Here is a 56,143-nt window from a genome sequence, read left to right on the forward strand (position 1 = left end):
AGCGATTGATTTCTCTGAGGCGGATTTCGCCTTTGTGTGACTACGGGACGGCTCTTAGGCAGGTTTTGGCAGGTTCAGGGTGTTGAACAGCTCCAATTGTTCCGGGGTTGTCGTTGAGAGGCCATCAATTGAGCGTTCGCCGATTTTCGTGCTGTGGCGCTGTATGCGCGCGAGCATGTCGAGCGCGGTTCTGGGGCTTGCGCTGTGCCCCCTGGCTTTCAGGCGCATGCGCATGACGCGGTAGAGAACGAGGGCCAGGAAGCAGATCAGCGCGTGCGCGCGGATGCGCTCGGGCAGCCGATGGTGGACTGGCGCGATCTCGATGTCAGATTTGAGCACGCGGAAGCCCCGCTCGATGTCGGCAAGGCCCTTGTAGCGGGCGACGGCCTCGGCAGGGGGCAGGTCCGGGGCGTTGGTGATCAGCGCGAGCTTGCCGTCGAAGAGTTCCGCCTCAGCAATGGCGTCTTCATCGACGTGCCAGCTGAAGCGATCTGCGTCGAGATCGGCCTTGAGGAAGCGCGTGAGTTCTGCCTCTGCGACGGCTCGGGTGAAGCGGCTGTAGGCCCCGCGGTCGGAAGCACGGCGCCCCTTTGCGGTCTTTCCCGCATCCTGGGCATCAAGCTTGCCGACCATCTTCTCGGCCATGGCCTCCAGCTCGGCGATGCGTGCCCGGCGGCGGCCGGCCTGCTCGGCGGCGCGGAAGGGATCATGGGCAACGATCAGGCGGTGACCAGCAAAACGATCCTCGGTCAGCCCGTTCTCGTCAAAGGCCATGTCTCGGAAGGTCTCGACCAGGTCGCTGTAGCGGCGCGCGGGGACGGCGAGGATGAACTCCAACGTTCGCCCGCCCTGTTCGGCCAGAGATGTCAGGGCGCCAATATTGTCGAGGCTAAGCAGCCCGCGGTCGGCCACCAGGATCACGCGCTCGATCGGGAAGCGCTGCAGGACGGTGGTCAGCATGGCTTGCAGCGTCTTGGTCTCGGCCACGTTGCCCGGATGCACGGTATGCATGAGCGGCAGCCCCTCGGCGGTCTGCACGACGCCAAGCACGAACTGGCGGGCGATCCCACCGGTCTCCTTGTTCATGCCAAAGGCGCGGATGTCGTCCTCGACCTCTCCTTCACCGTGGATGCGCACGGTGGTCAGGTCGTAGAAGACAACCGTCAGATCGCGATCGACCAAGGGCCGGATCTGACGGGCCAGCTCAGCCTCTACGCGATCAACATTGTCCATCAGGGCGTCCATGGCGCGCAGGAGATGGTGATGCTCGACCTTGGCCGGCATCTCGGGCATGGCCACGGTGTCGAGCCAGCGCAGGCACCCCAGCTTGCTGGAAGGGTCGCACAGGCGGTTGAAGACCATCGCCCGCACCAACGCCTCGACATCCAGCTTGCGCTTGCCGGATCGAAGAGCGCGGCCGAGGGCGCGGTCAAAGCCGAGATCCCTCCATAGTTCGTGCAGCGCGAAAACGTCTCCAAATGCTTTGGCAGGTGCGTGAGAGATCTCTGGTGCTTCTGGTTCGTCGCGCCCGGCCACGCGGCAAAGGCCGCGGATCAACGGGTCGAGATGGCCATCCTGCATCCCGTCGATGCGGCCAAGGTTGGCAACAACCCGATGGCGCGGTTGCCCCGCCTCGTTCCGATAGGACTCGACGAGCTGCAGGTAGCGCCGTTCACCGCTTTTGCTGATCCGAACAAACATACCTACAGAATATTGCAGTTGAACCATCCAGGCAAACCAAAACAGCTGTCGACGTGTGACTACAGAACTTTGACCCTTAGATATCACTAACCCATTGAGATGACTCGATCAGACGGACCGACACCCCTCAAACATAGACCAATTTTGTCGAACTTCGGGGCGCCGGCCGCACCGGCGAATGACGGCCGCCAGACGCCGATGCGCGGCCATCCGGTCTTCATCGCCCAGCATGCCACGGCCTGCTGCTGCCGCGGCTGCCTGGAAAAATGGCACCGCATCCCGCGGGGGCGGGCGCTCGACGCGGCCGAGCAGGCACGGATCGGCGATCTGCTGATGGCCTGGATCGACCGGCAGATGGGTTTCGATCCGGCAAGCCCGCACCCGCCCCGATAGGTGCCGCGCCCCCGCTATGGGGAATTCCAGCCCGGCGCTGAAATCGTTTTCAGCGAATCGCCGCATGTGTTAATTGATCAGTCAGTCAAGTTTTGCAGATTTGTCGTGGTACCGGACTGCCGGGCCTTCGGGTCCGGCTTCTCTTTTCCAGCCTCCCGCCGGCGGCGGCAGCGGCAAAGCGCCGACCAGGCCTCCGGGCCGGGAAAGCCCAGGGTCATGCCGATGATCCGGCCCGTTGCGCCGTCCCCGCCTGCTTCTTTCGTGCCGAAATATCCTCGGGGGTGAATTGCGGCGCCAGCCGCAAGAGGGGGCAGACAGCCCCCTCTGCCAGCTTGACGCTCAGCCGACGATGGTCGCCTCGGTCGCGGCGCGCAACTCGTCCTCGCTGACGCCCTCGGCCAGCTCGACGATCTTCAGCCCGCCCTCGACCACGTCCAGCACGCCAAGGTTGGTGATGATCCGGTTGACCACCCCCTTGCCGGTCAGCGGCAGGGTGCAGGATTTCAGCACCTTCGATTCCCCGTGTTTCGAGCTGTGGTCCATCACCACCACCACCCGGCCCACGCCCGCGACCAGGTCCATCGCCCCGCCCATGCCCTTGACCAGCTTGCCGGGGATCATCCAGTTCGCCAGGTCGCCGTTCTCGGCCACCTCCATCGCGCCCAGGATCGCCATGGCGATCTTGCCGCCGCGGATCATGGCGAAGCTTTCGGCGCTGTCGAAATAGGCGGTCTGCGGCAGCTCCGTCACCGTCTGCTTGCCGGCATTGATCAGGTCGGGGTCCTCTTCGCCCTCATAGGGAAAGGGGCCGATGCCCAGCATGCCGTTTTCCGATTGCAGCGTGACATGCACCCCTTCGGGGATGTAGTTCGCCACCAGCGTCGGGATGCCGATCCCCAGGTTCACATACCAGCCGTCCTGCAATTCCTGCGCGGCCCGCGCCGCCATCTGGTTGCGGTCCCAAGGCATCAGACGGTCTCCTTCTTGCTGGTCGTGTCGGAGACGCGCGAACGCGTCGTGCGCTGTTCGATACGCTTCTCGTGCTGGCCCTGGACCAGGCGGTGGACATAGATGCCCGGCAGGTGGATGGCGTCGGCGTCCAGGCTGCCGGTGGGCACGATCTCCTCGACCTCGCAGATGCAGACGCGGCCGCATTTCGCCGCCGGCACGTTGAAGTTGCGCGCGGTCTTGCGGAACACCACATTGCCCGACTCGTCCGCCTTCCAGCCCTTGACGATCGACAGGTCCGCGACGATGCCGCGTTCCAGGATATAGGTCTGGCCGTCGAAATCCTTGTGGTCCTTGCCCTCGGCGATCACGGTGCCGACGCCGGTGCGGGTATAAAAGCCGGGGATGCCGGCGCCGCCCGCCCGCATGCGTTCGGCCAGGGTGCCCTGCGGGTTGAACTCCAGCTCCAGCTCTCCCGACAGGTATTGCCGCATGAACTCGGCGTTCTCGCCCACGTAGGAAGAGATCATCTTGCGGATCTGCCGCGAATCCAGCAGCTTGCCCAGGCCAAAGCCGTCGACGCCGCAATTGTTGCTGGCGACGGTCAGGTCCTTGGTGCCCGCGCGCAAGATCGCCTCGATCAGCAATTCGGGAATGCCGCACAGCCCGAAACCGCCGGCCGCGATCAGCATCCCATCCGTCAGCAGCCCGTCAAGCGCGGCATCCGCGCTGGGATATATCTTGTTCGATCCTGTCATGCGCATCCCTCGATTTGATGACCCCCCGGCAGCCCGTCTGCGTTCCGCCGCAGTCCACCCTGTCGCATGCGGCGCAAATGCTCTATCCGTAGGAATACGTAGATGGATAGGTGTTTACATGCAACGCCCCGCCGCAGCCGGTGATTATGACAGCCTGGGTTTTCGCAATGCGCCCGATGCGACGCTTGTCCTGGCCGAGCGGTTGATCGTCCGCGCCAGCCTGATGGTCGAGACGGTATTCGGCTGGTCCCCGCAGGCATTGGAGGGCCGGTCCATGCGTTGCCTTTACCCCGGCGAGACCGATTTCGAACTGGTGGGCGAACGCGCCTGCAAGGCGCTGCGCGAGCGCCCGTTCTACCGTGACGAACGCTTCATGCGTCATAAGGATGGCCGGATCGTCTGGATGGAGGGCCGGGGCCGGACCATGGACCAGGCCGACCCGCATCGCCTGGCGATCTGGACCTATCGGCCGCTGGATACGGCAGAGTCGGCGGTCGGGGCGGGCAGCCTGCTGACCGCGACCGAAAAACGCATCGCCGGCTATCTGGTCAATGGCTTCACCAGCAAGGAGATCGCCAAGTCGCTGGGCTGCTCGCCGCGGACGGTCGAGGTCCACCGCGCCAACATGATCCGCAAGACGGGCGTGCGCAACAGTTTCGAACTCGTGCGGCGGCTGCTCGACATCGGCTCGGCCTGAAGGTGTTCCGGCGTTCATTTGCTACATAATACGGATTATCACTGGCTTTCCACCGTAGGGCGATCTGCAATATGCGGAACGCCCCTTGGCAATCACCCGCATCGGCGTTCCGGCATGGGTATCGACGGCATGGATCATGCGCCTGAACGCCATGTTCGCTTCCCCGCTATGTCGGCATGGGATGAAAGCCTCGCCCGACGCAATCGGGCGAAGCCTGGGATTTTCAGCACCATGATCGCTGCGGGGCCTTGTCAGGCCGTCATGACGCAGCGGCCAGGATCAAAGCGCCGCCTCGACCTTTTCCACGACTTCGGCGGGCAGCCACTTTGTCCAGATATCCTTGTTTTCCTCCAGGAAATAAAGGGCGGCATCCTCTCCCATCGCCTGGTTCTCGCCCTGCCAGGCCATCAGGCCGGCGACGGTGTCATTGCTCCAGCCGCGGGTGTTGAAATACTCCATGATCGCAGGGTCGATGCGGTCGGCAAAATTCTTGGTCACCACCGTCATGACCTTATCGACCGGCCAGGCCGTCACCTTGGGATCGGGGCAATCCAGGTTGGTGATGCACCTTTCCCATTCGGCCGGGTCCTGCTGTGCATTGGGCTCCAGCAGCACCAGTTCATAACGACCCAGCAGCGCGGTCGGGGCCCAGTAATAGGTAACGAAGCCTTCCTGGCGCTCATAGGCCCGCGCGATGGCACCATCAAGGCCCGCGGCCGATCCGGGCCGTATCAGGTTGAAGCCCTTTTTTTCGGCCTCATAGGCCTTGAACAGTTGCGCGGTGACGACCGTGGCGCCCCAGCCTTCGGCGCCATTGAAGATCACGCCCCGGTCGGGGTTTTCGGGGTCAGGGAAAAGTTCGGGATGCGCCAGGGCATCTTCGACCGTCTTGATGTCGGGATGCGCGTCGGCAAGGTATTTCGGAATCCACCAGCCCTGGATGCCGCCATCGGGAAGGGCCGGCGCGCCATAGACGATCTTGCCGTCATTCAGCCCCTGCGGCACGATCTCGGGCAGCAGATCCACCCAGGTTTCGGAAGAAACGTCGGGCGAGCCCTTCTCGATCATCGAGGTGGTCGAGGGCACCGTGTCGCCGGGAATGGTCTCGACACGGCAGCCAAAGCCATTCTCAAGGACGAACTTGTCGACATAGGTCAGCAGCTCGGCACTTTGGACGTTATGAAGCGCCAAGGTCACGTTGCCGCAATCCTGGGCACTGGCCGACCATGCGCCGCCAAAGAGGCCGGCGGCCAAGACAGTGGAAGCGAGTAGTTTGTGCATGTTCTTTCTCCCCGTGTGCGGCGTTGATCGGGACAGGCTGCCGCGTTGTTCCCTGACCCGGTTTAGGAGCATCTCACCTGCCCCGCGGAGCAGTCCTTGTCGCATATTGGTATACGATATTCATTCTACGAAATTTTCGACTAAGGGCGATTCTGTCAAGTCGGTTTTCCGCGGGCGCGCGCCCGCGATATGCCCGGCCGCAAGCCATCACCGCTGATAAGAGGCCACCGGATCGCCCAGAACCTCCAGGCGCGGGGTCACGCCCAGGCCCGGCACATCCGGGGCGCGGACATGGCCGTTCTCGACACGGAACTCGCCATCGGCCGTCTTCAACGAGACCATGTCGCGGCATTCCAGCAGGCAGCGAAGCTGCCGCAAGGGCACCGTCTGGCCCAGATGGACGATGGCCGCAAAAGCGATGTCCGAGCCGGTGGTTTCCTGCACGCTGACCGTATAGCCGGCGGCCAGGCAGATATCGCGGTGCCGCCGCCCGCGGGTCAGGCCGCCGTTCTTCGAGATTTTCAGCCCGATGCCTTCCGCCGCATCGTCGGCGATCAGCTGGACGATCGAGGCATCGCTTTGCGCCAACTCGTCGAAGATGATCGGCACATCGCTGCGGCGGCGCAGCGACAGGCATTCGCGCCAGGTCGCGCAGGGCGCCTCCAGCACGAAATCCAGGCCGTGCGGCAGCAGGCGCAGCATGCGTAGGGCCGTCTCGACGCTCATGCCGCCATTCGCATCCACGATGAAGAATTCGCCCGGCCGCTTGTCGGCCAGCGACGCGGCGATGCGGGCGGCATCCTCTGCCGGGTCGCCGCTGATCTTGACCGAATGGCCGATATAGCCCCGCCCCCGATGCTCGGCCACGCGGCGGCGCATATCCTCAGGCTCGCCCATGTAGATCGAGGAGATCACCGGCATCCGCGCATCGGTGCGGCCGCCCAGCAGGTCGCAGACCGGCATGCCGACGGATTTCCCGAAGATGTCCCAGCAGGCCACGTCCAGCGCCGTCTTGGCATGATCGTGCCCCAGCAGCGCCTGGTCCATGGCGTCGTTGATCCGGTCGACCCGGCGCGGGTCCAGCCCCAGCAGATGTGGCGCGATCTCGGCGATGCCGGCCCGGACCCCCAAGGCATGCGAGGCGATATAGGTCGCGCCGAAAGGCGTGCTTTCGCCCCATCCTTCCAGCCCGCTATCGGTGGTGACGCGAACGATCGTCGCGTCGAAGCTGCGATATTCCCGGCCGCCCGACAGCGTGTAGACCCCGCCGGAATAGGGCAGTTCCACCTGGAACACGTCGATTTTTTCGATGGCAAGTGCGGACATGGGTTTCGCCTTACTGGGGGATGGTCAGCACCAGCTTGCCGCCGGTGTTCTTGGACAGGAATTCCTTCTGGGCCTCGACGATCTGCTCCAGGGGCCAGGTTCCGGCGACATTCGGCCGGATCTCGCCACGCTCGATGTAAGACACCAGGTTTTCGAACACCTCGTCCTCTTGGAAGGTGCAGCCGAAGAAGGTCAGATCCTTGAGATACAGGGTGCGCACGTCCAGCTCGACGATCGGCCCGGCGATGGCGCCGGCCACTGCATAGCGCCCGCCCCGCTTCAGCGCCTGAAGAAGTTCGGGAAAGCCGGAACCGGCCACCACGTCCAGGACGACATCGACGGATTGCGGCGCGACGTGATCGGATAACGGGTCGCCGCGCGGGACCACCTGATCCGCCCCAAGCGCCCGCAACTGCTTGGCCTTGTTCCCGCCCGCGATAGCTGTCACCCGCGCGCCCCGGCGCTTGGCCAGTTGGATCGCCGCCGAACCGACCCCGCCCGAGGCGCCGGTGATGACCACATGCTCGCCCTTGCCGACCTGCGCGCGATGGATCATGCCCTCGGCCGTCGACCAGGCGCAGGGCATCGAGGCCAGTTCGGCATCGCTCCAATCGCAATCGACCTTGTAGGTCTCGGGCGCGGGGGCCTTGGCGTATTGCGCGAAGGCCCCGTCGCATTCGGAACCAAAGGTCCAGCATTCCCAGGGCCGGTAGCCGACATAGGACCGCAGCATGTTGCGGACCAGCACCCGCTCGCCGATGCGGTCGGGGCTTACGCCCTTGCCCACCGCGACGATCCGCCCGCAGCAATCGGCGCCCTGGATGCGCGGAAAGCTCAGCGCGACCCCCGACCAACTGGCATCGTCGTCATTCGTGGTCTCATAGCCATCGGCGCCGCCATCCGAGGTCGCGCCCGTGACCCCTTTCGAATACCATCCGATCCGGGTGTTGATGTCGGTATTGTTGATGCCGGCGGCGGCGACCTTGATCAGCACCTCGTCCGGTCCGGGAACCGGCACTGCAACGTCGTCCCGGATCTCCAGCTTTTCAAAGCCGCCATGCCCGGTCAGCAGGACGGCGGTCATTTCTGTGGGAATTGCATCGTCTGACGGCATTGCAGTTATCCTTGGTTCGTTCGGACCGATCCCCGCCCCAGGCGCGCGCGAGACGATCATCCGCCCATCAAGAAGTGCGTTCGGATTCGGAGCAACGCACGAAAATTTCCAAATCGAGTTGAGCTGAAGTCAACTCGGCGAAGCCAATGCCGGCCCGGCCGCGGGATTGCACGGCATCTCAACCCGGCGGAAGGCTGGCTGCGAAACCCGGCATCTCGCGCACCTGGCGGGCCTGATCCCGTATCCAGTCGCGCATGACCATTGCGGTATCCGACAGCTTGCGCGTGCTGTTCCAGGTCAGGTAATAGCCGCCGGGCGCCGGCACGATCAGGTCGGTGAACCGGACCAGCGCCCCCTGCTCTACCAGTGGTCCGACCAGCCGGTGCCAGCCGATCACCAGCCCCTGGTCCGCCATGGCAGCCTGGAGGGCGATGCTGAACTTGCCAAAGCGCCGCCCCCGCAGCGCCCCGGCCTTGATTCCGCCGCGCAGAAGAACCTCGTCCCAGCCCAGCCAGTCGGGCTCGACCCATTCCACGCTCAGCAGCGGCAAGTCCACCAGATCGGCAATCCTTGCCCCCTCGTGCTGCCGCGCAAAGGCCGGGCTGCACACCGGATAGATACAGTCGTCGAAAAGCAGTTCCGCCGTTTCATCGACCCAGGAGCCAAGACCGTATCGCACCCGCAATTCGACATCGCTTCTGCGGTAGTTCCGCCCATTCTCCCAGACGATGTGATCGACGAAGACCCGCGGGTGCCGGGTCCAGAAATCCGGCATCCGAGGGATAAGCCACATGGTCGCAAAGACATCGCTGCATGCAATTGCGACGAGGTTGGAGGCCTCGCCCTCCTTGATCGAGCGAACGACTTCGGACGCGCGGGAAAAGCCGCTTGCCAGGACGTGGAACAGCTCTTCTCCCGCCCCGGTCAGCACCACGCCTTTGCCGTTTCTTAGAAAAAGCGGCGCGCCCAGTTCCGTTTCAACGGCCTTGATCTGACGGCTGACCGCGCCCGGCGTCACGTTCATCTCCTGCGCGGCCAGCTTGAAGCTTGAATGTCTTGCAGCAGCTTCGAACACGGCCAGCGCATTAAGGGACGGAAGGTCATAGTAACGGCGAACCACGGCTGCCTCTCGTCTTGGCCGGAATGAACAGGTTTCCTGGGATGCTTTGCCTTACAGATCCTTGACCAGCCGCAGCGCGTCGTAGATCGCGGCATGGGTGTTGCGCGCCGCCACCGCGTCGCCGATGCGATAAAGCCGAAAGCGGCCCTCGGGGTTCTTGCGGACATCCTGCAAGCCGCTGGTGGTCAGCGCCTCGTAATCGACCTCGCCCAGGTTGAAGGACAGCGGCTTCAGCTCGAAATACAGCTCGTCCAGCGGGCGGGTGCCATGGTTGACCACCACCTGATCCACGATGCGCTCGCGGGCGAAGGCGCCGTAATCGCTGCCCAGCCGCGCGCGCAGCCGGTTGCCCTCGCGCGCGACCGACATCAGCCGCCAGGTCACGGTGAAGGTCGTGTCGCGCTTTTGCAGGTTGCGCATATAGGGCACCAGGTTCATCGCCATCACCTCGGGCGAGAAGCTGCGGTCCGGCGTCACGATTTCCACCCTGGCGCCGGTCGCGGCGATCAGATCGGCGGCCTGCAACGCGGCGTGATCGCCCGCATCGTCAAAGATCAGCACGTTCTGACCGGGCTTCACATCGCCCGACAGGATATCCCAGGCCGAGACGACCAGATCGTTGCCTTCCGCCAGAACCTCGACATGCGGCAGGCCGCCGGTGGCGATGATCACCTCGTCCGGTGCGGTGGCCAGAACGTCGTCCGCATCGGCGAAGCTGTTGAAGTTGAAGGTCACGCCGTGCTTTTCGCATTGCGCCATGCGCCAGGCGATGATCGAGATCATCTCGCGGCGCCGCTCGTCCAGGGCGGTCAGGCGGATCTGGCCGCCGGGCTGGTCGGCCGCCTCGAAGACCGTCACCGCGTGGCCGCGTTCGGCGGCGACGCGGGCCGCCTCCATCCCCGCGGGGCCGGCGCCGACCACGGTGACGCGCTTCTTAGCCGGGGCGGACGGGATGCTGTGCGGCATCGTCTCTTCGCGCCCGGTTGCGGCGTTATGCAGGCAAAAGGCCAGCCCGCCCTGATAGATGCGGTCCAGGCAGTAGTTCGCGCCGACGCAGGGGCGGATGTCGTCCTCGCGCCCCTCGATCACCTTGCGGACCAGATGCGGGTCGGCCATATGCGCGCGGGTCATGCCGACCATGTCCAGCAGCCCTGCGGCAATGGCATGGCGGGCGGTCGGCACGTCGGGGATCTTGGCCGCATGAAAGGTCGGGAAACCCGTGGCCTTCCTGATCTGCCCGGCGAAGTCCAGATGCGGGGCGTTCCTCATGCCCTGCACCGGGATCACGTCGGTCAGCCCGGCATCGGTGTCGATATGCCCCTTGACCACGTTCAGGAAATCCACCAGCCCGCTGTCCTTGAGCTTTTGCGAGATCGCCAGCCCGTCCTCGGCGGTGATCCCGCCCGGCAGGTCCTCGTCGCCGGTATAGCGCACGCCCAGGATGAAATCCTCGCCGCAGCGGTCGCGGATGCCGCGCAGCACGTCGAAGGTAAAGCGCAGCCGGTTGTCCAGGCTGCCGCCATAGGTCCCGTCCAGGTCGTTGGTCAGCGGCGACCAGAACTGGTCCATCAGGTGGCCATAGGCCTGCAATTCCAGCCCGTCCAGCCCCGCCGCCTTCATGCGTTCCGCCGCATCGACATAATCGCCGATGATGCGGTCGATGTCCCAATCCTCCATCTTCTTGGGGAATGACCGATGCGCCGCCTCGCGCTCGTGGCTGGGGGATACGACCGGCAGCCAGTCGGCCTTGTCCCAGCGGGTGCGCCGGCCCAGATGGGTAAGCTGGATCATCACCGCGCAGCCGTGGTCGTGGCATTCGTCGGTGAGCTGCCTCATCCAGCCGACCACCTCGTCCTTCCAGGCGAGGATGTTGTTGAACACCGGCGGGCTGTCGCGCGACACCGAAGCCGACCCCGCCGTCATGGTCAGCGCCACCCCGGCCTTTGCGCGCTCGACGTGATAGGCGCGATAGCGGTCCTTGGGCATGCCGTCTTCGGGATAGGCCGGTTCATGGCTGGTGATCATGATCCGGTTGCGAAGCGTCAGATGCTTCAGCTGATAAGGCTGCAAAAGGGGATCGTTCGACATGGCCTGCCTGTGAAAGATGGGGAGTCGCCGCTCAAAATCAGAGCAATGTTCACCTGTGTCAATTAAAAAATCAACCATGAACATGAGATGGTCATGAAAGGACATTTTTCCTTGAACCGAATCAAATACGGGGCTAGTCCAAGGGCATGAAAAATCGTGCAGCAACGGCTGAAACTGGATGGCGCGGGTCCCGTGAGGGCTGGCTTGAAACCGGTTATCAGGCGCTGATCGACGGGGGCATCGACGCGGTCAAGATCCAGCCCCTGGCCAAGAATCTGAACCTGTCCCGCACCAGTTTCTATTGGTTTTTCGAGGATCGAGAGGCGCTGCTGACCGCCCTGATCGACGGCTGGGAGGAAAGGACGACCGCGCCGCTGGTCCGCGCCACCCAAGAATATGCCGAAAGCCCGGCCGAGGCGATGCTGAACGTGCTGGCCTGTTTCCTTTGCGGCATCTTCGACAGCAAGCTGGAATTCGCGGTGCGCAGTTGGGCCTTGCAGGACGACAAGGTCGGCGCGCGCGTGGTCGCCGCCGACGAAACCCGGCTGGCGGCGCTGCGCCAGATGCTGATGCGCTGGGGCCACCAGGAACAGGGCGCCGATGTCCGGGCGCGCACCATCTATCTGACCCAGATCGGCTATATCTCGATGCGCGCGCAGGAAGAGGTGGAAACCCGGCTGGCGCGCATCCCCACCTATGTCGAAATCTATACCGGGCAGGCCCCCGAGCCGCGCGAGATCGCGCGCTTCGACGCCCGCGTAAGAAGCTCGGCCAACCCGCCGTCGTAAGAGCGGTCCATGACGACAAGGGGCGCAACCGCTCCTTCCAGCCCCCGGACAGTGCGACGATCCGGGCAGCGAGAACGCATGTCGCGACAGGGAGCAAGACCATGACACGACCCCTTATTCTCGGCGCCGCCACCCTGCCCTTTCTGGCACTGGCCGGAACCGCCTGGGCGGAATGCGGCAGCCTGACGATCGCCAGCATGAACTGGCAAAGCGCCGAGGTGCTGGCCAGCCTGGACCAGTTCATCCTGAACGAAGGCTATGGCTGCGACGCCGAAATCGTCATCGCCGATACCGTCCCGGCCATCACCTCGCTGGTCGAAAAGGGCAAGCCCGAAGTGGTGCCCGAGGGCTGGGTCGGACTGATGCCGGAACTGTTCGAAACCGGCCTTGCCGAGGGCAAGATCGTCGCGGTCGGCAAGGCGCTGTCGGATGGCGGCGTCCAGGGCTGGTTCATCCCCAAATATATCCAGGATGAACATCCCGAAATCAGAACCGCCGCAGATGTCCTTGCCCATCCCGAACTCTTCCCCGCACCGGAAGAGCCGGGCAAGGGCGCCATCTATACCGGGCCTGCGGGCTGGGGCGGCAATATCGTCACGACACAGCTTGCCAAGGGCTTCGGCGCCGAGGACAAGGGGTTCGTGCTTGTCGATCCCGGCTCGGCGGCGGGCCATGACGGCGCAATCGCGCGGGCTTACGAGCGCAAGCAGGGCTGGGTCGGCTATTACTGGGCGCCCACGGCCCTGCTGGGCAAATACGAGATGGTGCAGATCGACTTCGGCGTTCCCCTGGACATGGAGGAATGGAAGCGCTGCACCTCGGTCGCTGATTGTCCCGACCCGAAACCCAACGCCTGGCCGGTGGACGAGGTCCTGACGCTGGCGGCCAAGGAGTTTTCGGAAACCACCGACCCAGCGGTCATGGAATACCTGTCGAAACGCAGTTGGAGCAACGAGACGGTGAACGCGCTGATGGCCTGGATGACCGACAACCAGGCCACCGGCGAGGCGGGGGCCCAGGAATTTCTGCGCAATAACCAAGAAACCTGGACGCAATGGGTAAGCCCCGATGCGGCCGAAAAGATCAAGGCCGCGCTCTAGGCAAAAGAAAGTGCGCGGTGTCCAAGCCGCGCCTCCCTTCCCAGCAACAGGCGGACGACTTCCTCATGACATGGCTGACCTCATTCCCCCAATTAAAGAACGCATGGCTGCGTGACTTGCAGCGGATCATCGACGATGCCTTCCGCAGCTTTACCCGCAGCTACGGCGACCTGATCGAGGGCCTGTTCAGCCCGCTTCAAACCCTGCTGATCTGGTTCGAGCGGCTGCTTTTGGGCACGCCCTGGCCGATCATCCTGCTGGTGGTCGCGGGGCTGGCCTGGGGCGCCAGCCGCAACCTGCGCGTGGTCATCGGCTCGGTGGTGACGCTGGTGCTGATCGGGCTGTTCGGCATGTGGGACGATACCATGAAGACCATCTCGATGGTGCTGGCCGCGACGCTCTTGTCCATCGCCGTCGGGCTGCCGCTCGGCATCCTGATGGCGCGCTCGCAGCGGGTGCAGCGGATCATCAGCCCGATCCTGGACATCATGCAGACCATGCCCAGCTTTGTCTACCTGATCCCGGTGGTCATGCTTTTGGGCATCGGCCGGGTGCCGGGGCTGATCGCGGTGGTGATCTATGCCATTCCGCCGATGATCCGGCTGACAAACCTGGGCATCCGCCAGGTCGATCCCGAAGTGCTGGAGGCGACCGACGCCTTCGGTTCATCAGCCTGGCAGAAACTGACCAAGGCGCAACTGCCGCTGGCATTGCCCACCATCATGGCCGGCATCAACCAGACCATCATGATGGCGCTGGCCATGGTGGTGATCGCCTCGATGATCGGGGTGCAGGGGCTGGGCCAGCCGGTGCTGCGCGCCATCAACAACCAGTATTTCACCATGGGCCTGTTCAACGGCTTCGCCATCGTCGGCATCGCCATCCTGTTCGACCGCATCAGCCAGGCCTGGGGCAAGCGGCTGCAAAAACATCACGAGGCCCGCCATGACTGATCCCATCGGCATCGAGATCCGCAACCTTTACAAGATCTTCGGCGCCAATCCCGAGGCGCATGTCGAAGCCGTCCGCGCCGGCATGACCAAGGCCGAACTCCAGGCCCGCCATCACCATGTGCTGGGTCTCAGCGACATCAACATCTCCATCGCGCCGGGCTGCATCCAGGTCATCATGGGGCTGTCGGGCTCGGGCAAATCGACCTTGATCCGCCATATCAACCGCCTGATCGAACCCACGGCCGGCGAGATCCTTATCGAGGATCGCAACGTCGTCGAGATGGCCCCCGAGGAATTGCGCGAGTTCCGCCGCCACAAGACCGCGATGGTATTCCAGAAATTCGGCCTGCTGCCGCATCGCACCGTGCTGGACAACGCCGCCTATGGGCTGGAGGTCCAGGGCATGGCCGAGGCCGAGCGCAACCGCATCGCCATGCGCTGGATCGAGCGCGTCGGGCTGAACGGGTTCGAGAAAAGCTATCCCAGCCAGCTTTCCGGCGGCATGCAGCAGCGGGTCGGGCTGGCGCGGGCGCTGGTCAACGACGCGCCGATCCTGCTTATGGACGAGGCCTATTCGGCGCTGGACCCGCTGATCCGCTATGACATGCAGACCGTGCTGCTGGATTTGCAGCAAGAGGTGCGCAAGACCATCGTCTTCATCACCCACGACCTGGACGAGGCGCTGCGCATCGGCGACCGCATCGCGCTGTTGCGCGACGGCTCGGTGATCCAGCAGGGCACGGCGCAGGACATCGTGCTGCGCCCGGCCGACGACTATGTGGCGAACTTCGTCCAGCATGTCGACCGCGGCAAGGTGCTGAAGGTCGGCGCGGTCATGCAGGCCCAGCACGGGTTCGACGCCCTGCCCGAAGCCGCGATCGCCGCCGGGGCCAGCATCGCCGAGGCGCTGCAACAGATGGCCGCCAGCCGCCTCCAGGCGCTGCGGGTCCAGGATGCCGAGGGCCGCGCCATCGGGGTTATCCCCTTCCAGGCCGCAATCAACGCCTATACGGGCAACGCCTATACGGGCAACGCCCATACGGAAAGCGCGGGGACGGTCGCGTGAAGGTCGGGATCATCGGCGCAACGGGCTGGCTTGGATCGGCGCTTGGCAAGGGGCTGCTGGCCGGCGGCATCGTCGCGCCGCGCGATCTGGTGCTGCTCAATCGCAGCGGGCCGCGGGCAGATTATCACGGCCATGCCGATCTGGCCTGGGCGCGGGACGTGGCGGATCTGGTGGCGCAAAGCGACGTGATCGTGGTCTCGGTGCGGCCCGAGGACTGGCCGGGGCTGGCGCTGCGGGCCGATGGGCGGCTGGTCGTCTCGTTCCTGGCCGGGATCGGGGCAGAGGAATTGGCGCGCTGCGGCGGGCGGATCGTGCGGGCGATGCCGAATGCCGCGGCCGAGATCGGCGCCTCTTATTCGCCCTTCTGGGCCGGGCCGGACGTAAGCGACGCCGACCGCGAAACGGTGCGGCGGCTGCTTGCGGCCATCGGCACCACCGACGAGCTGGCGCGCGAGGCCGAAATCGACCTGATGACCGCCCTGCCCGGCTCGGGCGCCGCCTATCCGGCGCTGATGGCGGTGGCAATGGCCGGGTTCATGCGGGCGCAGGGCGTCTCGGACGCCATCGCCTGGCGCGCGGCCGAGGCGGTGGTGGTCGGCGGCGCACGGCTGCTGGCGGGCCGCATAACCCAGGCCCCCGCCCTGCTTGCCGCCTATCGCGACTATCGCGGCACCACCGCCGCCGGCATCGAGGCGGCCGAGGCGGCGGGTTTCGACCATGCGATCCAGGCGGCCCTTGCCGCGGCGGCCGACAAGGCGCGGCGCATGGCGCGGGACGCAGGGGGCGCGGCATGACCCGCCCGCCCCTCTCTGCCCTTGATGGCACCGATTATGACGCCGTCGTCATCGGCGCCGGCGCGGTCGGCTGCGCCAGCGCGCGCCAGCTTGCCGGGCGCGGCTTTCGCACCCTGCTGGTGGATCGCGGCGATATCGGCGCCGGCACCTCGTCGCGTTCCAGCCGCATGCTCTATTCCGGGCTCGGCTATCTGGCCGCCCGCTATCCCTTGTGGCAGATGCCCTTTCGGCCCGCCGACATGTTCCAGCGGCTGCTCTACACCCGCGAGGTGATGCGCTGCCGGGCCGAACTGGTGCGCGACATGCCGGGCCATCTGACGAAGCACCGCTTCCATTACCCGTTCCGCAAGGGCGACCGCTATCCGCCCTGGCTGGTGGACCTGGGCTTTCGCCTGGTCGAGGCGCTGGACGGCTGGCGGGTGCCGCTGGCCTATCGCCGGCTCTCGCCTGCGAAAGCCGCCGGCGAAAGCGCCATGGCGGCAGCATTGGGCGGACCCCTGCGCGGCGTCGGGGTGTTTCAGGAATACATGTATGCCTGGCCCGAGCGCATCTGCGTCGATACCGCGCTGGATGCCGAGCGGCGCGGCGCCACCATCCGTACCTATGCCGAAGCGACCGCCATCGCGCGCGAGGGCGAGGATTGGCTGGTCACGCTGGACGAACGCGCGCCCGAGATGCAGGGCCGGGCGCAGGTCCGCGCCCGCATGGTGGTGAACGCCGCAGGCCCCTGGATCGACCGGGTGCCGGGCGGCGGCTGGGGCAAGCGGCGGGTGATCGGCATCAAGGGCGTCAACGTCATGGTCCGCCTGCCCCCGGCGTTCCGCGGCCAGGGGCTGGAAGCCTTTTCCCGCAAGGGCGAGCCCTATTACGTCTTTCCCTGGCGCGATTTCCATTTCATCGGCCCGACCGAGACCGAGGTCAGCGCCGATCCCGACGACATCCGCGTCGAGGAGGCCGAGATCGACTATATCCTGGCCGAGGCGAACCACCTGTTCCCCGCCCTGCGCCTGACCCGCGCCGATGTGCTGCATTGCTGGTGCGGGGTGCGGCCGACCTCGACCCGCGACGGCCGCCAGACCAGCCTGCCGGTCGAGGTGGCCGAGGATCCCGCGATGCCCGGCCTGCTGGCCGTCACCGGCTCGACCATCATGCTGCACCGCCACGCGGCGCGAAAGGTGGCGCGGGCGGTCGAAAGCCGCCTGGGACGGCGTGGCCCGGCGCCGGCGGGGATCATCGCGCCGCCCGACGGCCTGGGCACCGGCCAGAGGGTGGCCGCCGAACATGTGGTGCGGCTTGCCGACCTGATCCGCCGGCGGCTGCCCGACGGGCTGGAGCCCGACCTGGGCCGCGGCCGTGCCGAAGAATTGTCGCGCATCGCCGCCGCCAGCCTGGGCTGGTCCGAGGCGCGCCGGCAGGACGAGTTGCGCCATTTCGAGGAAGACACCGCGCGGGTCTACGTCAACCCTGACGCCTAGCCCACCGCCAGCCAATCCGCGAACAGCCGGGCTTTGGCCGAGGCGCGGGGATGGATCGTCAGGTGGAAGCCGGCCGGAGAAGGGATGCTTTCCGGCACCAGCCGGACCAGCCGGCCCTGGTCCAGCAGGTTTCCAAGCAGCCCGTCCCAGCCCAGCACGGCGCCGACATCGTCCTCGGCCGCTTGCAGGGCGATCATATAGTTGTTCACATGCAGGCTGCGCCCCCTTGGCGCCGCAAGGCCCGATGCGGCGAACCATTCCGTCCAGCCGGTCCAGTCGTTGTCCTCGCTGCGCATATGGATCAAGGGGGCAGACATCAGGTCGGCGGCGCTGCGAATGCCGTGGTCCTGGCGAAAGCGCTCGGTTCCCAGGGCCAGGATCCGGTCGTGGAACAGCGGGCGCCATTCCTCGCCATCGTCCTGGGGGATGGCATAGCGGATGCTCAGGTCGTGGCGGCCGGCCGGGCCCGGCACATCGCTGATGATCTGCGAGACAGTGACGCCCGGATGGTCCTTCCAGAACGCGCCGATCTTGGGGGTCAGCCACAGCGCACTGACCGCGGTCGAGGCGCGGATGGTGACATCGACCGCCTCGGGGCTTTCGCGCAATTGCGTGACGCAATCCGAGATGGTCTCGAAGCCGCGTTGCAGGGCGACCAGCAGGAAGGCGCCCTTTTCGGTCAGTTCCACCCCGCGATGGCGGCGGATGAACAGCGCGCAGCCCAGGTCCTGTTCCAGCGCCTTGATCTGGTGGCTGATCGCGGCGGGGGTGACGTTAGCCTCCTTTGCGGCTGCCTTGAAGCTCAGCTTGCGGGCCGCGGCTTCGAAACACATCAGGGCGGTGATCGAGGCAAGGTCGTAGGGTCTGCGCAACCAATTCGCTCCGCCGCGTTTCAGATTACCTCAGATAATCTAAGGTGAATTTTTATGCCGTTGTCAAGCTGCTGCATGCGCCTGATTGTCGCAGTCAGGATTCACCCTTATCCCATGGAAGCCGACATGTCCGCCACCAACACGAATCTGCCCGACCTGCTTGCCCGCCGGATTCCCGGACACGCGCTGGAGCAGCCCTTCTACACCTCGCCCGAAATCTTCCAGCAGGACCTGGAACACATCTTCTACAGGGAATGGCTCTTCGCCATCCCGGCCTGCCAACTGGTCAAGGCCGGCAGCTACGCGACGCTGCGGGTCGGCGCCTATAACATCGTCATCGTCAAGGGCCGCGACGGCGAGATCCGCGCCTTTCACAATTCCTGCCGGCATCGCGGCTCGATCGTCTGCAAGCAGCGCGAAGGCCAGGTGGCCAAGCTGGTCTGCCCCTATCACCAATGGACCTACGACCTGGACGGTAAGCTGATCTGGGCCAACAGCATGGGCCCGGACTTCGACCCGACGCAGCACGGGCTGCGCGGCGTGGCGCTGCGCGACCTGAACGGGCTGGTCTATATCTGCCTGTCCGACAACCCGCCGGATTTCGAAGCCTTCGCCCGCCAGGCCCGGCCCTATCTGGCCGTCCACGACCTGTCCCAGGCCAAGGTCGCCCATACGTCCACCACGATCGAGAAGGCCAACTGGAAGCTGGTCTGGGAAAACAACCGCGAATGCTATCATTGCAGCGCCAACCACCCGGCGCTGTGCCGGTCCTTCCCGCTGGACCCGGAAGTGGCGGGGGTGTCGCCCGACGGCTCGATCTCGGCGCGGTTGCAGGCGCATTTCGACGCCTGCGACGCGGCGGGGGCGCCGGCGCAGTTCCTGCTGAGCGAGGACGGCCAATACCGGCTGGCGCGGATGCCGCTTCAGGAAACCGCCATCAGCTTCACGATGGACGGCAAGCCGGCGGTCGCGAAACCGTTGGGCTGCGTCGCCAAATCGGACGCAGGCTCGCTGCTGGTCTTCCACTATCCCTCGACCTGGAACCATTTCCTGCCCGACCATTCGCTGACCTTCCGCATCACCCCGATCAGCCCGACCGAGACCGAGTTGACGACAACCTGGCTGGTCCACAAGGACGCGGTCGAGGGGGTGGATTACGACCTGCAACGCCTGACCGAGGTGTGGCTTGCCACCAATGACGAGGACCGCGAGATCGTCGAGACCAACCAGGAAGGCATCCTGTCCCCCGCCTATATCCCCGGCCCCTATTCGCCGGACTGGGAAAGCGGCGTCATCCAGTTCATCGACTGGTATGCCGAATGGATGGAGCGCAGCCTTGCCCCCAGCCGCCTGGCGGCCGAGTGACGATGGCCGCGCTGCCCAAGCCGGCCCTGGCCTTCTGGACCGATGCCGAGGAACTGGAATGCGCCTCTTATCTGCAAGAGGCGCCCAATGTCATGACCTTCTGCTTTCGCAGCCCGTCCGGCGCGCTGTTCAGCCATGAGCCGGGGCAGTTCCTGACGCTGGAGCTGCCCTTGCCGGGCGGGGTGCTGCACCGCACCTATACCATCTCGTCCTCGCCCTCGCGGCCGACCTCGCTGACGGTGACGGTCAAGGCGCAAAAGGACTCGGTCGGCACCCGCTGGATGTTCGACCACCTGCGGCCGGGGATGCGGATCAAGGCGCGCGGCCCGGCCGGCAAGTTCTCGATGATGCAGGATCCGGCCGAGAAATACCTGTTCATCTCGGCCGGGTCGGGCATCACGCCGATGATGTCGATGACGACCTTTCTGTACGATTCCGGGCGCGACCCCGACATCGTCTTCGTCAACTGCGCGCGGCGCCCGTCCGAGATCATCTTTCGCGAGGGGCTGGAATACATGGCCACCCGCACCCCCGGCATCCATCTGAAATGGATCGTCGAGGAACCCGACCCCTACCGCCCCTGGACCGGCTTTCGCGGCATCTTCAACCAGCTGATGCTGGGCCTGATCGCGCCCGACTACCTGGAGCGCGACGTCTATTGCTGCGGCCCCGAGCCCTTCATGCAGGCGGTGCGCGACATCCTGCACGGGCTGGGCTACGACATGGCCCGCTATCACCAGGAAAGCTTCGGCGGCCCGCCAGCCGAGGCCGAGACGGTCCCCGAGGACGTGGTGCCGCAGGAAGGCGCGCTGGCCGAGGTTCGCTTTGCCGCATCCGGCAGGGCCGCGCGGGCGGCCGAGACCGAGACCATCCTGGCCACGGCGCGGGCCGCCGGCATCCCCATCCCCTCGGGCTGCGGCATGGGCATCTGCGGCACTTGCCAGGTGCTCAAGCTCTCGGGCCAGGTGCACATGGTCCATAATGGCGGCATCACCGACGAGGATGTCGAGGCGGGCTATATCCTGGCCTGCTGCTCGCGGCCCATCGGCGACGTTACCATCGACCTGTGAAGCCATTTGCCGATCACAAGACAGGGACAGGCCATGAAGATTTCCGAAATCCACATCCATGCCCATGAGTTGCCGGTCAAGGACGGCCCCTATACCATCGCCAGTTCGACCGTCTGGTCGCTGCAAAGCACGCTGGTCAAGATCGTCGCCGACAACGGGCTGGTGGGCTGGGGCGAGACCTGCCCGGTCGGCCCGACCTATGCGCCCAGCCACGCCGCCGGCGCCCGCGCCGCGCTGGCCGAGATGGCGCCGGGCCTGATCGGCGCCAGCCCGCTGCAACCGCTGGTCCTGCGGCGCCGGATGGACGGGCTGCTTTGCGGGCACAGCTACGCCAAGGCGGCCATCGACATCGCCGCCCATGACCTGATGGGCAAGCATTACGGCGTCCGCGTGGCGGACCTGCTGGGCGGCGTCGCGGCCGAGCGCGTGCCCTCTTATTACGCGACCGGCATCGGCGAGCCCGACGAGATCGCCCGCATCGCCGCCGAGAAGGTCGCCGAGGGCTTCCCGCGCCTGCAGATCAAGATCGGCGCGCGCCCGGTCGAGATCGACATCGAGACCGTGCGCAAGGTCTGGGAACGCATCCGCGGCACCGGCACGCGGCTGGCCGTGGACGGCAACCGCAGCCTGCCCGCGCGCGACGTGCTGCGGCTTAGCCGCGAATGCCCCCAGGTCCCCTTCGTGCTGGAACAGCCCTGCAACACGTTGGAGGAAATCGTCGCGATCCGAAGCCGCGTGCAGCACGGTATCTATCTGGACGAAAGCGGCGAGGATCTGTCCACCGTGATCCGCGCCGCCGGCCAGGGGCTTTGCGACGGGTTCGGCATGAAGGTGACGCGCATCGGCGGCTTGCAGCCCATGGCGGCGTTTCGCGACATCTGCGAGGCGCGCGCCCTGCCCCATACCTGCGACGACGCCTGGGGCGGCGACATCATCGCCGCCGCCTGCACCCATATCGGCGCCACCGTCCAGCCGCGGCTGAACGAGGGGGTCTGGGTGGCCCAGCCCTATATCGCGCAGCCCTATGACGCGAAGAACGGCATCCGCATCGCCGGCGGCCATATCGCCCTGCCGGAAGGTCCCGGCCTTGGCGTCGTCCCCGAGGAAAGCCCGTTCGGTCCGGCGGTTGCATCGTTTTCCTGAAGTGGTTTCTCTTGAGCAATCCCCAAGGGATGTTGCCGCCTGACCGGGCAGATCGGTGAAAAGAGGCCGGCCAAGGATCATGGCCGGCCTACACCCTGGCCGATACCGGCCCCTTGGCAAATGTCAGCCGGACGAAGCCAGCAGCGCCGCGTTGCCCCCTGCCGCGGTGGTGTCCACGCACAGGTGGCGCTCATGCGCGACATGGGCCAGGTCGGGCATGGCTGTCAGCAGCGGCACGATCTCGCCATCGCGTTCGGCCAGGGCCTGGGCATAGGCGCGGCCTTGCGCCTGATCGCCCCACCACAGCACCGCCGACAGATGCGGCAACTGGGCCAGCACCTGGGGCGGCAGGTCGCCGTCGGCGCCGACGGCATGGCCGCCCAACGCCTCGACCGCCGCCACCTGCGCCGCCTGGGCCTTGGGACCCGGACCCAGGCACAGGGCCGGGGCGCGGCTATGCGCGGTCAGCCGGTTCAATTCGCCCGTGGGGCCGGGCATCAGCCGCTCGTCGATCTTGCGCGAGGGCGCATTGGCCAGCGCCCCGCGCACCCTGGCCTCGTCTGCCTGCCCCTGCCAATCGCCGGCCGTGGCCGCAGGCGCGGCGGGCGTCAGGAAGCGCGGCACGTAGCGCGGCCCGCCGGCCTTGGGCCCGGTGCCCGACAGCCCCTCGCCGCCAAAGGGTTGGCTGCCCACCACCGCGCCGATCTGGTTGCGGTTGACGTAGATATTGCCGACATGGATGGCGTCCGAGACCTCTTGCACGCGCGCATCGATGCGGGTGTGCAGCCCGAAGGTCAGGCCGAAGCCGCGGGCGTTGATGTCGGCGATCACCTGGCCAAGCTGGTCGCCCCTGAAGGTCGCGACATGCAGGACCGGGCCGAAGATCTCGCGTTCGAGGTCATTGATGCCCGAGACCTTCAGCATGGTGGGCGGGATGAAATAGCCGCCCGCGGGGGTGGCCAGCCTGTGCAGCACGCGATTTGCATGTCCGGCGATGTAATCGGCGATTTCCTTTTGCGCGCCGGGGTCGATCACCGGGCCGACATCGGTGGCAAGGCTCCACGGGTCGCCCAGGCGCAATTCGTCCATGGCGCCCTGGATCATCTGGATCAGATGCGGGGCGATATCTTCTTGCACATAAAGGCAGCGCAGCGCCGAACAGCGCTGGCCCGCCGAGCGGAAGGCCGAGTTGACGATATCGCGCACCGCCTGTTCCGGCAGCGCGGTCGAATCGACGATCATCGCGTTCAGCCCGCCGGTTTCCGCGATCAGCGGCGTGCCGGGCGCCAGGTTCGCGGCCATGTTGCGGGCGATGGTCTGCGCGGTCCCGGTCGAGCCGGTAAAGACCAGCCCGGCGACCCGCGCGTCCGAAGTCAGCGCCGTGCCGATCACGCTGCCGCGGCCGGGCAGCAATTGCAGCGCGGCTTTCGGCACCCCCGCCTGATGCATCAGGCCCACGGCATAGGCGGCGATGACCGGCGTCGGCTCGGCCGGCTTGGCGATCACCGCATTGCCGGCCATCAGCGCTGCCGCGATCTGGCCGGTAAAGATCGCCAGCGGAAAGTTCCACGGGCTGATCGCGCCGATGATGCCGCGCGATGTGCCGGCATCGGCCTCGCCCTCGGCGGCGTAATAGCGCAGGAAGTCCACCGCCTCGCGCAGTTCCGCCACCGCGTCGGGCAGCGCCTTGCCTGCCTCGCGCGCCAGGATGCCGAAGATCGGGCCGAAATGCTCTTCGTAAAGATCGGCGGCGCGGTGCAGCACCGCGGCACGCTCGGCCGCCGGCGCGTCCCAGATGCGCGCATCGTCGATGGCGCGGACGGCGGTCTGGGCATCGACCATCATCACCTGGGCGATCTTTTCGCCCGTCGTCGGGTTGACCACATCCTGCATCTTGCCAGTGGGTTCCGAGACGGTCAGCGGCATCGCATCAGGGATCGCCACGTCGCGGGCGGCATAGATGCGCGCCAAAGTCTTCTCGTCCGTCAGATCAAACCCGGTCGAGTTCCGACGCGAGGCGCCGAACAGCGCGTCCGGCGCCACCAGCGCGCGCGGCGCACGCGCGTCCGCCAGCGCCACGAAGGGGTCGCGGGCGATTTCCTCGGGCGGGACGGATTCGTCCACGATCTGATGCACGAAGCTGCTGTTGGCACCGTTCTCCAGCAGCCGGCGCACCAGATAGGCCAGCAGGTCGCGATGCGCGCCCACGGGCGCATAGATGCGGCAGCGGCCTTTCGTCTCGCGCAGCACGATGTCGTGCAGCCGCTCGCCCATGCCGTGCAGCCGCTGGAATTCGAAGCGGGTGTCGCCCGCCATTTCCAGGATCGCCGCAACCGTATGGGCGTTGTGGGTGGCGAATTGCGGATAGATGCGGTCGCTGTGGCCGATCAGCTTGCGGGCATGGGCGATATAGCTGACGTCGGTCGCGACCTTGCTGGTGAACAGCGCAAAGCCCGGCAGGCCCTCGACCTGGGCATGCTTGATCTCGCTGTCCCAATAGGCGCCCTTGACCAGCCGCACCATGATCCGGCGATCAAGCCGGGCCGCGGTCTGGTAAAGCCAGTCGATCACCTGCCCGGCGCGCTTGCCGTAAGCCTGCACCACGACGCCGAACCCGTCCCAGCCGGCCAGCGAGGGATCGGCCAGCACCGCCTCGATCACACCCATCGACAGGACCAGCCGGTCCTGTTCCTCGGCGTCGATGTTCATGCCCATGCCGGCGGCCTTGGCGGCTTGCGCCAGCCGCAGCACCACCGGCACCAGTTCGGCCATGACCCGGTCCTGCTGCGCCACCTCGTAACGCGGATGCAGCGCCGAGAGCTTGATCGAGATGCCGGGATTGTCCTCGACCGAGCCCTTGGTGCAAGCCTTGGCGATCGCGGCGATGGCATCGGCATAGGCGTGCTCGTAGCGGGCGGCGTCCGCCCCGGTCATCGCCGCCTCGCCCAGCATGTCGTAGCTGTAGGTAAAGCCCTGCGCCTCGCGTTTGGCGGCGCGGTCCAGCGCGCCTTCGATGGTCTGGCCCAGCACGAATTGCCGGCCCATTTCCTTCATGGCGCGGGTGACGGCGGTGCGGATCACCGGCTCGCCCAGCCGACGCACCAGCCGGCGCAGCGTTCCGGCCTGGTCGTCGTCCAGCACCTTGCCGGTCAGCATCAAGGCCCAGGTCGAGGCGTTGACCAGCGACGAGGACGCCGCGCCCAGATGCCTGCCCCAGTCCGAGGGCGCGATCTTGTCCTCGATCAGCGCGTCGATGGTCTGGCGGTCGGGGACGCGCAGCATCGCCTCGGCCAGGCACATCAGCGCCACGCCCTCGCGCGTGGACAGCCCGTATTCGGCCAGGAAATGTTCCATCATCGAGGGGCTTGCCTCGGCGCGGATGCGGCGCACCAGGCCCGCCGCGCGGGCGGTGATGGCGGCGCGGGCACCGGCATCCAGCCCGGCCTGCACCACCAGCCCTTGCAGCAGCTCCGCCTCGTCGGCGAATTTCGCCTGGGTGGAAAACACGTCCGAAAACGGCGCGGGGTTGACATGGGTCATGCCGATCTCCTTATTCGATGGGACAAGGCTATCAGATGCCGGATAGGCGGTGCGGCTGAAGATGGTCCACTCCATAGGCATACAGAACAAATTCGAGGCGTTTTTTAGAATGGACCCAAACCTGGATGCGCAGGATCGCAAGATCTTGGCGGAACTGACCCAGAACGCGCGCATCCCCATCGCCGAGCTGGCGCGGCGGGTTGGCCTGTCCAAGACGCCCGTGGCCCTGCGGATCAAGCATCTGGAAGACATCGGCCTGATCACCGGCTATCGCGCCATCCTGTCGCCCCTGAAGCTGGGCCTGACCCATGTGACCTATGTCGAGGTCAGCATGAGCGACACCCGCGAACAGGCGCTGCAACAGTTCAACGCCGCTGTCCGCGCCATTCCTGAGGTCGAGGAATGCTACATGATCGCCGGCGGCTGCGACTATCTGATGAAGGTGCGCTCGCGCGACATGGCCGATTTCCGGCGCATCCTGGCCGAGAAGATCTCGGTCCTGCCCCATGTCAGCAACACCTCCAGCCATGTCTCGATGGAGGCCGTGGTCGAGCAGAATTTCACGCTGGGCTAGCCACCCCGTCCGGGGACGGGGCGATCGGCCAGCCATTGACTGCCTGGCCTTGGGTCAGGCCGGCTTTGCCATCACGCGCGCGATGTAGGACGCGATCATCAGGTCCAGATGCGCGCCGCCGCCGTTCTTGAACACGGTGATCTCGTCCCCGGACCGCCGCCGCCGGGCGTCGGGGCGCACCAGGTCGTAAAGATCGCCCAGCACGCTTTTGGCCGTGATCGCCCCCGAGGCGATGGGCAGCACAAGCTCGCCGATATGGCCCAGCGTGGTTTCGCGGCTGTCCACGAACAGCGCGGCCCTGGCCATCAGCGCATCGTCGGCCTCGCGCATGTCGGCCTTGAAGGCGCCGATCAGGTCCACATGGGTGCCGGGCCGGACCCAATCCCCCAGGATCACCGGCTGGCGCGCCATGGTGGCCGAAGAAACGATATCGGCCTGCCCGACCGCGGCGCGCAGGTCCTCGACCGCCGCCAGTTCGGCGTTGATGCCGCCAAGTCCCGCGACCAGCGCCTGCGCCTGTTCCGGCCGGCGCGCCCAGACCGAGACCCGCCTGATCCCCGGCAGCACGGCTGTATAGGCCCTGACCAGGCTGGCCGCGACCGTGCCCGCGCCGACCACCAGCAGGTGCCGGCTATCGGGCCGTGCAAGCAGGCTGGCGCCCAGCACGGAATCGGCGGCGGTCTTGAACTCGGTGACCAGCGGGCTGTCGACGATGGCTTGCAGCCCGCCGGTTTCGCCGTCGAAAACCAGCATCGCGCCCTGGACCGTGGGCAGCCCCCGCGCGGCATTGCCGTCAAAGACGGTGAAGGTCTTGGCGCCGTAGCCCAGCCCCTCGATCCAGGCCGAGCGGCTCATCATCGTGCCGGTGGGCGGGCCAAGGAACACGTCGGCGATCTGCGCGCGGGGCAGCGCATGGCCCTGGCGCAGCGCCTCGACGGCATCGGCCCAGTTCAGCCGGCCGATGGCAGCGTCATAGGACAGGAATTGCGGCGCAGGGCTTGTGGCGGTCATGGAACGAAGCCTCCTTAAACATCCATCGGCCAGGTGTCCGACAGGCGATAGCCACCCTGGAACGGGTCGGACGGGTCGACCATCAACTGTTTCGTCCCGATAATCCAGCCCCGGCCGGAAATGATCGGGCTGATCGCCGGCTTGCCGTTCAGATCGACCTGATCGGCAATCGCGCAATGAAACTCGGTGTCCAGGATCGAGCGGCCGGTGAAGCGGTCCCCGACCTTCATCTGCCCGCGCGCATGCAGCACCGCCATCCGCGCCGAGCAGCCCGTCCCGGTCGGAGAGCGGTCGATCTTGCCCGGACGGATCGCCACGGCATTCTTGCCATAAAGCACACCGTCCGCCTTGGTCAGCGGGTCGGTGAACTGGCAGAACGAGATGTGGTTCCAATCGTTCGCCGGGTGGCGGAAACCAAGCTGTTCATTGGCGGCGCGCGTGATCCGCACCCCCCACTCGGCCAGGTCGCGGGCTTGATCGGGGGCGATGCGCATCCCGACCGAGGCCGCATCGACCAGCACGAAACTGTCGCCGCCATAGGCGGTGTCGACGGTGATCGTGCCCAAGCCGTCGACCTCGATCCGCGCATCCAGCCGGTCGGCGAAAGAGGGCACGTTGCGGACCCGGATGCGCTCGGCCTTGCCGCCCCTGCATTCGGCCTCGACCTGGATCAGCCCGCCCGGTGCTTCCAGCACCATGCTGGTGATCGGCTCTTGCATGGGAACGATGCCGGTATCCAGCAGCACCGTCGCCACGCAGATCGCGTTCGAGCCGGACATGGGCGGCGTGTCGGCCGGCTCCATGATGATCCAGCCCATGCGGGCGCGCGGATCCTTGGGCGGCACCAGCAGGTTGACATGGCGGAACACGCCGCCGCGCGGCTCGTTCAGCACGAAGTTCCGCAGGGTCTCATCCTGGGCGATCCAGCGCGACTGGTCCCAGACCGTCTCGCCCGGCGGCGGAGCGACGCCGCCGACGATGACATCGCCGACCTCGCCTTCGGCATGGCAGGACACGACATGCACGACCCTGGATGTGCGCATTTTCCCTCGCTCGGCGGTGAGTGATTATATTTCGTATACGATATCAGGGCGAATTTGCCCGGCCCGTCCGATCCTGTCAAGCGGCATCGCCGTGGGCCAGACCGCAAGCCGCTGTCTCTTGCGGCGATATATCGGCTACCATATCTTCGGCGTTGCGACGGCCCTGTTCGCCAGCTTGGGGAAAGCGGATGCCATTGAAGGAAGTAGAGGTTCCCAATCTGGGGAAAGCCCCCACCGCCTCGGACATCATCCTGAAATTCATCCGCGATTCCATCGCCGACGGGTCGCTGGACGAGGGCGAGCCGATTCGCCAGGACGATGTCGCGCGCATGTTCAATGTCAGCAAGATCCCGGTCCGCGAGGCGCTGAAGCGGCTGGAGGCCGAGGGGCTGGTCGCGTTCCAGCGCAACAAGGGCGCCGTCGTCACCACCCTGTCAGAGCCCGAGATCGCCCAGGTGTTCGAGACCCGCGCCATCCTGGAAGCGGCCGCCGTCAAGCTGTCGGTGCCGCATATGACGCCGGAAACCTTTGCCGAGGCCGAGGCTTTCTGCGACGGCTTCGCCAAGGAAACGGATGTGGCGCAATGGTCGGCGCTGAACTGGCAGTTCCACAGCCGCCTGTATCTGGATGCGCAAAGGCCGTTCCTGGTCGGCACGATCCGTTCGGTCAACGACCGGCTGGAACGATATTTGCGCATTCAGCTAAGCCTCTCGCACGGCCAGGGCACCGCGGATCGCGAGCATCGCCAGATCCTTGCCGCCTGCCGCGCGGGTGATGCGGATAAGGCGGGCAAGCTTGTCTACGACCATATCATGGGGGCCTGCGCATCGCTGCTGCATCACCTGCCGGCAAGCAAGGCGTAGGGACGCGCTGACCGGCGCGCTGCGAAAGCACCAAAGCGGGCAAGGATTGCTGTTCCCGCAGGATCGCTGCTGTCGTGTCTATATAGATTGCATTGCAAATCAAGTCAAATGGCCCCATATGGAAGGCCATGAACGATCATCTTCCCCTTCGCGCGCAGTTCGGCATGCGCTTTTCGCTGCTGGCCCGCCGCTGGCGCCGCGCGGTCGATGCCCGGCTGTCGGCGGCCGGGCTGAGCGATGCAACCTGGGTGCCGCTGGTCCATCTGAAGGAAACCGGCGGCGGCATCAGCCAGAAAGAACTGGCCGCCCTGGTGGGCGTGGATGGGTCGAGCCTGGTGCGCGTCCTTGACATTCTTGAACGCGAAGGAATGATCGAAAGACGCAGGGACCAGGCCGATGGGCGCGCCCGGCTGATCCATCTGACCGCCTCGGGCGAAGCCCGCGTCGGCCAGATCCGCGCCGAACTGGGCCGCGTCGAAGAAACGATGCTTTGCGACCTTGCCGACCGGGAACTCACTGCAATGCTGACGCATTTCGAGACGATCGACCGGCGCATGAACGCGCTGGATGCGCAGGCCGCAGGGCAAGGCCGATGAAGATCCGCAACCTGGCCGACAGGCCGGGTCCGCTGGCGGCAAGCCGCCGGGACGCCGCCCGCCATCTGCTGCATCGCGACCAGTTCCGCGCCAGCGTCGCGCTGTCGCGCCAGCCGTCGCTGCGAAACTCGGCATTGGCGGGGATGCAGGCGGCGATCACCGCCGCCATCGCCTTGCCGCTGTTCTGGCTGTCGCCCTGGTCCGACCTGATCCGATTTGCCTCGCTTGGCGCGCTGGTCGCGTTGTTCGGCCGCTTCGCCCCGGCCCGCAGCCGCAACCGGATCGTCCTGCTTTGCGGGCTTTGGCAGGTGCTGGCGGTGCTGGTCATGTCCGGCGCGGTGTGGATGGGCGCACCGGCGGCCCTGCAACTGGTGCTGCTGGCCCTGTCCTGCGGCGTCTTTCTGTTCGTCAGCCTGACCGGCGGCTTCGGCGCGCCGGGACCGCTGATCTTCGTCTTTGCCTCCGGGGCCTCGATGGCGGGCAGCCTGACCGGCCATGAGGTGATCGGACGCGTCCTGGCAACCGCGCTGGTCGCGGCGCTGGCCTGGGCGGTCTGCGCGGCCAGCGAGGCGCTGCGCCATCACCCGGCGCCCGAGCGTGCGCTGCCGACCGAGCCCGAGCTGTTGCTGAGCCATCGGCTGGCTGCCGCCGCCCGCACCATTGCCGGAGCCGGGATCGCCATTTTTCTAAGCCATGCCTTTGGGGCGAACCACCCGGCCTGGGCGGCGATGGGGGCGCTGGCGGTGATGCAGGGGGCGCATCTGCACATCACCATGAACCGCGCATTGCAACGGATGGCGGGAACGGTGGTGGGGGCGCTGCTGGCCTGGGTCCTGCTGGTGCAGGATCCTGCGGTCTGGACCGTGATCGCCGTGCTGATCGTGCTTCAGGTCGCGACCGAGATGGTGATCGGGATCAACTACGCCTTTGGGCAGATCCTGGTCACGCCGATGGCGCTGTTGATGACCCATCTTGCCGCACCGCATGGCGCCGGGCCGGAAATGGCGCCGGAACGGGTTCTGGACACGCTTTTGGGCGCCGGGGTGGGCATCGCGGCCGCGGTGCTGCTGTCCACGCTTGACGATCGCAAGCATCTGGCCCGGCTGCGGGCCGAGGCCGCCGGCAGGGTCAAAGGGTAACGCCGTCCTAAGCTTGGCCTCGGGTCCGCTTCTTGCCCTGGCCTGCGCCCTGGCCAAGCCCGACCACCGCGGCGGCAAGAAGATCGCTGACCATCAGCTTGCCGATCAGCGGCGCCAATTCGCCCCGCTGCGGGGATGGCACCAGGGGGGCGGTGGTGATGATCTCGTCGCATAGCGGGGCAAGGGCCTCGGCGCCCCCCTGCCCGCAGACCGCCACGGTGATCGCGCCGGCGTCGCGAGAATGGGCCAGGAACGTGCCGGTGCGCAATGTCAGGCCGGTTTCCGACAGGATCATCGCCACCGACCCGCGCTTGCGGGACGCGGCTATCTCGTTCGCGGTGATGTCGTCGCGAAAGGCCCGCGCCAGCAGGCCGATCCGCGAAAAGCGATATGCGAAAAGATCGGCCCCCATCCCCGACACGCCCGATCCGAAGATGTCGATATGCGGCGCATCCCGCATGGCGCGGGCGACGCGATACAGGGTTGCGGCCTCCAACCCGTCCGACGTTCCGCGCAGGGCGGTGCAAAGCTGGTCGACATGGCTGGCGGGGGCGCAGGACGCATCGCCGCGCCGATAGACGACATCGGCGGCCAGGGCGACCCTTAGGTCGCGCAGATTGTCGAACCCCATGGTCCGGCAAAAGCGCACGACGCTGGCTTCGCCCGATTGTGCCGCATGCGCGAGGCCGGCGACCGACAGGCGGATCGCCTCTTCGGGGCGTTCCAGAAAGATGCGCGCCACGCGGGCCTGGGCGGCCGGCAAGGTCGCGCTTTTGTTGTGGATGGCGGCCAAGGTGGTCCGGCCCAGCGTTGGTTGCGTCATGCGCGGCCCTTTGCCCCGGCCCAAGACCGGCTTTTCGTCAAAGCCAGAACGGATTGCTCCAGGCGCGCTTGCCGTCCGGCCCGAAAACGATGACCCGCAGCCACGGGCTGCCGCGAAGACCGTCAAGGGACAGTTCCGCCCGGCTGACCCCGGCTTCGAAATGATAGCTGTGCTGATAGCCCTGGCCCGCGATCAGGATGCCCGCCGCGGGCGAGCATTCGACCAGCAGCCGGTCGTCCTGGAACCGGATGTTCTGGATGCTGGGCCCTTGGGTCGAATAGAACTGCCCCGCCTTCAGTGCCGAGACGATCGCATCCGCCGAACGGTCGCGCGCTTTCAGCATCACCCAGCCGCCGCCGAAATCGGGCGTGCGGAAATGCGCGTCGTCGCAGGCATAGGCCAGCAGCCGGTGCCCCTTGTCCGCCAGCCCGTCCAGCAGATAGGCGCCATCGCCCTTGTCATGCATGATCTGGCAGCCGTGGTTATAGATTTCGACCGCATGGGCCGCATCAAGCAGCGTTTCGGCATCGTCCATCGAAAGCTGGTACCAGGCCGGATGCGCGATGCCGACAAAGGCGCCCGCGGCATGGGCGCGGCGGGCCAGCGCGGGCCCGTCCTCGTGATCCGCGGTCGGCGCGAAATCCGGCGGCAGGCCGACGGCGACCAGGTGCCACAGATCGGACATCTCGGTGCGCGGCGCGTGAAGCTCGGCGCCGAAGATCGGGGTGAAATCCGCGGTTTCCAGATCCGAGATGTCGGTGATCGGAAAGTCGCAGGATTTCAGGAAATGGTCGGTGATCGACAAGAAGTCATAACCGGCGGCGCGATAGCGGGCCGCGACTTCCTGCGGGGCCAGCGTCCCGTCGGACAGGTTGGAATGGGTGTGGATGTTGCCCTTGAGAAAGGGGCCGGGAAGATCAAAGGGGGAAAATGCGCTCATGTGCCTGGGTCCTGCGGATGATGGGCCGGGGGTTGCCCCGGCCCTGCCCTGTCCTGGGTTATTTCGCGATCAGATCGTTGGTGGCTTCGACCATTTCGGCCAGCCCGTCCTCGACGCTCAGATCGCCGCTCATCACTTCGGCGATGATTTCGCGCTGCGTGCGCCAGATCTCGACCGAGTTGGTGCCGGGATAGCCCGCCCAGGGGGTCGCCCGGTCGATCTGGTCCAGCGAGATGCGCCAGTTCGGGTTGTCGCGATAGAAATCGCCCAGCAGTTCGGGGGCCATCGCGTTCTGGTTGGTCGGCATGTAGCCCGAACCGCGCACCGCGATGTTCTGCCCCTCGGCCGAGGACACGAACTTGATGTATTCCCATGCGGCCTGCTGCTTTTCGGGATCGCTGGCCAGGATCACCGCGCCGTTGCCGCCGGTGGGGATCTTGCCGTCGGCGGCGTTGTCCACCGGGAAGATCGCCGTTCCCAGCGTGAACTTGCCGGCCGACAATTCGCCAAAGGACCGGGCCGAGTTCACCGACTGGACGGTAAAGCCCGTCAGCCCGGCGACGAATTGCTGCCGCGCCTGGTCGAAATCCATCTGCTTCATGCCGCCTTCCGCGACGAAGCGGCGGGCCAGTTCCAGCGCGGCGGTGCCGGTCTGGCCGTCCCAGGCCACGGTCACGCCGTCCTCGTTCATGAACGGCACCCCCTGCTGCGAGATCAGCGCCCGCCACAGCCAGTCGTCCGGCCAGGCATCGACCGAATAGGACATGCCCATCACGCCGTCGCCAAGCCCGGCGATCCTGTTGCCAAGCTGGATCCAGCCGTCCCAATCGGTGGGCAGCTTGCCGGTATCGCCGCCGGCCTTTTCGATCAGTTCCTTGTTGTAGAAGATGACCGGGGTCGAGGCGTTGAAGGGCATGGCCCACATCTCGCCGTCGATCACGGTCAGGTTGCTGATCGCGGGGTTGAAATTGTCGGCGATCCAGTCCTGCCCGCCCTCGGCCTCGATAAAGGGGCCAAGTTCGGCGATCTGGTCGCGCGCCGACAGCGTGCGGACCAGTTCCGGCAGCAGATGAAAGCCCGAATGATAGACATCCGGCGCATTGCCGGTCATCGCATCGCGGATGATCGACTGGTGGCCGGTGTCATAGTTTTCGGCCGAGGCGCGGAACTCGACCTTGATGTCGGGATTTTCAGCCATGAATGCCTGGGCGGCGGCCTGGTGGAACGGGCTGTGGCCCGGCCAGGGATGCATGACCTGAATGGTCACTTCGGCCAGGGCCGGACTGCCCAGCATAAGGCCAAGGGCAAGGGTGGGAAGGAATCTGGACATCGGATGGCTCCGTTGGTCTTGGGGAGGAAAGGGAAGGAAGGGGGGTTACTTGACGCCGGTCATGGTGATGCCGCGGACGAAGTGGCGCTGCGCCAGCAGAAAGCCCAGCATCAGCGGCGCGGTCAGGATCGTCGCCGTCGCCATCAGCGCGCCGTAATTCGCGCCGCTTTCGCTGTCGGCAAAGAAGGACAGGCCCAGCGGCGGGGTCATCAGGTCGGTCGAGCGGATCACGACCATCGGCCAGTAAAGGTCGTTCCAATGCGCCGTCACCGAAAAGACCGAGAAGGCCGCGACCGACGGCAGGCAGCCGGGCACCACGACGGTCCACAGGATCGCCCATTCCGGCATCCCGTCCAGGCGCGCGGCCTGGATGATCTCGTCGGGATAAGAGCGGAAGGTCTGGCGGAACAGGAAGATCGCAAAGACCGACAGGAAAAACGGCGCCATGGCCGCAAAATAGCTGTCGATGGCGCCGATCGCGTTCAGGCCCAGAAACAGCGGCAGCGCCGGCGCCTGGATCGGCACGGTCAGCGAGAACAGGACCAGCGCGAACAGCAGGTCGCGGCCCCGGAACTGGAACTTGGCCAGGGCATAGGCGCAGGGGATGGCGGTCAGAAGCTGGACGAGCAGGATCCCGCCCGACACGATGACGCCGTTCTTCAGGAAGGTCAGCGCCGGGATCTCGGTCAGGGCCTGGATATAATATTGCAGCCCGGTGAATTGCTGCGGCAGCCAGCGGAACTGGGGCACGAACAGTTCCTGCGGCGACCGAACCGAGGTCACGATCATCACATAAAAGGGGAACAGGAACAGAAAGGCCAGGAACAGCAAGATCACATGTGCCAGGATCTGTCCGGGGCGAAAGCGGTAAGGGGTATTCATCAGTAATGCACCTTGCGGTCCAGCACCCGCGCCTGGATCCAGGCAAAGACCATCATGATGGCCAGGAACACGACCGTCATCGCGGCGGCCGAACCCATGCGGAAATAGCTGAATCCCTCTAGATAAGTGGTGTAAAGCAGCACGTCGGTCGATCCGCGCGGCCCTCCGCGGGTGACGACGGCCACGGTGTCGAAGACCTTGAAGGCGGTGATGGTCGAGGTGACGACGGCGAACAGCGTCGTCGGCCCCAGCAGCGGCAGGGTGACGTTCAGGAAACGGTCCAGCCTGCTGTCCATGCCGTCCATCGCGGCGGCGTCATACAGGTCCTGGGGAACGCCGGTCAGACCGGCCGAGAAAAGCACCATGTTGAAGCCGGCCAGCGACCAGACATTGATCGCCGCCAGCCCCGCCAGCGCCAGGTCGCGGTCGCCAAAGACATCCAGCGACGGCAGGCCCAGGGATTGCAGCATCAGGTTGAACGGCCCGATGGTCCCGTGCAGCAGGTATTTCCACACCATCGCCATGGCCACCAGCGTGGCCGTCACCGGCAGGAAAAAGACCAGCCGATAGAAACGCTGCCCGCGGTCCAGCGCGTCGATCAGCACGGCCAGAAACAGGCCCAGAAGAACCGAGGCCGGGGCCACCATCGCGACATAGGCGAAGGTGTTCCACAAGGCCCGCTTGAAGGTCCGGTCGTCCAGCAATTGCAGATAGTTGCCAAGTCCGGTCCACCGAAGCCCGGCTTCCCCGAAACGGTAATCGGTAAAGCTAAGCGCGATCATCACCAGGATCGGCGCGATGACGGTCGCGACCAGCAGCAGGACGGCCGGCGCGGCCAGGCCATAGGCGATCCGCGGCGGCAGGACCGCCCCCAGCCGCCCCGGCTGCGCCTTGGGCGCGTGCAGGGACAGGTCAGCCGGCATGGGCAAGCTCGTGCTGGGGCGCCTTGTCCATCCGCGCGCCGCTGGCGTCGAACAGCATGGGCGTCCGGCGCGGCAGCCACAGGTCAAGCCGCTGGCCCGCCGGGGAGATCGGGACCTGTCCCGCGACCGCCCGCGCCGTCAGCCGGGCGCCGCCGGCCAGGCGCAGGAAGACCAGGATTTCATGGCCCAGCTGCTCCACCCGCTCAAGCGTCGCCGGCAGTTGCAGATGTTCCGGGGCGGGCGCAAGCGATACCGATTCCGGCCGGAAGGCGGCGATGGCCGGATCGCGCGGCAGGATCGGCGCGAAGCCTTGGTTCGCCGCGATCAGCTCGTCCGAGCTTATGGTGGCGATCTCGGGCGTGCCGATAAAGCGGGCCACGCGCAGGTCGCGCGGATTGTCGTAAAGCTGGGTCGGGGCGGCGCATTGGACGATCTCGCCGTCCATCATCACCGCCACGCGGTCGGACATGGTCATCGCCTCGACCTGGTCATGGGTGACATAGACGAAGGTCGCGCCCAGCCGGCGGTGCAGCGCCGCGATCTCGGCCCGCATGGTGACGCGCAGCCGGGCATCCAGGTTCGACAGCGGCTCGTCCATCAAAAACACCCGCGGCCGGCGCACGATGGCGCGCGCCAGCGCCACCCGCTGGCGCTGGCCGCCCGACAGCGCGGCGGGCTTGCGATCCAGCATCGCCTCGATCTCGACCAGCCGCGCCGCCTGGGCCACCGCCTGGCCGATCCGGGCGCGGCTTACCGATTGTCCGGGCCACAGCCGCCCGACCAGCGGCAGGCGGGCGGCGGCGGATAGCTGGCGCATCCGCAGCGGCGTCGCGATGTTCTGGCCGACGGTCATATGCGGATAAAGCGCATAGCTTTGGAACACCATGGCGATATCGCGCCCGCTGGGCGGCAGATGATCGACCCCGGCGCCGTCGATGCTGACCGTGCCGCCCGATTGCGGCGCCAGCCCGGCAAGGATGCGCAGCAGCGTGGACTTGCCGCAGCCGGACGGCCCGACCAGCGAGATGAATTCCCCCGGCCTGATCGACAGCGACACGTCGCGCAGGGTCTGCGTTTCCCCGAATGACTTGCTGATGTTGCGCAACTCGATTGCGGCGGTCATGGCGATACTCCCGAATCTCTTGCAGCGGGAGATAGCGGAGCAATACTTCAGGAAGGTGACAAAAACCGGAGTTTAATTGCCATGGCGGAGCAGCGCGGCCGCCCGCACCGGAAAACGGATCGGGCCGCCCGGTGGAATGCCGGGCGGCCCGTTGGTCCCTGGATGGCCCCGGCGTCAGCGCGCCAGGCCCAGGTCCCGGAGATAGGCGACCGAGCGCAGGATTTCCGACTTGTCCCGCAACTCCAGGATCAGCCGCGGGCTTGAGGTCAACTCGCCCAATGCCCGGAAAAGCTGCCTCCAGCGGATCGTGCCCTCGCCGATGCACCAATGGCGGTCGGCATGGCCGTCGGCATCTTGCAGATGCACATGTTCCAGCCCATTTCCGGCGCGGCGGACATAATAATCCACCGTGGGCGCGCCGGTTGAGCCATGGGCATAATGCGCGTGCCCGGTGTCCAGCGATACGGCCATCGCCGGCGTGTCGAAACTGTCGGCCAGGATGCGGCGGATGTCGGGGTCCTTGTCCTCGATGTTCTCGACAACCATGGTGACGCCGATCTCGGCGGCGCGGCGCACCGGCTCGGCCATGGTGGCATGGCAGTTTTCCAGCACGCGGGCATAGGCGGCGCGATCGGGGAAATTGTCCAGGTTGTTGAAATCCCAGGTGGTGTAGGGCGAATGGATCACCATCTGGGTCGCGCCCAGATATTCGCAGACCTCCAGCCCCTGCAACATGCGCCGGGTGACGATGGCGCGCACATCCGGGTCGGGGGTGGCGATGCTCAGCCCCCAGAACGGGCCGTGGATGCCCAGCCGGCCCTTATGGCCCGCCAGCAGGCGGCGGGCTTCGTCCGCCAATGGCTTCCAGTCGCCGTTGAGAACCGCCGCCTCGATGAAATCCTGCAATTCCAGGTCGCGGTTCTCGGACAGGATGAAATCCTGCAATCCCGCCAGGTCCCGCGTGGACATGGCAGCGCCAAGCAATGGTCGTTCGGTCATCTCGGTTTCCTGTTCTTAGGCCGCATCCGGCAGCGAAAGCCGGGACAGCAGGGCGTGAAGTTCGTCCATGCCGTGGACGACGTGATCGGCGCCGGCCTGCGCCAGGCTGCGCGCATGGTCGGCGCGCTGCTCGGCCGGGCCGACAAAGCCGATGGCCAGGCAGCCGGCGCCGATCCCGCAGCGCAGGCCGTGCGGGTTGTCGTCCACGAAGACCGCCTGGGCCGGCGACACCCCCAGCCGGGCCGCGGCGAAAAACGCCAGATCCGGCGCGGGCTTGGCGGCTGGCACCTGTTCGGCCGAATAGATGTGCCCGCCGAACCGCCGCGCCAGCGGCGTGCGGGCGATGGACCTGTCCAGCCTGCGGACAAGCGAGTTCGAACAGACCGCCATCGGCACGTCGAACCCCCACAGGACCCGTTCCACCCCCGCCATCAGCGGCACCTCTTGTTCGAACATGGAAAACAGGATGCGGTCGGCATGGTCGGCGACCGCATGGGGGTCCAGCCCGGCGCGCGCGATCACGGCAAGGCTGGCCGCGGCCGAGTGCCCGCAGAACAGCGCCGCCGCCTCGTCCGTGGTCATCGCGACGCCCGCGGCGGTCATGGCCTGTGCGATCGAGGCGCAGCCCAGCGGCTCGCTGTCCAGCAAAACGCCGTCGCAGTCGAAAAGAATTGCCTTGAACCCGGTCATGCCGCGACGCTTTCCGCCATCAGCCTGCGCAGGGCCACGGGGTTGTCCGAGACCAGGTAGCCCGGCGCGCGCCTGATCCATTCGCGCATCAGCTCCGGCGTGTTGATGGTCCAGGCCGAGCAGCGCGACCGCAGGCCCATCGCCTCGACCAGGTCGAATTCGGCGGCGAAAAGTTCGTGATGGATGCCGATCACGTCCACCAGGTCCCGGACCTCGTGCAGGAAAGCCTCCAGCCCGCCCTGTCGCCCGGCCCAGTCGCGATCGACGGAAATCAGCCGGCGGAAACCGGGCGCATGGTCGCGGATATCGCGGACCACCGCGATGTCGAAGGCATGCAGCACGGCGCGGCTTTCCAGCCCGCGACGGCGCAGCATATCGGCCGCCATGGAAACCATGCGCGGGTCGGTGGTGCCGGTCTGGTCGGGCTTAAGCTCGACGAAAAGATCGGCGCCGCTGGGGGCCAGGATCTCCAGCGCCTCCTCCAGGCTGGGCACGCCTTCGTCGATCAGCGCGCCATCGGGGCCCTTCAGGCGCAGCGCCTTGCGGCTTTGGGGCGTCAGCGCGCGCACCGGGCCGGTGCCGGTGGTCGTCCGCTCCAGCGTGGGGTCGTGGATCACCACCAACTCGCCCGCATCGGTCAGGTGCAGGTCGAATTCGATCCCGTCGAAGCCGTGCTTGACGGTTTCGCGAAAGCCCAGCAGCGAGTTTTCCGCCCAGATATCGCGCGCGCCGCGATGGGCCATGACAAGAGACATGCGTCGTTCCTTTCAGCGTATGGTCGGGTCCAGCCGGTCGCGCAGCCAGTCGCCCAGCAGCGAGATGGAAAGCGTGGTCAGGACGATGACGAATGAGGGGGCCAGCATGATCCAGGGCGCGCGCGTCAGGTATTCGCGCCCGAACCCCACCATGTTGCCAAGCGAGGATTGCGGGGGCTGCACCCCCAGCCCCAGGAAGCTTAGCCCGGATTCCATCAAGATGATCTCGGGGAAGGTCAGGGTCATCGACACGATCAGCGTCGAGGCGACATTGGGCAGGATATGGCGCAGATAGACCCGCGACGGGCTTGCCCCCAATTGCACCACCTCGGCCGCATAGCCCTGGGCCGAGGCGGAAATCGCCAGCCCCCGCGCGATGCGGGCATAGCGTTCCCAGCCGTAAAAGCCCATCAGGCAGACCAGCAGCCACATCGAGGAACCGAAAAAGGCCAGCACCGCCAGCGACATGATCATGAAGGGCAGCGCGGCCTGGAAATCGGCCAGCGCGACCACCAGATGCTCGACCCAGCCCCGGAACTGCGCGGCCAGGAATCCCAGCGTGGTGCCGAAGACCGCCGAGATCAGCGTCGCGCAAAAGGCGATGACCAGCGAGACGCGGATGGATTGCAGCAGGCGCGACAGCACGTCGCGGCCCAGCTCGTCGGTTCCCAGCAGGTGGCCGGGGCTGCCCATGGGCACCAGCCGGTCCCCAAGGTTCATCGCGGTGATGTCATAGGGGCGCAGCCAGTCGGCCAGGATCGCGACAAGGACCATCGCGCCCAGCCACAGCATGGCCAGCGCGACCAGCGCGGGCAGCCTTAGCCGGATGCGGCGGATCAGGCGCGGGGCGGAAACGGTCGTGATATCGGTCATGGCTCGATCCCCTGTTACCGGCCGGGCGCGGCGCCGCGCAGGCGCGGGTCAAGGGCGCCATAGGCGAAATCCACCAGCAGGTTCGCCATCACCATGCTGGCCGCGATGACCAGCAGGATGCATTGCACCACGGCCAGATCGCGGTTGGCGACCGACACGACGATCAGCCGCCCGATGCCGGGCCAGGAAAAGATGCTTTCCACGACGACCGCCCCCGCGATCAGCGCGCCGACCATGAAGCCGACCAGCGTGACGATGGGCACCGCCGCATTGGGCAGGGCGTGTTTCCAGACCACGTCGCGCCAGGGCAGGCCCTTGGCCATGGCGGTGCGGATATAGGGCTGGCCCAGCACCTCGATCATGGCCGAGCGCGAAAACCGCGCCAGGATGCCGATGCCGCCGATGGACATGGTGGCGATGGGCAGGATCGCGTAATGCCAGCCGTCCTGTCCGCCGGCGGGCAGCCAGTCCAGCTTGACGGCAAAGACCAGCACCAGGACCAGCCCCAGCACAAAGGACGGGATGGTGAAGCCAAAGATCGACAGCATGATCACGCCCCGATCCGCGACGGATTCGCGATGCAGCGCCGCATAGACGCCCGCCGGGATGCCGATGCAGATCTTCAGCATCAGGGCCGGGACGGTCAGCGCCAGCGTCGCCGGAACCCGGTCCATCACCAGTTGCAGCGCGGGTGAATGGTCGCGCATCGACACGCCGAAATCAAAGGCCGCCAATTGCCGCAGATAGGCCAGGTATTGCTGCCATAACGGGTCGTTCAGCCCCCAGCGGGCGCGAAAGGCGTCAACCGCATCCTGCGGCGCGTCGGGGCCAAGCAGCACCTGCGCCGGATCGCCCGACAGGCGCAGGACGATAAAGGCAAAGCTCATGACCAGCAGGATGGTCAGCATTGCGCGGGCGAATTTCGTCAGAAGGAATCTCGGCATGGGGCCTCAGGCAGCGGTGCGCTGGTTGGATTGCAGCTTCAGGCAGGCCGCCAGACGGCCGTCATGGCGTTCCAGCGCCGGCACCTTGGCGGCACAGGCGGCATCGGCGATGCGGCAGCGCGGGTGAAAGGCGCAGCCCGCGGGGCGCGCGGCGGGGTTGGGCGGCTCTCCTTGCAGGATGATCCGCCCGCGCAGTCCCGCCCCCGCCTTGGGGACCGAAGACACCAGCGCCTGCGTATAGGGGTGGCGCGGGTCGGCGAAGATCCGGTCCGAGGGCGCCTCCTCGACGATCCGGCCCAGATACATCACCGCCACCCGGTCGCAGATGTTGCGCACCACTTTCAGGTCGTGGCTGATAAAGACCATCGACAGCCCCTCGCGTTCCTGAAGGTCGCGCAGCAGGTTCACCACCTGCGCCTGGATCGAGACATCCAGCGCCGAAACCGGCTCGTCGCAGACAAGAAAGCGCGGCTGGCTGGCCAAGGCGCGGGCGATCACCACGCGCTGGCGCTGGCCGCCCGACAGTTCATGCGGATAGCGGCGCGCCTGGTCGGGGCGCAGCCCGACCCGGTGGATCAGCGCGGCGACACGCTCCTGTCGCTCGGCGCCGCTGGCGATACGGTGGATGTCCAGCGGCTCGGCGATCTGCGCCGCGACGGTCAGCCGCCGGTCCAGCGCCGCCAGCGGGTCCTGGAAGATCAGTTGCATCTGGGCGCGCAGGCGGCGCCATTCGGCGCTGCGGGGGGCGGGCATCGGCCGGCCCAGGTAGCTGACCCGACCCGAAAACGGGGCTTCCAGCCCCAGCAGCATCCGCCCAAGCGTGGATTTTCCCGAACCGGATTCGCCGACGATGCCGACGACCTCGCCCGGATTGACGGTCAGGTCCACGCCATCGACCGCGCGAACCGTGCCGGGCTTGCCGAAAAGGGACTTGGCGGTGGTGTATTGCTGGACCAGTCCCGTGGCTTGCAGGATGGCGTTCATGCCAACATCTCCTGTCGTCTTGCCGCCGGTTCCTGCGCGGGATGGAAACAGGCCAGCAGCCCGCCTTGGCGTTGCGGGCGCAATTCGGGCTGGTGATCCTGGCAAAGACCGCTTGCCGCCGCGCAGCGGGCCGAGAAGGCGCAGCCCCGCGGCAGCTTTCGCGGATCGGGAACGGTGCCTGGAACCGGGTGCAGCCGCGCCCGCCCGGCGTCCAGGTCGGGGATCGCGTCGAACAGCCCGCGCGTATAGGGGTGGCGCGGTGCATCGAACAGGCGTCCGATATCGTTCTGCTCGACGATCCGGCCGGCATACATCACCGCGGCGCGGTCGCAGACGGCGGAAACCGCGCCCAGATCGTGGCTGATAAAGACCATCGCCATGCCGGTCTGGCGGCGCAGGTTCGACAGCAGGTCCAGGATCTGCGCCTGGATGGTGGCGTCCAGGGCGGTCGTCGGCTCGTCTGCGACCAGCAGGTCGGGTTTGCCGGCCAGGGCCATGGCGATCAGCAGCCGCTGGCACTGGCCGCCGGAAAATTCATGCGGGTAAAGGTCGATGCGGGTCGCGGCGGAAGGGATGCCGACCATGTCCATCAGCGCGATCGCCTGGGACCGGGCAGCGGCGCCGCGCAAGCCGCGATGCAGGCGCAGGCTTTCGCAGATCTGCCGGCCGACCCGGTGGACCGGGTTCAACGATGATGACGGGTCCTGGAAGATCATGGCGATCCGGGCGCCGCGCACGGCCTCGACCTGGGCGCGCGGCGCGCCGATCAGCTCGCGCCCCTCGATCATGACCGAGCCGCGGACCTGCGCCTTGCCCGGCAAAAGCCCAAGCGCCGCCAGCCATGTGACCGACTTGCCGCAGCCGCTTTCGCCGACAAGGCCGACCGCCTCGCCCGGCGCGATTTCCAGGTCGATCCCGTGAAGCACCTGCACGCCGTCGAAGGCGACCTTCAGGTCACGGATAAGGACGAACGACATGGGCCATTCCTGCTTTCCAAAAATGAAACGGGACGCGCCGGTAAGCGCGCCCCGTTCTTGCGTCAGACGGTCCAGTTGCCGGTGCGGAAATCCATGGCAAAGGCCGGGGCGGCCTTCCAGTTCAGCTCGGATTTCATCCCGGTGAAGACGGCGTTCTGGTGCAGGACGGTATAGGCCGGATCCTCGCGCTCGGTGATCTCCAGCAGGCGGGCGGCGGCGCGCTTGCGTTCGGCCGGATCGACCGAGGTTTCCATGACCACCGAAAGCTGGTTCACCTCATCGTTCCAGTAGTCGCGCTTTTGCTGGGCTTCGCCGTTGGGTCCGAACTGCACCACCATGGGCGTGATCGGATCGTTGATGAGGTTCGAGGCCGACCAGTCCCGCACCCCCTTGATGCCCTCGGGGTCGTGGATCTGGCCCCAGTTCTCCTTCATCTCGATCTCGACGTTCAGGCCGACCTGCTTCCACATCTCGACCAGCACCTGCGCGGTGGGGGTCTGGTTGGTGTAATAGTTGTTCAGCAGGCGATAGGGGATCGCATCGCCCTTGTAGCCGGCCTGTTTCAGCAGGTCGCGCGCCAGTTCCGGGTCGTATTCGGGAACCGTCCAGCCTTCGACGAACATGTCCGAGGTCTTGAAGCTTTCGAATTGCAAGCCGGCCGGGATCACCGTCTGCCCGCCCCACAGCGCATCGACGATGGCCTTGCGGTCGATCGAATGGCTCATGGCGCGGCGGACCAGCGGATCGGCCAGGATGTCGTTTTCCTTGTTGAAGGTGGTGACGCGGTGGTTCCAGATGGTCGAGCTTTGCACCTCTAGCCCCGGCTGGGCGGTGATGGCGGCGATCTGGTCGGGCGGCAGGTCGCAGGCAAAGTCGTATTCGCCCGACAGCAACCCGTTCACGCGACTGGCGACCTCGGGGACCTCGACAAAGCGGATGCGTTCCAGCGGCGGGCGGCCGCCCCAATAGTCGTCAAAGGCCACCAGCGTCAGCGAAACGTCGGGGCGGAACTCTTCGACCCTATAGGGGCCGGTGGTAACGGGCTTGGCCGCCCAATCGGCATAGGTCGCAGCCTCGTCCCAGGCCCGCTTGTTGGCGATCTGCGAACCAAAGGCGTAAAGGCGGCCCTCCAGCGTGACGTCCGGCGTCGCGTTGTGAAAGCGGACGGTATATTTGTCCACCGCCTCGACGCCGCGCAGCGCCGGCCACAGGCGGCGGGCGACGCCGGGAATGCTGGCGGGCAGTTCCTTGGCGTTCTGCGGCTTGAAATTCTCGGCATAAAGCGTCTTGCCGCCGGCCGGCGCGGTTCCGGCGAACAGCCGCTCGTCCGAGAAAGAGAACACCACGTCTTCGGCGGTCAGTTCGTCGCCGTTGTGGAAGCGGACGCCCTGGCGCAGCTTCAGTTCGATGGTCTTGTCATTCAGGCGGCTCCATTCGGTGGCCAGGCCCGGAACTGGTCCCTGGTTGCCCATCCAGTCGCGCAGGATCAGCCCTTCCCAAAGGTTGGGGAAGAACACCCGCTCGCCCACGTTGGACTGTTCGTTCCAGATATCCAGCGTGTTGTTGTTGGTGATCTTCTGCACCGCGATGGTGATCGAGCGGCGGCTGCCCTGCGCCATCAGGCGGCGCGGCAGGATCAGCGATCCGGCGGCAGCGCCGAAAAGCCCAAGCGTGTTGCGGCGGGAAATGAGCATCCTGGTCTCCTGTCGATCTGGGATCGTGCTGATCCGTTCGGCCGGGTTGTCGTCCCGGTTTGCGACAAGTGGATGACCGGCGCATGAAACTGCGGTGAACTTGCGCTCCGCGGCGGAGCAGGTTTCCGGGGCAGGAAGGGCCCGCGCGCGGCGTGAAAGCTGTTCCAGGCCAAGGGATTGCGCGACTGCTGCCTGCTTCGGCGGCGCGCCGCAGGCTCCGCTTGCGCCGCGCGGCGCGGGACCCATGACGCCGGCCCTGCCCCGCCGGCCGGGCGGAGCGCGGCTGTCCCGGCTGTTCGGCGGCACTGGCGCGGCGGCCTGGGCGGCCCTATATGAAAGCCGACCCCGGCGCCGTCCCGCCGTTGCCGATACGGCGACGGAAACTGCGCGCCACCGATCAGAACCCCATGGGGAATTGCCTTTGCCCACAGGAAGTCCGATGTCCGATTGCCGCCCGATCCTGCTTTCCGATACCCATGTCGCGCGGGTGGCCGCGGCGGACGGGCCGCTTTACGATCCGCGCTGGCGGATGCTGGACGATGCCGATCTGGACCTTTTGGCCCAGGGGCTGACGCAGGGGCGGCCGCGGCCGATTCCGATCTTTGCCTATGGCTCGCTGATCTGGAAACCCGACTTTACCGTGGGCGCGCGCCGTCGCGGCACGGCCATCGGCTGGCATCGCAGCTTCTCGATCTCGCTCGACCATTTCCGCGGCACGCCCGAGCGGCCGGGGCTGATGCTTGCGCTGGCATCGGGCGGGCAATGCGACGGCCTGGTGCTGGATATCGCCGAAGGGACCGAGGCGCAGTCGCTGCGCGCCGTGCTGCGCCGCGAGCTTGTCGCCCACGAATTGGCGGCCAATGCCTGCTGGATCGAGGTCCAGACCGAGCGCGGCCGGGAAGAGGCGCTGACATTCTATGCCGACCCCGTCGGCGCGCAGCTTGCCGATCTGTCGGTCGAGGATCAGGCGCGCCGGCTGGCCCATGCCGCCGGCGCGGCCGGATCGGGCGCGGAATACCTGCTGCGCACCGTCCGCGGCCTGGCCGAGAACGGCATCCACGACGACTATATCTGGCAGCTCCAGCATCTGGTGGCCAAGGAAATCGAGGCCGCGGCCGAAAGGGAAGCGCCCCCCGCCCATGCGACAGGGACGGCGGGACGCAGCGGCGGCTAGCCCGGCCTGGAAAGGCGCGAACGCGCCGCCCGGCGCCTTGCGGTCTTTGCGCCCCGCGCTATTCGGTGGACTTGCGGATACGGGCCGGCTGGGCGGCAGTCCGGCCCGCCGCGTCCGTGTCCCCGGCCCCGGCCCCCTGCCCGGTGGCCAGGGCGGCGGCGGCCTGGGCCACCTCGGGTTCGGGGCGGGTTTCGCCGGCCGGCTGGCCGGGCGGCGCCTGCATGCCTGCCGCGTCCTCGTGATCGGTGACGCCGGCTGTCGCCGCGCCGTCGCGCAGTTCCCGTTCGGCCTGCTGCCAATGCTCGACCTCGCGGCCGCTGGGGCGGCCTTCGGATTCCCAGATCTGGTGGGCACGCTCGCGGATCTTGTCTTGCTCTTCCATGGTCTCCTCCGGTTGCAGGATCAGCGCCGCAGCGCCATGACGGTCTGCCAGGGCAGCGCGATGCTGCCGCCGACAGGCCGGTTGCAGGAAATCTCGTCGGCGGATGTGTCGATGCAAAGCCGCCATTCGCCCTGGGGCAGCGCGAATTGCGCATCCTCGCCGGCGTTGATCAGCACCAGGATCCGGGACTGGTCCCATTCCACCAGCATGGCAAGGCAGCGCAGCTCGGCATCGTCCCAGTCGGCCTGCGCCATCTCGCGGCCCTCGGGGTGCAGCCAGGTGGCGCGCGGCTTGGCCTCGGCGGTCAGGAAGCGCGCCTGCGCCAGCCCGGTTTCCTGGCGAAACCGGACCAGCGCCGCCAGCGCGCCCTGGATGTCGCCGCCGCCCCTGGCCCAGTCGATCCAGGAAATCTCGTTATCCTGGCAATAGGCGTTGTTGTTGCCTTGCTGGGTATGGCCAATCTCGTCGCCGGCCAGGATCATCGGCACGCCTTGCGACAGCGTCAGCGTCGCCAGCATGGCGCGGATCCGCCGCAGCCGGGCCGCCTGGATGGCGGGATCGTCGGTCGCGCCCTCGGCCCCCAGATTGTCGGACAGGTTGTGGTCATGGCCGTCGCGGTTCTGCTCGCCATTGGCCTGGTTGTGCTTTTCGTTGAAGCTGACCGTGTCCATCAGCGTAAAGCCGTCATGCGCGGCCAGGAAATTCACGCTGGAACTGGCCGGCCGGTGGCTGTGGTCGAACTGCACGGGCGAGCCGGCCAGCCGCTCGGCCAGGGCGGGCAGCTGGCCCGGATCGCGCCGCCAAAAGGCGCGGACATCGTCGCGGAACTGGTCGTTCCATTCGCGGAACGGCCAGCGATAGCCGCCGACCTGATAGCCGCCCTCGCCCACGTCCCAGGGCTCGGCGATCAGCTTGACGCCCGACAGCACCGGATCCTGGCGGATGGCGTTGAAGAACGAGCCGTCGCGTTCGAACCCCTGGGCCTCGCGCCCCAGCGTCGAGGCCAGGTCAAAGCGGAACCCGTCCACATGCATCGCCTGCACCCAATAGCGCAGGCTGTCCATCACCAGGCGCAGCACCATCGGATGGGCGACGTTCAGCGTGTTGCCGGTGCCGGTGGTGTCGAAGCTGTGGCGCGGGTCTTCCGGCGACAGCAGGTAATACGAGGCATTGTCGATGCCGCGAAAGGACAGGGTGGGGCCAAGCTCGTTGCCTTCGCAGGTGTGGTTGAAGACCACGTCCAGCACCACCTCGATCCCGGCGGCATGCAGGCGGCGCACGGTTTGCTTGACCTCGCGGATGCGGCCGGATTGCAGATAGGGCGCATGGGGGGCGAAAAAGGACAGGGTGGAATAGCCCCAGTAATTCGCCAGCCCCTTTTCAACCAGGTAGCGGTCATTGGCAAAGGCATGGACCGGCAGCAGTTCCAGCGTGGTGACGCCCAGCCGGTGCAGATGGTCGATCATCGCATCGCTGGCCAGGCCGCGGAAGGTGCCGCGATCCTGGGCCGGCACGTCGGGATGCAGCCGGGTCAGGCCCTTGACATGCGCCTCGTAGATCACCGTCTGGGTCCAGTGATGGCGCAGGGCGCGGTCGCTGTCCCAGTCGAATGCCGCATCGACCACCACGCCCTTGGGCATGAAGGGCGCGCTGTCGCGCCCGTCCAGGCTTTGGTCGTCCTGGCCGATGACATAGCCGTGCAGCGCGTCGTCCCAATGGATCTGGCCGCGCAATTCGCGGGCATAGGGGTCCAGCAGCAGCTTGCTGGGGTTGAAGCGATGGCCCTGTTCGGGGGCATATGGGCCGTGGACGCGGTAGCCATAGACCTGTCCCGGCCGGATGCCGGGCAGATAGCCGAACCAGATCCCGCCCTCCATCTCGGGCAGGTCCAGGCGGGCCAGTTCCTGGCCGCCGGTTTCATCGAAAAGGCACAGCTCGACCCGCGTGGCGTTGTCCGAGAACAGGGCGAAATTCGTGCCCTCGCCCAGGAACTCGGCCCCCAGGGTATCAGAGCGGCCGGCCGTCAGATCGAAAGCGGGCGGGGCGCTGTTTGGCATGGCGGCCGCGCGTCAGGCGACGATGCGCGGAAAGGGCCGGCCGGCCTCGCGCCGGTCCAGCATGGCTTGCGTGACCAGCACGGTGTCGCCGTCGCGGCGGAACCAGCGCCCGTCCTCGACCGCGCATTCGCCGACCACCAAGCCGGGCGGGATCCGCGCGCCGGGGGCGACGATGGTGTTGGTCAGCCGCGCCGATAGGGGCACATGCGCCCCCGGCATCATCACGCTGCCGCGGCCCAGCGACCAGTCCGCCACCAGCGAAGGCTGCGGCGGGCACACGGGCGGCGCGCCCAGGAAATCCAGATGGGCGCGGCGCAATGCGTCCAGCGTGCCCACGTCGCGCCAATAGCTTTGCCCCGAGGCCGAGGGCGGCAGGCGATAGGCCGATGCCTCGGACAGCGCCACCGCCATCGGGATCAGGTCATGGCCGAAATCCAGCGCCAGGGCGCAATCGTGCAACAGCCGCTCGCGCAGCCAGGCGGTGGAAAAGACATAGACGCCCATCGAGACCAGCGCGCAATCCGGCCGGCCCGGCATGGCGGGCGGATCGGCGGGCTTTTCGTGAAAGGCCAGGATGCGGCCGTCCTCATCGGTGGTCATCACGCCAAGGCCCTGGGCCTGCCGGCGCGCGATCACATCGGCCGCGACCGTGACCGCCGCGCCGGAACGCCGATGCGCCGCAACCAGCGCGGCATAGTCCATGTCATAGACATGGTCGGCGGCCAGGACCAGAACCTCGGGGGCGTTCCATGCCTCGACCTGCGGCCAGTTGCGGCGCACTGCGTCGGCGGTGCCGCGATAGCGCCCGCGGCCGTCGCGCAGGACCAGCCCGCCGCGGCCGAACGCCCTGCCCCAGCGGGCGGGCAGGTGCTGGTGCAGCGTGGCCGGGGCGAATTGCGTGGCGACCAGCAGCCGGTCCAGGCCCGAGCGGACCACGTTGGCCATGACGAAATCGACGATGCGGCCGCGGCCGGCAAAGAAGACCGCAGGCTTGGCCTCGTGGGCGGTCAGGTCATGCAGCCGGCTGCCGCGGCCGCCGGCCAGAAGGATCGTCGCGGTCGGGATCGGCAAAGGCGGGGGCACTTGGCGCATGGACGAAACCCTTTGGCTGAAAAGCTGGGACGGGCGCCGCAACGGGGCACGGGTCGCAAACCGGCAAGGGACCGCGATGTTCCCGGACTTATCAAACTTTGCTCCGGCTTTCGTGAACCATCACCCGGCAGCCGTCGGCAAAGTCCTGGCACAGCAGGATGCCGTCGGGGGAAATGTCCGGCGCAGCATGGCAGATTTCCGCGGCCAGCCGGTCGCCGCGCGCTTCGCGCAGCAACCGCAGGCCCTGGGCCGCCGTCTCGACCCGTGCGCCGGCCGCATCCAGGAAATCGCGGCGATCCGCGCGCAGGTCCAGCAAGGCGCGGGTCCAGCGCGCCTTGGGATCGCGCGAGCCGGCAAGCGCCCGCCAGTCGAGCGGGCGGCGGTTGTCGGGATCGGTCAGCGCCAGGAACCCCGTCTCGTCGCCGCGATAAAGGTCCGGGATGCCGGGCCAAAGCATCTGGAACGCGCGCTGCGCCAGCGCCAGCGCCTGGGCCCGCGTCACCAGCGCGGCAAGCTCTGGCGGGGGTGCGGCCTGCCATTGCGCCAGCACCTGGGCGGCAAAGCGGCCCGCGCCCCGTTCGGCGTCTTCGTCGGGGTTCAGCCAGAAACTGGTCAGCTTGGCTTCACGCATGGCTTTTTGCAGGTGGTCCTGCAACCGTTGCGCAACCGGGCTGGCCCCATCCCACAGCGTAAGGGCCGATTGCAGCGCATACCAACGCCAGCGCGGCTGGACCGCGGCGGCGCCGGGCAGCGCCTCGGCCGCCCGGTAAAGCGCCTTGAACGCCTGGGGCAGATGGCTGATGGCGGCCAGCCGCATTCGCGCATCCCCCGACCTTTTCGTGTCATGGGTCGAGACGGGCACCAGGTCCCCGGCCCTGCCCCGCGCCAGCGCCGCATTCGCCGCGGACACCGTGACCGTGGGTTCGTCCGGTTCGGCCCCGACCTCGTTCGCGGCCAGATAGCGCGACCAGCGAAAGCCGGCGGTGTCCTCTTGCGCCTTGGCCAGAAGCGCGCCCGAGACCTGCTGAAAGCGGCGCAGGAACTGGTCCGCGGCCGGGCCGGCGGGGTGCAGCATCAGGTCCACGACCATGTCCAGCACGGCGCGGCTGCGCAGCCCGGCCGCCGCCCGCCCGGCTGCATCCAACAGGATGCGGCGGTCCTCGTCGCGCGGCGGGCCTTCCAGATAGGTGCGATAGCGCGGCATCTCGACCAGCAGGGCGGTGACCGCCTCGCGCAGGGATTCGGGGCCGGGCTCGGCCAGTTCCGAGCCCTGCGCCGCCGCCGCGGCCAGGTCGCGCAACTGCCGGCGTTCGGCGGCAAGCTCGTGTTCCAGCACGTCCAGCTTGGCCTGGCGCAGCGTGTCGCAAAAATCGCCCGCCTCGCCCGTCGCCTTGCGCCAGATGCGGTCCAGACGCCGGATGCCGCCGGCATCGGTCAACAGCCGCGCCATCAGCCGGGCATGTTCATAGCCGGTCGTTCCGGTGATGGGCCAGCCGGGCGGCAGGGTTTCATCCCCGACCAGGATCTTTTCGACCCAGAGCGGGGTTTCGGGCAGCGCGGCGCGCAGCCGGTCCAGATAGCCGCCCGGATCGGCCAGCCCGTCGATGTGATCGACCCGCAGCCCCTGGACCAGCCCCTGCCGCACCAGGTCCAGCACCAGGCCGTGGGTGACGCGGAAAACCGCGGGATCCTCGACGCGCAAGCCGATCAGGCCGGTCACGTTGAAAAAGCGCCGATGGGTGATGCCGTCGCGCTCCAGCTCGGAATGCGCCAGCCGCCAGTGCTGGGCGTCGTGCAACTGGCGCAGGTCGCCTGTCTCGCGTCCTTCGGCCAGGGGCAGGCGCAGATCGCCCCAGCACCAATGCCCGTCCCGGACATGAAAGGCGCCCTCGGCCAGCAGCTTTTCAAAGGGCTCGGGCAGAAAGGGCAGGACCAGCGGTCCCGCCTGCCAGTCGATGTCGAAGACCTGCGCATGCGGGCTGCGCCGACCCTGGCGCAAAACGTCCAGCAGCCAGGGATTTTCCAGCGAAAAGGCGGCATGGTTCGGGACGATGTCCAGGATGATGCCCAAGGCCCGCGCCTGCGCCGCCCGCGCCAGCGCCTCGAAGCCTTGGCGCCCGCCCAGCACCGGGTCGATGGCGGTCGGGTCGGTGATGTCATAGCCGTGGCTGGACCCGGCCACGGCGGCAAAGATGGGCGACAGGTAAAGATGCGAGACGCCCAAGCCCGCCAGGTAGTCCAGGTGCCCGGCCAGTTCGGCAAAGCCCAGCCCGCCGCGCAACTGGATGCGATAGGTGGCAAGCGGCAGGGTTTTGGTCATGACGGCTCCACGCTGGCGCAAAGGGCAAAGGGGTCCACGCCGGGCCGGCCCAGCCGGAACTGCGGCGCGGCGATGGCGGGCAGGTCCTCGACCGCGCCGGCGCTTAGCACGATGCGCAGCGTTCCCGCGCCAAAGCGCCAGCGGGCATCCAGGCCGCGGCGGCCGTGGCGCTGCACCTCGGCCCCGATCCGGCCGCTTTTCAGCAAGCCCACCACGCTTTCGCGGCGGAAATCCAGGGCGCGGCGGGTCAGGTCCAGCCAGGGACGGGCCCGGCCCTCGTCCTGCCAGTCGATGCGCGAGCGTTCCAGCGTCGCCGGGTCCAGCGGGTCGGGAACCGCGCCGCCGAAGCTGGGATCGTCGGCAAATTCCGCCGCGCGGCCCTGGCGCACCGCCTGCGCCAGGTCGCCCCGGTAATCGGCAAAGAACAGGAAAGGGCTTTGCGCGCCGCGCTCTTCGCCCATGAACACCATGGGGATATAGGGTGCGACCAGCAGCAGCGCATAGGCCATCCGCACGCCCGCGGGATCGGCCAGCGCCAGCAGCCTTTCGCCCTGGGCGCGGTTGCCGACCTGGTCGTGGGTCTGGATCGCATTGACGAAGGCCGTCGGTGGCAGGTGCCCGCAGGGCGCGCCGCGGGGCCGGTCGCGGCCGGGGCGGGGCTGGCCTTGCTCGACATGGCCGCGGGCCAGCGCCAGGGCCAGATCGCCCATCGGGTCGCGGGCGAAGCTGGCGTAATAGCCCTGGTCCTCGCCGGTCAGCAGGGTGTGGATCGCGTGGTGGAAATCGTCGTTCCAGCTTGCGTCATAGCCGGACTGGCGCAGGTCGGGCAGGTTGCGTTCGTCCTCGGTGACCAGGTGGATGGCGCGGCCGGCACCTGCGCCGCGCGCGCGCAGCGCCAGATCGGCCAGGAACTGCCTGGCGCCGGGGCCGGCGATCTGGTGGACCGCGTCCAGCCGCAGCCCGTCCAGCCGGAACTCGGCCAGCCAGTATTCGGCGCATTCCGTCCAATAGGCGCGCACGGCGGGCTGGGAAAAGTCGATAGCCGCGCCCCAGGGGGTCTGCCGGCCGGGGTCGAAGAATTCGGGCGAGGTCAGGTGCAGGCTGGCGCCGTCGGGTCCGAAATGGTTCATCACCAGGTCCAGCAGGACCATCAGCCCCAGCCCATGCGCCCGGTCCACGAAGCGGCGCAGGTCGTCCGGCGCGCCATAGGCGGGATGCAGCGCAAAGGGCAATACGCCGTCATAGCCCCAGCCGCGCTGGCCCGGCCACTGGCCCAGCGGCATCAGCTCGATGGCGGTAAAGCCAAGCGCCGCCAGACCCGCCAGCCGGGTTTCCGCCTCGGCCAGCGTTCCCGATGGGGTGAAGCTGCCGACATGCAGCTCATAGATCGCCGCTTCGGCCCAATCCCGGCCCCGCCACGGCACCCGCCAGGGAAAATCCGCCGCGGCCGTCACCACCGAGGCGCCATGCACCCCCCGCACCTGGCAGCGGCTGGCCGGATCGGGCGCAAGTCGGCCGTCCACCCGGAACAGATAGGTGTCGCCGATCCCCGGACGGGCGGTCGCGGACCAATAGCCGTCGCCGTCCCGCGCCATGTCCTGTTCGCGGCCGTTCAGGACAAGCTGGACCCGGTCCGCGCCCGGCGCCCAAAGCCGCGCCTGCCAGCGACCGGCATCGTCCCAGCAGGCGCCCCAGCGGGCCACGGGTCCGCCGCCCGGCCCTAGCGTTTGGCCGCGACGTCCTGGCCCAGGCGCGCCAGGTATTCCCTGGTCACGCCGTCCATGTTGTCCAGCAGCCACAGCGCCATGTCCTGTTCCTGGCGCAGAATGCCGTTCAGCACCGTCACCGCCTCTTGATCGTCCAGAAGCTCGGCGGTGGCGATCAGGATCGTATAGCTGGCGATCTCCATCTGCTCAAAGGCATAGCTGAACAGGCTGCCCTTGACGACCTCGTCGGTCGAGACCGCCCCGCCCAGGCTTTGCGCCAGGGCCATCGCCCGCCCGGTCATGTCCTTGATGGTCGAGGAACTGGTGCCATAGCGGTCCAGCAACCCTTCCAGCGCCTCGACCTGGGATTCGGTCTCGCGGATGTGCTGCTCGATCCGGCCGCGCAGGGCGGGATAACCCTCGATCCGGTTCGCCTGGCTGTTCAGCATGGTCAGGGCCTGCTTTTCAGCGGCATGGGCATCGCGCAGCCATTCAAGAAAGGTTTCGCGGATCTGTTCCATGTCGTGCCACCTCGGGGCTGAATGATGCTCGGGGACGCGGCCGCTGTTCCCGCATCGGCGGGCCGGGCTGCAACCGCTCACCAACAAGCGGGCCGCGGATTTGTTCCCGCGGCCGCCCCGATGCAGGGGCGCGCGCGCCCGCCGGCATTTGTCCCGCTTGCCAGCGCCGTCGCCAGCCGCTAGGGATCATGCGTCGGTTTCCGCAAGGAATTGAAAGGGAATCCGTCGGGGCGCGTAGCTGCCCCGAACCGGAACTGCCCCCGCAACTGTAGGCGGCGAGCAAGATGCGAAAAAGCCACTGTGGCGCTTGCGCCATGGGAAGGCCGCATTCCTGCCGTGACCCGTCAGTCAGGAGACCTGCCGACGATGTTTGACCAATCCGAGCGGGTCGGCTCGGGAAGGGGTTGCGATCGGCGGCGTTTTCCGTCCCGTTCCATCCGCTGTCCTCCGGCCTGTCCATGATGTAGCGGAAGGACACATTATGCAAAGGCTGATACCGGCGGTCATCGCCACCCTGGCTTGCGCGCCCATGGCGCAGGCGGCAACCGAATACCCGCTGACCCTGACAAGCTGCGGCCACGAGATCACCATCGACAAGGCCCCCGAAAGCGTCGTCAGCGTCGGGCAAAGCACCACCGAGATCCTGTATATGCTGGGCCTGGGGGACAAGGTGGCGGGCACCGCGCTGTGGATCAACCCGGTCCTGCCGGAATTTGCCGCGGTGGACGCCAAGGTCGAGCGGCTTTCGGACAATGCGCCCAGCTTCGAAAGCGTACTGGCCAAAAAGCCCGACCTGGTGGTCACGGCCTATGAATGGATGATCGGCCCCCAAGGCGCGGTCGGCACGCGCGAGATGTTCGACGATGCGCAGATCCCAAGCTGGATCATGCCCACCGAATGCGTCGGCAAGGACAATACGCAAAGCATGGACGGGGCGCGCCTGGACCTGTTCGACACCGCCCTGCTTTATCGCGGCATCGAGGAACTGGCGGCCATTTTCGACGTCCAGGACCGCGGCGCCGAGGTGATCGCCGAGCTGATGGCGCGCGAGGCGGCGGCGGTCGAAAAGGCGCGGGCGCTGGACCTGCCCGCCGAGGTGTCGGGCCTGTTCTGGTATTCCTCGGCCGAAATCGAGATCGACCCCTATGTGGCCGGGGCGAATGGCGTGCCGGGCTGGATGCTGTCCAAGCTGGGCATCCGCAACGTGGTGTCCTCGGCCGAGGAATGGCCGACCGTCGGGTGGGAGACCAACGCCAAGGCCAATCCGACCTTTATCGTCGCGGCAGAAATGGACCGCCGCCGCTTTCCCGCCGACGACATCGCGGTCAAGCGGGCGTTCCTGGCCGGCGATCCCGTCACCCGGCAGATGGATGCGGTCAGGCACGGCCGCATCCTGACCATCGAGGCCAATGCCATGGACCCCTCGGTGCGCGCGATCCATGCGCTTGAAACGCTGGCCCAGGCGCTTTCCGGCTTCGGACTGGCGCAATGAGGGCTCGCGCCGCAAGGCGCAGCGGTGTCTGGCTGTGGCTGGCCCCCACCCTGCTGGCGGCGGCGCTGTTTTTCGGCGTCGCGGTGGGCGAGACGCGGATCCCGCTTGCCACGGTCATCGACGTGCTGGCGGTCCAGACGGGGCTGTCCCAGCGCGTTCTGGACCCGATCGACGCCAGCGTGATCTGGCATTACCGGCTGTCGCGGGCCGTGGTCGCGGCCTGCGGCGGCGCCAGCCTGGCGCTGTCGGGGCTGATCCTGCAAGCCTTGCTGCGCAACCCGCTGGCCGAACCTTACCTGCTGGGGATTTCGGCCGGGGCCTCGACCGGGGCGGTGCTGATCGCGGTGGCGGGCCTGGGCGGCGGGCTGGTCGGCATGTCCGCCGGGGCCTTTGCGGGGGCCCTGTCGGCCTTTGCGCTGGTCGCGGGGCTGGCGCATGTCGCGGGCGGCGGCGCCGGGCCGCGCCAGGCGGCGGTAATCATCCTGGCGGGGATCGCCGGATCGCAGATGTTCAATGCGCTGACCGCGCTGATCATCGCGCAATCGGCCAGCGCCGAACAGGCCCGCGGCATCATGTTCTGGCTGCTGGGCAACCTGTCGGGCGTGCGCTGGCCCGACAGTTGGCTGGCGGTGCCCGTCGCGGTG

The 56,143-nt window shown here is 67.0% G+C and carries 50 protein-coding genes and 1 riboswitch (1 of these 51 cut by a window edge); of the genes, 18 read left to right on the forward strand and 32 right to left on the reverse strand.

The window, feature by feature from the left end; genetic code table 11:
* Positions 1 to 54 precede the first annotated feature (54 nt).
* Positions 55 to 1,701, reverse strand: coding sequence for an IS1634-like element ISPfe2 family transposase (locus F3H32_RS11615; protein WP_416346029.1), 1,647 nt, complete (start codon positions 1,699 to 1,701; stop codon positions 55 to 57).
* Positions 1,702 to 1,800: 99 nt separating this feature from the next.
* Between F3H32_RS11615 and F3H32_RS11620 the strand changes: the two genes are divergently transcribed.
* Positions 1,801 to 2,094 (forward strand): DUF4186 family protein, encoded by a 294-nt coding sequence (locus F3H32_RS11620; RefSeq protein ID WP_149766008.1) that lies wholly within the window; start codon positions 1,801 to 1,803, stop codon positions 2,092 to 2,094.
* Between the two features lie 339 nt (positions 2,095 to 2,433).
* On the opposite strand, the gene F3H32_RS11625 is transcribed toward F3H32_RS11620, so the two are convergent.
* Positions 2,434 to 3,063: a CoA transferase subunit B gene (locus F3H32_RS11625; RefSeq protein ID WP_149766009.1), complete on the reverse strand. Its 630-nt coding sequence runs from the start codon at positions 3,061 to 3,063 to the stop codon at positions 2,434 to 2,436.
* The gene (locus F3H32_RS11630; protein WP_149766010.1) at positions 3,063 to 3,800 is read right to left on the reverse strand and encodes a CoA transferase subunit A; all 738 of its coding nucleotides are present in this window, start codon (positions 3,798 to 3,800) and stop codon (positions 3,063 to 3,065) included. The genes F3H32_RS11625 and F3H32_RS11630 overlap by 1 nt, the downstream gene beginning before the upstream one ends.
* Positions 3,801 to 3,918: 118 nt before the next feature.
* On the opposite strand from F3H32_RS11630, the gene F3H32_RS11635 reads away from it, so the two are divergent.
* A complete protein-coding gene (locus F3H32_RS11635) occupies positions 3,919 to 4,497 on the forward strand; it encodes a LuxR C-terminal-related transcriptional regulator (protein WP_149766011.1) in 579 nt (192 codons plus the stop codon).
* Positions 4,498 to 4,776: 279 nt separating this feature from the next.
* Here F3H32_RS11635 and F3H32_RS11640 read toward each other — a convergent pair whose 3' ends face one another.
* The 5 genes from F3H32_RS11640 to hpbA form a co-directional block, all read right to left on the reverse strand.
* The gene (locus F3H32_RS11640; RefSeq protein ID WP_262494987.1) at positions 4,777 to 5,694 is read right to left on the reverse strand and encodes a glycine betaine ABC transporter substrate-binding protein; all 918 of its coding nucleotides are present in this window, start codon (positions 5,692 to 5,694) and stop codon (positions 4,777 to 4,779) included.
* Positions 5,695 to 5,985: 291 nt separating this feature from the next.
* Complete coding sequence (locus F3H32_RS11645) at positions 5,986 to 7,104, reverse strand: mandelate racemase/muconate lactonizing enzyme family protein (RefSeq protein ID WP_149766013.1); 1,119 nt, start codon at positions 7,102 to 7,104, stop codon at positions 5,986 to 5,988.
* A gap of 10 nt (positions 7,105 to 7,114) precedes the next feature.
* Entirely contained in the window at positions 7,115 to 8,188 is a 1,074-nt protein-coding gene (locus tag F3H32_RS11650; protein WP_149766014.1) for an alcohol dehydrogenase family protein, read from the reverse strand.
* A 208-nt stretch (positions 8,189 to 8,396) separates the two neighbouring features.
* Positions 8,397 to 9,338, reverse strand: a complete 942-nt coding sequence (locus F3H32_RS11655; RefSeq protein ID WP_149766015.1) for a LysR family transcriptional regulator — start codon at positions 9,336 to 9,338, stop codon at positions 8,397 to 8,399.
* 51 nt (positions 9,339 to 9,389) lie between these two features.
* Complete coding sequence (gene hpbA / locus F3H32_RS11660; RefSeq protein ID WP_149766016.1) at positions 9,390 to 11,426, reverse strand: N-methyl-L-proline N-demethylase HpbA; 2,037 nt, start codon at positions 11,424 to 11,426, stop codon at positions 9,390 to 9,392.
* A gap of 146 nt (positions 11,427 to 11,572) precedes the next feature.
* Between hpbA and F3H32_RS11665 the strand changes: the two genes are divergently transcribed.
* From F3H32_RS11665 to F3H32_RS11690, 6 genes are all read left to right on the forward strand, one after another.
* Positions 11,573 to 12,214, forward strand: a complete 642-nt coding sequence (locus F3H32_RS11665) for a TetR/AcrR family transcriptional regulator (RefSeq protein ID WP_149766017.1) — start codon at positions 11,573 to 11,575, stop codon at positions 12,212 to 12,214.
* Positions 12,215 to 12,315: 101 nt separating this feature from the next.
* Positions 12,316 to 13,314 (forward strand): ABC transporter substrate-binding protein, encoded by a 999-nt coding sequence (locus F3H32_RS11670; RefSeq protein ID WP_149766018.1) that lies wholly within the window; start codon positions 12,316 to 12,318, stop codon positions 13,312 to 13,314.
* Positions 13,315 to 13,379: 65 nt separating this feature from the next.
* Entirely contained in the window at positions 13,380 to 14,267 is an 888-nt protein-coding gene (locus tag F3H32_RS11675) for an ABC transporter permease (protein ID WP_149766019.1), read from the forward strand.
* Positions 14,260 to 15,333, forward strand: a complete 1,074-nt coding sequence (locus F3H32_RS11680; RefSeq protein WP_149766020.1) for a quaternary amine ABC transporter ATP-binding protein — start codon at positions 14,260 to 14,262, stop codon at positions 15,331 to 15,333. Before F3H32_RS11675 ends, F3H32_RS11680 begins: the two co-directional genes overlap by 8 nt.
* A complete protein-coding gene (locus F3H32_RS11685; protein ID WP_149766021.1) occupies positions 15,330 to 16,127 on the forward strand; it encodes a pyrroline-5-carboxylate reductase family protein in 798 nt (265 codons plus the stop codon). The genes F3H32_RS11680 and F3H32_RS11685 overlap by 4 nt, the downstream gene beginning before the upstream one ends.
* Positions 16,124 to 17,602 (forward strand): FAD-dependent oxidoreductase, encoded by a 1,479-nt coding sequence (locus tag F3H32_RS11690; protein ID WP_149766022.1) that lies wholly within the window; start codon positions 16,124 to 16,126, stop codon positions 17,600 to 17,602. Before F3H32_RS11685 ends, F3H32_RS11690 begins: the two co-directional genes overlap by 4 nt.
* On the opposite strand, the gene F3H32_RS11695 is transcribed toward F3H32_RS11690, so the two are convergent.
* Positions 17,599 to 18,474 carry a LysR substrate-binding domain-containing protein gene (locus tag F3H32_RS11695; protein WP_149766023.1) on the reverse strand — a complete coding sequence of 292 codons (876 nt, stop codon included), beginning with the start codon at positions 18,472 to 18,474 and terminating at the stop codon, positions 17,599 to 17,601. The genes F3H32_RS11690 and F3H32_RS11695 overlap by 4 nt on opposite strands.
* A gap of 126 nt (positions 18,475 to 18,600) precedes the next feature.
* On the opposite strand from F3H32_RS11695, the gene F3H32_RS11700 reads away from it, so the two are divergent.
* Genes F3H32_RS11700 through hpbD form a run of 3 tightly spaced genes read left to right on the forward strand, consistent with a single transcriptional unit; the run spans position 18,601 to position 22,052 of the window.
* Positions 18,601 to 19,839, forward strand: coding sequence for an aromatic ring-hydroxylating oxygenase subunit alpha (locus F3H32_RS11700; protein ID WP_149766024.1), 1,239 nt, complete (start codon positions 18,601 to 18,603; stop codon positions 19,837 to 19,839).
* A 2-nt stretch (positions 19,840 to 19,841) separates the two neighbouring features.
* Complete coding sequence (locus F3H32_RS11705; protein WP_149766077.1) at positions 19,842 to 20,909, forward strand: hybrid-cluster NAD(P)-dependent oxidoreductase; 1,068 nt, start codon at positions 19,842 to 19,844, stop codon at positions 20,907 to 20,909.
* 33 nt (positions 20,910 to 20,942) lie between these two features.
* Complete coding sequence (hpbD, locus tag F3H32_RS11710) at positions 20,943 to 22,052, forward strand: 4-hydroxyproline betaine 2-epimerase (RefSeq protein ID WP_149766025.1); 1,110 nt, start codon at positions 20,943 to 20,945, stop codon at positions 22,050 to 22,052.
* Positions 22,053 to 22,175: 123 nt separating this feature from the next.
* Here the strand turns inward: hpbD and putA are convergent, their stop codons facing one another.
* Complete coding sequence (gene putA / locus F3H32_RS11715; RefSeq protein WP_149766026.1) at positions 22,176 to 25,592, reverse strand: bifunctional proline dehydrogenase/L-glutamate gamma-semialdehyde dehydrogenase PutA; 3,417 nt, start codon at positions 25,590 to 25,592, stop codon at positions 22,176 to 22,178.
* Positions 25,593 to 25,701: 109 nt separating this feature from the next.
* Here putA and F3H32_RS11720 point away from each other — a divergent pair, with 109 nt between their 5' ends.
* Positions 25,702 to 26,166, forward strand: coding sequence for an Lrp/AsnC family transcriptional regulator (locus tag F3H32_RS11720; RefSeq protein ID WP_149766027.1), 465 nt, complete (start codon positions 25,702 to 25,704; stop codon positions 26,164 to 26,166).
* 54 nt (positions 26,167 to 26,220) lie between these two features.
* Here the strand turns inward: F3H32_RS11720 and F3H32_RS11725 are convergent, their stop codons facing one another.
* Both F3H32_RS11725 and F3H32_RS11730 read right to left on the reverse strand, forming a co-directional pair.
* Complete coding sequence (locus F3H32_RS11725; RefSeq protein WP_149766028.1) at positions 26,221 to 27,177, reverse strand: ornithine cyclodeaminase family protein; 957 nt, start codon at positions 27,175 to 27,177, stop codon at positions 26,221 to 26,223.
* A gap of 14 nt (positions 27,178 to 27,191) precedes the next feature.
* Entirely contained in the window at positions 27,192 to 28,220 is a 1,029-nt protein-coding gene (locus tag F3H32_RS11730; RefSeq protein WP_149766029.1) for a trans-3-hydroxy-L-proline dehydratase, read from the reverse strand.
* Positions 28,221 to 28,408: 188 nt separating this feature from the next.
* On the opposite strand from F3H32_RS11730, the gene F3H32_RS11735 reads away from it, so the two are divergent.
* The 3 genes from F3H32_RS11735 (at position 28,409) to F3H32_RS11745 (ending at position 30,818) form a co-directional block, all read left to right on the forward strand.
* The gene (locus tag F3H32_RS11735) at positions 28,409 to 29,083 is read left to right on the forward strand and encodes a GntR family transcriptional regulator (protein WP_149766030.1); all 675 of its coding nucleotides are present in this window, start codon (positions 28,409 to 28,411) and stop codon (positions 29,081 to 29,083) included.
* 128 nt (positions 29,084 to 29,211) lie between these two features.
* A complete protein-coding gene (locus tag F3H32_RS11740; RefSeq protein ID WP_149766031.1) occupies positions 29,212 to 29,679 on the forward strand; it encodes a MarR family winged helix-turn-helix transcriptional regulator in 468 nt (155 codons plus the stop codon).
* A complete protein-coding gene (locus tag F3H32_RS11745; RefSeq protein ID WP_149766032.1) occupies positions 29,676 to 30,818 on the forward strand; it encodes an FUSC family protein in 1,143 nt (380 codons plus the stop codon). The genes F3H32_RS11740 and F3H32_RS11745 overlap by 4 nt, the downstream gene beginning before the upstream one ends.
* A gap of 7 nt (positions 30,819 to 30,825) precedes the next feature.
* Here the strand turns inward: F3H32_RS11745 and F3H32_RS11750 are convergent, their stop codons facing one another.
* The 14 genes from F3H32_RS11750 to F3H32_RS11815 all read right to left on the reverse strand — a co-directional run bounded on the left by F3H32_RS11750 (position 30,826) and on the right by F3H32_RS11815 (position 44,755).
* Positions 30,826 to 31,641 (reverse strand): MurR/RpiR family transcriptional regulator, encoded by an 816-nt coding sequence (locus F3H32_RS11750; RefSeq protein ID WP_149766033.1) that lies wholly within the window; start codon positions 31,639 to 31,641, stop codon positions 30,826 to 30,828.
* Positions 31,642 to 31,678: 37 nt separating this feature from the next.
* On the reverse strand, positions 31,679 to 32,581 hold the full coding sequence (locus tag F3H32_RS11755) for a PHP domain-containing protein (protein ID WP_149766034.1): 903 nt from the start codon (positions 32,579 to 32,581) through the stop codon (positions 31,679 to 31,681).
* A gap of 58 nt (positions 32,582 to 32,639) precedes the next feature.
* Complete coding sequence (locus tag F3H32_RS11760) at positions 32,640 to 33,911, reverse strand: ABC transporter substrate-binding protein (protein WP_149766035.1); 1,272 nt, start codon at positions 33,909 to 33,911, stop codon at positions 32,640 to 32,642.
* A 45-nt stretch (positions 33,912 to 33,956) separates the two neighbouring features.
* Entirely contained in the window at positions 33,957 to 34,793 is an 837-nt protein-coding gene (locus F3H32_RS11765; protein WP_149766036.1) for a carbohydrate ABC transporter permease, read from the reverse strand.
* On the reverse strand, positions 34,793 to 35,716 hold the full coding sequence (locus F3H32_RS11770) for a carbohydrate ABC transporter permease (RefSeq protein ID WP_149766037.1): 924 nt from the start codon (positions 35,714 to 35,716) through the stop codon (positions 34,793 to 34,795). The genes F3H32_RS11765 and F3H32_RS11770 overlap by 1 nt, the downstream gene beginning before the upstream one ends.
* A complete protein-coding gene (locus tag F3H32_RS18090; protein WP_149766038.1) occupies positions 35,706 to 36,839 on the reverse strand; it encodes an ABC transporter ATP-binding protein in 1,134 nt (377 codons plus the stop codon). Before F3H32_RS18090 ends, F3H32_RS11770 begins: the two co-directional genes overlap by 11 nt.
* 174 nt (positions 36,840 to 37,013) lie before the next feature.
* Complete coding sequence (locus F3H32_RS11780; RefSeq protein ID WP_149766039.1) at positions 37,014 to 37,838, reverse strand: sugar phosphate isomerase/epimerase family protein; 825 nt, start codon at positions 37,836 to 37,838, stop codon at positions 37,014 to 37,016.
* 15 nt (positions 37,839 to 37,853) lie between these two features.
* Positions 37,854 to 38,528 carry an HAD family hydrolase gene (locus tag F3H32_RS11785; RefSeq protein ID WP_188128651.1) on the reverse strand — a complete coding sequence of 225 codons (675 nt, stop codon included), beginning with the start codon at positions 38,526 to 38,528 and terminating at the stop codon, positions 37,854 to 37,856.
* Positions 38,525 to 39,283 (reverse strand): glycerophosphodiester phosphodiesterase family protein, encoded by a 759-nt coding sequence (locus F3H32_RS11790; protein WP_149766041.1) that lies wholly within the window; start codon positions 39,281 to 39,283, stop codon positions 38,525 to 38,527. Before F3H32_RS11790 ends, F3H32_RS11785 begins: the two co-directional genes overlap by 4 nt.
* Positions 39,284 to 39,295: 12 nt before the next feature.
* Positions 39,296 to 40,156, reverse strand: a complete 861-nt coding sequence (locus F3H32_RS11795; RefSeq protein WP_149766042.1) for an ABC transporter permease — start codon at positions 40,154 to 40,156, stop codon at positions 39,296 to 39,298.
* Between the two features lie 14 nt (positions 40,157 to 40,170).
* Complete coding sequence (locus tag F3H32_RS11800) at positions 40,171 to 41,100, reverse strand: ABC transporter permease (RefSeq protein WP_149766043.1); 930 nt, start codon at positions 41,098 to 41,100, stop codon at positions 40,171 to 40,173.
* A 6-nt stretch (positions 41,101 to 41,106) separates the two neighbouring features.
* Positions 41,107 to 42,084: an ABC transporter ATP-binding protein gene (locus F3H32_RS11805; protein WP_149766044.1), complete on the reverse strand. Its 978-nt coding sequence runs from the start codon at positions 42,082 to 42,084 to the stop codon at positions 41,107 to 41,109.
* Positions 42,081 to 43,061, reverse strand: a complete 981-nt coding sequence (locus F3H32_RS11810; RefSeq protein ID WP_149766045.1) for an ABC transporter ATP-binding protein — start codon at positions 43,059 to 43,061, stop codon at positions 42,081 to 42,083. Before F3H32_RS11810 ends, F3H32_RS11805 begins: the two co-directional genes overlap by 4 nt.
* Before the next feature lie 62 nt (positions 43,062 to 43,123).
* Positions 43,124 to 44,755, reverse strand: coding sequence for an ABC transporter substrate-binding protein (locus F3H32_RS11815; protein WP_149766046.1), 1,632 nt, complete (start codon positions 44,753 to 44,755; stop codon positions 43,124 to 43,126).
* 439 nt (positions 44,756 to 45,194) lie between these two features.
* On the opposite strand from F3H32_RS11815, the gene F3H32_RS11820 reads away from it, so the two are divergent.
* The gene (locus tag F3H32_RS11820) at positions 45,195 to 45,929 is read left to right on the forward strand and encodes a gamma-glutamylcyclotransferase (RefSeq protein WP_188128652.1); all 735 of its coding nucleotides are present in this window, start codon (positions 45,195 to 45,197) and stop codon (positions 45,927 to 45,929) included.
* A gap of 58 nt (positions 45,930 to 45,987) precedes the next feature.
* Here the strand turns inward: F3H32_RS11820 and F3H32_RS17895 are convergent, their stop codons facing one another.
* The 6 genes from F3H32_RS17895 to F3H32_RS11850 all read right to left on the reverse strand — a co-directional run bounded on the left by F3H32_RS17895 (position 45,988) and on the right by F3H32_RS11850 (position 54,007).
* Complete coding sequence (locus tag F3H32_RS17895; RefSeq protein WP_149766048.1) at positions 45,988 to 46,311, reverse strand: DUF2934 domain-containing protein; 324 nt, start codon at positions 46,309 to 46,311, stop codon at positions 45,988 to 45,990.
* Between the two features lie 20 nt (positions 46,312 to 46,331).
* Positions 46,332 to 48,368 (reverse strand): glycogen debranching protein GlgX, encoded by a 2,037-nt coding sequence (gene glgX, locus F3H32_RS11830; RefSeq protein WP_149766049.1) that lies wholly within the window; start codon positions 48,366 to 48,368, stop codon positions 46,332 to 46,334.
* A 12-nt stretch (positions 48,369 to 48,380) separates the two neighbouring features.
* Positions 48,381 to 49,460, reverse strand: a complete 1,080-nt coding sequence (locus F3H32_RS11835) for a sugar phosphate nucleotidyltransferase (RefSeq protein WP_149766050.1) — start codon at positions 49,458 to 49,460, stop codon at positions 48,381 to 48,383.
* Between the two features lie 91 nt (positions 49,461 to 49,551).
* Entirely contained in the window at positions 49,552 to 51,780 is a 2,229-nt protein-coding gene (treY, locus tag F3H32_RS11840) for a malto-oligosyltrehalose synthase (RefSeq protein ID WP_149766051.1), read from the reverse strand.
* Positions 51,777 to 53,483, reverse strand: coding sequence for a malto-oligosyltrehalose trehalohydrolase (gene treZ, locus F3H32_RS11845; RefSeq protein ID WP_149766052.1), 1,707 nt, complete (start codon positions 53,481 to 53,483; stop codon positions 51,777 to 51,779). Before treZ ends, treY begins: the two co-directional genes overlap by 4 nt.
* Before the next feature lie 17 nt (positions 53,484 to 53,500).
* Entirely contained in the window at positions 53,501 to 54,007 is a 507-nt protein-coding gene (locus F3H32_RS11850) for a ferritin-like domain-containing protein (RefSeq protein WP_115756690.1), read from the reverse strand.
* A 177-nt stretch (positions 54,008 to 54,184) separates the two neighbouring features.
* Positions 54,185 to 54,386, forward strand: a riboswitch (cobalamin riboswitch).
* A gap of 102 nt (positions 54,387 to 54,488) precedes the next feature.
* On the opposite strand from F3H32_RS11850, the gene F3H32_RS11855 reads away from it, so the two are divergent.
* On the forward strand, positions 54,489 to 55,499 hold the full coding sequence (locus F3H32_RS11855) for an ABC transporter substrate-binding protein (RefSeq protein WP_149766053.1): 1,011 nt from the start codon (positions 54,489 to 54,491) through the stop codon (positions 55,497 to 55,499).
* On the forward strand, positions 55,496 to 56,143 hold the 5' portion of the coding sequence (locus F3H32_RS11860) for a FecCD family ABC transporter permease (protein WP_149766054.1). Its footprint extends 390 nt past the window's final position; 648 of the gene's 1,038 nt are visible here — the first part of the coding sequence; its start codon is at positions 55,496 to 55,498; the stop codon falls past the right edge of the window. The genes F3H32_RS11855 and F3H32_RS11860 overlap by 4 nt, the downstream gene beginning before the upstream one ends.

Origin of the sequence: Paracoccus thiocyanatus (assembly GCF_900156255.1) — a bacterium.
GTDB classification, from domain to species: domain Bacteria; phylum Pseudomonadota; class Alphaproteobacteria; order Rhodobacterales; family Rhodobacteraceae; genus Paracoccus; species Paracoccus thiocyanatus.

What these genes read in the sequence shown, in the direction of transcription:
- hpbD (WP_149766025.1), top strand. Translation starts at nt 20,943, where the DNA reads ATGAAGATTTCCGAAATCCACATCCATGCCCATGAGTTGCCGGTCAAG.
- F3H32_RS11615 (WP_416346029.1), bottom strand. Translation starts at nt 1,701, where the DNA reads ATGTTTGTTCGGATCAGCAAAAGCGGTGAACGGCGCTACCTGCAGCTC.
- F3H32_RS11820 (WP_188128652.1), top strand. Translation starts at nt 45,195, where the DNA reads ATGTCCGATTGCCGCCCGATCCTGCTTTCCGATACCCATGTCGCGCGG.
- F3H32_RS11760 (WP_149766035.1), bottom strand. Translation starts at nt 33,911, where the DNA reads ATGTCCAGATTCCTTCCCACCCTTGCCCTTGGCCTTATGCTGGGCAGT.
- F3H32_RS11765 (WP_149766036.1), bottom strand. Translation starts at nt 34,793, where the DNA reads ATGAATACCCCTTACCGCTTTCGCCCCGGACAGATCCTGGCACATGTG.
- F3H32_RS11805 (WP_149766044.1), bottom strand. Translation starts at nt 42,084, where the DNA reads ATGAACGCCATCCTGCAAGCCACGGGACTGGTCCAGCAATACACCACC.
- F3H32_RS11670 (WP_149766018.1), top strand. Translation starts at nt 12,316, where the DNA reads ATGACACGACCCCTTATTCTCGGCGCCGCCACCCTGCCCTTTCTGGCA.
- F3H32_RS11730 (WP_149766029.1), bottom strand. Translation starts at nt 28,220, where the DNA reads ATGCGCACATCCAGGGTCGTGCATGTCGTGTCCTGCCATGCCGAAGGC.
- F3H32_RS11665 (WP_149766017.1), top strand. Translation starts at nt 11,573, where the DNA reads ATGAAAAATCGTGCAGCAACGGCTGAAACTGGATGGCGCGGGTCCCGT.
- F3H32_RS11725 (WP_149766028.1), bottom strand. Translation starts at nt 27,177, where the DNA reads ATGACCGCCACAAGCCCTGCGCCGCAATTCCTGTCCTATGACGCTGCC.
- F3H32_RS11800 (WP_149766043.1), bottom strand. Translation starts at nt 41,100, where the DNA reads ATGCCGAGATTCCTTCTGACGAAATTCGCCCGCGCAATGCTGACCATC.
- F3H32_RS11690 (WP_149766022.1), top strand. Translation starts at nt 16,124, where the DNA reads ATGACCCGCCCGCCCCTCTCTGCCCTTGATGGCACCGATTATGACGCC.
- F3H32_RS11675 (WP_149766019.1), top strand. Translation starts at nt 13,380, where the DNA reads ATGACATGGCTGACCTCATTCCCCCAATTAAAGAACGCATGGCTGCGT.
- F3H32_RS11750 (WP_149766033.1), bottom strand. Translation starts at nt 31,641, where the DNA reads ATGACGCAACCAACGCTGGGCCGGACCACCTTGGCCGCCATCCACAAC.
- F3H32_RS11810 (WP_149766045.1), bottom strand. Translation starts at nt 43,061, where the DNA reads ATGTCGTTCGTCCTTATCCGTGACCTGAAGGTCGCCTTCGACGGCGTG.
- F3H32_RS11700 (WP_149766024.1), top strand. Translation starts at nt 18,601, where the DNA reads ATGTCCGCCACCAACACGAATCTGCCCGACCTGCTTGCCCGCCGGATT.
- F3H32_RS11720 (WP_149766027.1), top strand. Translation starts at nt 25,702, where the DNA reads ATGGACCCAAACCTGGATGCGCAGGATCGCAAGATCTTGGCGGAACTG.
- F3H32_RS11635 (WP_149766011.1), top strand. Translation starts at nt 3,919, where the DNA reads ATGCAACGCCCCGCCGCAGCCGGTGATTATGACAGCCTGGGTTTTCGC.
- F3H32_RS11835 (WP_149766050.1), bottom strand. Translation starts at nt 49,460, where the DNA reads ATGCGCCAAGTGCCCCCGCCTTTGCCGATCCCGACCGCGACGATCCTT.
- hpbA (WP_149766016.1), bottom strand. Translation starts at nt 11,426, where the DNA reads ATGTCGAACGATCCCCTTTTGCAGCCTTATCAGCTGAAGCATCTGACG.
- F3H32_RS11770 (WP_149766037.1), bottom strand. Translation starts at nt 35,716, where the DNA reads ATGCCGGCTGACCTGTCCCTGCACGCGCCCAAGGCGCAGCCGGGGCGG.
- F3H32_RS11630 (WP_149766010.1), bottom strand. Translation starts at nt 3,800, where the DNA reads ATGACAGGATCGAACAAGATATATCCCAGCGCGGATGCCGCGCTTGAC.
- F3H32_RS11735 (WP_149766030.1), top strand. Translation starts at nt 28,409, where the DNA reads ATGCCATTGAAGGAAGTAGAGGTTCCCAATCTGGGGAAAGCCCCCACC.
- F3H32_RS11755 (WP_149766034.1), bottom strand. Translation starts at nt 32,581, where the DNA reads ATGAGCGCATTTTCCCCCTTTGATCTTCCCGGCCCCTTTCTCAAGGGC.
- putA (WP_149766026.1), bottom strand. Translation starts at nt 25,592, where the DNA reads ATGACCCATGTCAACCCCGCGCCGTTTTCGGACGTGTTTTCCACCCAG.
- F3H32_RS11850 (WP_115756690.1), bottom strand. Translation starts at nt 54,007, where the DNA reads ATGGAACAGATCCGCGAAACCTTTCTTGAATGGCTGCGCGATGCCCAT.
- F3H32_RS17895 (WP_149766048.1), bottom strand. Translation starts at nt 46,311, where the DNA reads ATGGAAGAGCAAGACAAGATCCGCGAGCGTGCCCACCAGATCTGGGAA.
- treY (WP_149766051.1), bottom strand. Translation starts at nt 51,780, where the DNA reads ATGACCAAAACCCTGCCGCTTGCCACCTATCGCATCCAGTTGCGCGGC.
- F3H32_RS11645 (WP_149766013.1), bottom strand. Translation starts at nt 7,104, where the DNA reads ATGTCCGCACTTGCCATCGAAAAAATCGACGTGTTCCAGGTGGAACTG.
- F3H32_RS11815 (WP_149766046.1), bottom strand. Translation starts at nt 44,755, where the DNA reads ATGCTCATTTCCCGCCGCAACACGCTTGGGCTTTTCGGCGCTGCCGCC.
- F3H32_RS11745 (WP_149766032.1), top strand. Translation starts at nt 29,676, where the DNA reads ATGAAGATCCGCAACCTGGCCGACAGGCCGGGTCCGCTGGCGGCAAGC.
- F3H32_RS11795 (WP_149766042.1), bottom strand. Translation starts at nt 40,156, where the DNA reads ATGACCGATATCACGACCGTTTCCGCCCCGCGCCTGATCCGCCGCATC.
- F3H32_RS11740 (WP_149766031.1), top strand. Translation starts at nt 29,212, where the DNA reads ATGAACGATCATCTTCCCCTTCGCGCGCAGTTCGGCATGCGCTTTTCG.
- F3H32_RS11790 (WP_149766041.1), bottom strand. Translation starts at nt 39,283, where the DNA reads ATGTCTCTTGTCATGGCCCATCGCGGCGCGCGCGATATCTGGGCGGAA.
- F3H32_RS11625 (WP_149766009.1), bottom strand. Translation starts at nt 3,063, where the DNA reads ATGCCTTGGGACCGCAACCAGATGGCGGCGCGGGCCGCGCAGGAATTG.
- F3H32_RS11680 (WP_149766020.1), top strand. Translation starts at nt 14,260, where the DNA reads ATGACTGATCCCATCGGCATCGAGATCCGCAACCTTTACAAGATCTTC.
- F3H32_RS11650 (WP_149766014.1), bottom strand. Translation starts at nt 8,188, where the DNA reads ATGACCGCCGTCCTGCTGACCGGGCATGGCGGCTTTGAAAAGCTGGAG.
- F3H32_RS11855 (WP_149766053.1), top strand. Translation starts at nt 54,489, where the DNA reads ATGCAAAGGCTGATACCGGCGGTCATCGCCACCCTGGCTTGCGCGCCC.
- F3H32_RS18090 (WP_149766038.1), bottom strand. Translation starts at nt 36,839, where the DNA reads ATGACCGCCGCAATCGAGTTGCGCAACATCAGCAAGTCATTCGGGGAA.
- F3H32_RS11705 (WP_149766077.1), top strand. Translation starts at nt 19,842, where the DNA reads ATGGCCGCGCTGCCCAAGCCGGCCCTGGCCTTCTGGACCGATGCCGAG.
- F3H32_RS11780 (WP_149766039.1), bottom strand. Translation starts at nt 37,838, where the DNA reads ATGACCGAACGACCATTGCTTGGCGCTGCCATGTCCACGCGGGACCTG.
- F3H32_RS11785 (WP_188128651.1), bottom strand. Translation starts at nt 38,528, where the DNA reads ATGACCGGGTTCAAGGCAATTCTTTTCGACTGCGACGGCGTTTTGCTG.
- F3H32_RS11620 (WP_149766008.1), top strand. Translation starts at nt 1,801, where the DNA reads ATGACTCGATCAGACGGACCGACACCCCTCAAACATAGACCAATTTTG.
- glgX (WP_149766049.1), bottom strand. Translation starts at nt 48,368, where the DNA reads ATGCCAAACAGCGCCCCGCCCGCTTTCGATCTGACGGCCGGCCGCTCT.